At 67.6% G+C, this 55,880-nt stretch carries 57 protein-coding genes and 1 pseudogene (1 of these 58 running past the window's edge); 25 read left to right on the plus strand and 33 right to left on the minus strand.

Annotated elements, in window-relative coordinates:
* Together NA12_RS26505 and NA12_RS26510 are read left to right on the plus strand one after the other, a co-directional pair.
* Positions 1 to 22, plus strand: the 3' portion of a protein-coding gene (locus NA12_RS26505; RefSeq protein ID WP_067457047.1) for a PadR family transcriptional regulator. 617 nt of this gene lie to the left of the window's left edge; the window shows 22 of its 639 coding nt (coding positions 618–639); its start codon lies off the left edge, out of view; its stop codon occupies positions 20 to 22.
* 319 nt (positions 23 to 341) lie between these two features.
* The gene (locus NA12_RS26510; protein ID WP_067457050.1) at positions 342 to 1,460 is read left to right on the plus strand and encodes a PucR family transcriptional regulator; all 1,119 of its coding nucleotides are present in this window, start codon (positions 342 to 344) and stop codon (positions 1,458 to 1,460) included.
* Positions 1,461 to 1,561: 101 nt separating this feature from the next.
* Here the strand turns inward: NA12_RS26510 and NA12_RS26515 are convergent.
* The 5 genes and pseudogenes from NA12_RS26515 to NA12_RS26535 form a co-directional block, all read right to left on the minus strand.
* A pseudogene (locus tag NA12_RS26515) lies at positions 1,562 to 2,073 on the minus strand (RBBP9/YdeN family alpha/beta hydrolase); the annotation flags it as partial.
* A gap of 26 nt (positions 2,074 to 2,099) precedes the next feature.
* A complete protein-coding gene (locus NA12_RS26520) occupies positions 2,100 to 3,401 on the minus strand; it encodes an MFS transporter (RefSeq protein ID WP_067457210.1) in 1,302 nt (433 codons plus the stop codon).
* Between the two features lie 68 nt (positions 3,402 to 3,469).
* Complete coding sequence (locus NA12_RS26525) at positions 3,470 to 4,522, minus strand: beta-keto acid cleavage family enzyme (protein WP_067457053.1); 1,053 nt, start codon at positions 4,520 to 4,522, stop codon at positions 3,470 to 3,472.
* A gap of 44 nt (positions 4,523 to 4,566) precedes the next feature.
* Positions 4,567 to 5,433, minus strand: a complete 867-nt coding sequence (locus tag NA12_RS26530; RefSeq protein WP_067457057.1) for a TauD/TfdA dioxygenase family protein — start codon at positions 5,431 to 5,433, stop codon at positions 4,567 to 4,569.
* A gap of 25 nt (positions 5,434 to 5,458) precedes the next feature.
* Positions 5,459 to 6,430 carry a quinone oxidoreductase family protein gene (locus NA12_RS26535; protein WP_067457213.1) on the minus strand — a complete coding sequence of 324 codons (972 nt, stop codon included), beginning with the start codon at positions 6,428 to 6,430 and terminating at the stop codon, positions 5,459 to 5,461.
* A 111-nt stretch (positions 6,431 to 6,541) separates the two neighbouring features.
* Between NA12_RS26535 and NA12_RS26540 the strand changes: the two genes are divergently transcribed.
* Positions 6,542 to 7,552, plus strand: coding sequence for an AraC family transcriptional regulator (locus NA12_RS26540; protein WP_067457060.1), 1,011 nt, complete (start codon positions 6,542 to 6,544; stop codon positions 7,550 to 7,552).
* Here the strand turns inward: NA12_RS26540 and NA12_RS26545 are convergent.
* Genes NA12_RS26545 through NA12_RS26555 form a run of 3 tightly spaced genes read right to left on the minus strand, consistent with a single transcriptional unit; the run spans position 7,549 to position 10,558 of the window.
* Positions 7,549 to 8,178 (minus strand): ABC-2 transporter permease, encoded by a 630-nt coding sequence (locus NA12_RS26545; protein ID WP_067457063.1) that lies wholly within the window; start codon positions 8,176 to 8,178, stop codon positions 7,549 to 7,551. The two genes, NA12_RS26540 and NA12_RS26545, sit on opposite strands and share 4 nt — an antisense overlap.
* A 28-nt stretch (positions 8,179 to 8,206) precedes the next feature.
* Positions 8,207 to 9,889 carry a SulP family inorganic anion transporter gene (locus NA12_RS26550; protein WP_243655090.1) on the minus strand — a complete coding sequence of 561 codons (1,683 nt, stop codon included), beginning with the start codon at positions 9,887 to 9,889 and terminating at the stop codon, positions 8,207 to 8,209.
* Positions 9,890 to 9,901: 12 nt separating this feature from the next.
* Positions 9,902 to 10,558, minus strand: coding sequence for a GAP family protein (locus NA12_RS26555; RefSeq protein WP_067457069.1), 657 nt, complete (start codon positions 10,556 to 10,558; stop codon positions 9,902 to 9,904).
* A 120-nt stretch (positions 10,559 to 10,678) separates the two neighbouring features.
* On the opposite strand from NA12_RS26555, the gene NA12_RS26560 reads away from it, so the two are divergent.
* Positions 10,679 to 11,101 (plus strand): DUF6325 family protein, encoded by a 423-nt coding sequence (locus NA12_RS26560; protein WP_067457072.1) that lies wholly within the window; start codon positions 10,679 to 10,681, stop codon positions 11,099 to 11,101.
* Between the two features lie 12 nt (positions 11,102 to 11,113).
* Positions 11,114 to 11,428 (plus strand): SHOCT domain-containing protein, encoded by a 315-nt coding sequence (locus NA12_RS26565; RefSeq protein WP_067457075.1) that lies wholly within the window; start codon positions 11,114 to 11,116, stop codon positions 11,426 to 11,428.
* A 130-nt stretch (positions 11,429 to 11,558) separates the two neighbouring features.
* On the opposite strand, the gene NA12_RS26570 is transcribed toward NA12_RS26565, so the two are convergent.
* The 3 genes from NA12_RS26570 to NA12_RS26580 are packed head-to-tail and all read right to left on the minus strand — an operon-like array spanning position 11,559 to position 15,626.
* Positions 11,559 to 13,238 carry a SulP family inorganic anion transporter gene (locus tag NA12_RS26570; protein WP_255284101.1) on the minus strand — a complete coding sequence of 560 codons (1,680 nt, stop codon included), beginning with the start codon at positions 13,236 to 13,238 and terminating at the stop codon, positions 11,559 to 11,561.
* 60 nt (positions 13,239 to 13,298) lie between these two features.
* Positions 13,299 to 15,194, minus strand: coding sequence for an alkyl/aryl-sulfatase (locus NA12_RS26575; RefSeq protein ID WP_067457078.1), 1,896 nt, complete (start codon positions 15,192 to 15,194; stop codon positions 13,299 to 13,301).
* Positions 15,195 to 15,248: 54 nt separating this feature from the next.
* Positions 15,249 to 15,626 carry an SHOCT domain-containing protein gene (locus NA12_RS26580; RefSeq protein WP_067457081.1) on the minus strand — a complete coding sequence of 126 codons (378 nt, stop codon included), beginning with the start codon at positions 15,624 to 15,626 and terminating at the stop codon, positions 15,249 to 15,251.
* 190 nt (positions 15,627 to 15,816) lie between these two features.
* On the opposite strand from NA12_RS26580, the gene NA12_RS26585 reads away from it, so the two are divergent.
* Positions 15,817 to 16,260: a DUF7144 family membrane protein gene (locus NA12_RS26585; protein WP_067457084.1), complete on the plus strand. Its 444-nt coding sequence runs from the start codon at positions 15,817 to 15,819 to the stop codon at positions 16,258 to 16,260.
* Here NA12_RS26585 and NA12_RS26590 read toward each other — a convergent pair.
* From NA12_RS26590 to NA12_RS26610, 5 genes are all read right to left on the minus strand, one after another.
* Entirely contained in the window at positions 16,253 to 16,648 is a 396-nt protein-coding gene (locus NA12_RS26590; RefSeq protein ID WP_067457087.1) for a nuclear transport factor 2 family protein, read from the minus strand. The genes NA12_RS26585 and NA12_RS26590 overlap by 8 nt on opposite strands.
* 108 nt (positions 16,649 to 16,756) lie before the next feature.
* The gene (locus NA12_RS26595; RefSeq protein ID WP_067457090.1) at positions 16,757 to 18,562 is read right to left on the minus strand and encodes an alkyl/aryl-sulfatase; all 1,806 of its coding nucleotides are present in this window, start codon (positions 18,560 to 18,562) and stop codon (positions 16,757 to 16,759) included.
* Between the two features lie 173 nt (positions 18,563 to 18,735).
* Positions 18,736 to 19,311 carry a TerD family protein gene (locus NA12_RS26600; RefSeq protein ID WP_067457219.1) on the minus strand — a complete coding sequence of 192 codons (576 nt, stop codon included), beginning with the start codon at positions 19,309 to 19,311 and terminating at the stop codon, positions 18,736 to 18,738.
* A gap of 81 nt (positions 19,312 to 19,392) precedes the next feature.
* Positions 19,393 to 21,399: a hypothetical protein gene (locus NA12_RS26605; protein WP_067457092.1), complete on the minus strand. Its 2,007-nt coding sequence runs from the start codon at positions 21,397 to 21,399 to the stop codon at positions 19,393 to 19,395.
* A 36-nt stretch (positions 21,400 to 21,435) separates the two neighbouring features.
* Positions 21,436 to 22,476 (minus strand): ATP-grasp domain-containing protein, encoded by a 1,041-nt coding sequence (locus tag NA12_RS26610; RefSeq protein WP_243655109.1) that lies wholly within the window; start codon positions 22,474 to 22,476, stop codon positions 21,436 to 21,438.
* Between the two features lie 322 nt (positions 22,477 to 22,798).
* Here NA12_RS26610 and NA12_RS26615 point away from each other — a divergent pair, with 322 nt between their 5' ends.
* The 4 genes from NA12_RS26615 (at position 22,799) to NA12_RS26630 (ending at position 24,801) form a co-directional block, all read left to right on the plus strand.
* Positions 22,799 to 23,137 (plus strand): hypothetical protein, encoded by a 339-nt coding sequence (locus NA12_RS26615; protein ID WP_084473120.1) that lies wholly within the window; start codon positions 22,799 to 22,801, stop codon positions 23,135 to 23,137.
* Positions 23,138 to 23,190: 53 nt separating this feature from the next.
* Complete coding sequence (locus NA12_RS26620) at positions 23,191 to 23,772, plus strand: TerD family protein (RefSeq protein ID WP_067457094.1); 582 nt, start codon at positions 23,191 to 23,193, stop codon at positions 23,770 to 23,772.
* 157 nt (positions 23,773 to 23,929) lie between these two features.
* Entirely contained in the window at positions 23,930 to 24,259 is a 330-nt protein-coding gene (locus tag NA12_RS26625) for a hypothetical protein (protein ID WP_067457097.1), read from the plus strand.
* 29 nt (positions 24,260 to 24,288) lie between these two features.
* Positions 24,289 to 24,801, plus strand: a complete 513-nt coding sequence (locus tag NA12_RS26630; RefSeq protein WP_067457100.1) for a DUF1990 domain-containing protein — start codon at positions 24,289 to 24,291, stop codon at positions 24,799 to 24,801.
* Here NA12_RS26630 and NA12_RS26635 read toward each other — a convergent pair.
* On the minus strand, positions 24,798 to 25,835 hold the full coding sequence (locus NA12_RS26635; protein ID WP_067457103.1) for a beta-ketoacyl-ACP synthase III: 1,038 nt from the start codon (positions 25,833 to 25,835) through the stop codon (positions 24,798 to 24,800). The genes NA12_RS26630 and NA12_RS26635 overlap by 4 nt on opposite strands.
* Positions 25,836 to 25,924: 89 nt before the next feature.
* Between NA12_RS26635 and NA12_RS26640 the strand changes: the two genes are divergently transcribed.
* Positions 25,925 to 26,506, plus strand: a complete 582-nt coding sequence (locus tag NA12_RS26640; RefSeq protein ID WP_067457106.1) for a TetR/AcrR family transcriptional regulator — start codon at positions 25,925 to 25,927, stop codon at positions 26,504 to 26,506.
* 6 nt (positions 26,507 to 26,512) lie between these two features.
* Here NA12_RS26640 and NA12_RS26645 read toward each other — a convergent pair whose 3' ends face one another.
* Together NA12_RS26645 and NA12_RS26650 are read right to left on the minus strand one after the other, a co-directional pair.
* Positions 26,513 to 27,418, minus strand: a complete 906-nt coding sequence (locus NA12_RS26645) for an alpha/beta hydrolase fold domain-containing protein (protein WP_243655092.1) — start codon at positions 27,416 to 27,418, stop codon at positions 26,513 to 26,515.
* An 82-nt stretch (positions 27,419 to 27,500) separates the two neighbouring features.
* Entirely contained in the window at positions 27,501 to 28,043 is a 543-nt protein-coding gene (locus NA12_RS26650; RefSeq protein WP_067457109.1) for a YaeQ family protein, read from the minus strand.
* A gap of 87 nt (positions 28,044 to 28,130) precedes the next feature.
* On the opposite strand from NA12_RS26650, the gene NA12_RS26655 reads away from it, so the two are divergent.
* Positions 28,131 to 28,562: a DUF8021 domain-containing protein gene (locus tag NA12_RS26655; protein WP_067457113.1), complete on the plus strand. Its 432-nt coding sequence runs from the start codon at positions 28,131 to 28,133 to the stop codon at positions 28,560 to 28,562.
* 18 nt (positions 28,563 to 28,580) lie between these two features.
* Here NA12_RS26655 and NA12_RS26660 read toward each other — a convergent pair whose 3' ends face one another.
* The 5 genes from NA12_RS26660 to NA12_RS26680 form a co-directional block, all read right to left on the minus strand.
* Complete coding sequence (locus tag NA12_RS26660; protein ID WP_067457231.1) at positions 28,581 to 28,916, minus strand: MmcQ/YjbR family DNA-binding protein; 336 nt, start codon at positions 28,914 to 28,916, stop codon at positions 28,581 to 28,583.
* A gap of 40 nt (positions 28,917 to 28,956) precedes the next feature.
* Positions 28,957 to 29,841, minus strand: a complete 885-nt coding sequence (locus NA12_RS26665) for a metal ABC transporter permease (protein ID WP_067457116.1) — start codon at positions 29,839 to 29,841, stop codon at positions 28,957 to 28,959.
* Positions 29,838 to 30,572 carry a metal ABC transporter ATP-binding protein gene (locus NA12_RS26670; protein ID WP_067457119.1) on the minus strand — a complete coding sequence of 245 codons (735 nt, stop codon included), beginning with the start codon at positions 30,570 to 30,572 and terminating at the stop codon, positions 29,838 to 29,840. The genes NA12_RS26665 and NA12_RS26670 overlap by 4 nt, the downstream gene beginning before the upstream one ends.
* A complete protein-coding gene (locus NA12_RS26675; RefSeq protein WP_279388165.1) occupies positions 30,569 to 31,441 on the minus strand; it encodes a metal ABC transporter substrate-binding protein in 873 nt (290 codons plus the stop codon). Before NA12_RS26675 ends, NA12_RS26670 begins: the two co-directional genes overlap by 4 nt.
* Positions 31,442 to 31,574: 133 nt before the next feature.
* Positions 31,575 to 31,949 carry a cupin domain-containing protein gene (locus NA12_RS26680; protein WP_067457235.1) on the minus strand — a complete coding sequence of 125 codons (375 nt, stop codon included), beginning with the start codon at positions 31,947 to 31,949 and terminating at the stop codon, positions 31,575 to 31,577.
* Between the two features lie 70 nt (positions 31,950 to 32,019).
* On the opposite strand from NA12_RS26680, the gene NA12_RS26685 reads away from it, so the two are divergent.
* Both NA12_RS26685 and NA12_RS26690 read left to right on the plus strand, forming a co-directional pair.
* Complete coding sequence (locus NA12_RS26685) at positions 32,020 to 32,469, plus strand: MarR family winged helix-turn-helix transcriptional regulator (protein ID WP_067457124.1); 450 nt, start codon at positions 32,020 to 32,022, stop codon at positions 32,467 to 32,469.
* 188 nt (positions 32,470 to 32,657) lie between these two features.
* A complete protein-coding gene (locus NA12_RS26690) occupies positions 32,658 to 32,888 on the plus strand; it encodes a hypothetical protein (RefSeq protein ID WP_067457127.1) in 231 nt (76 codons plus the stop codon).
* A gap of 48 nt (positions 32,889 to 32,936) precedes the next feature.
* Here the strand turns inward: NA12_RS26690 and NA12_RS26695 are convergent, their stop codons facing one another.
* Positions 32,937 to 34,361, minus strand: a complete 1,425-nt coding sequence (locus tag NA12_RS26695) for an amidase (RefSeq protein WP_067457130.1) — start codon at positions 34,359 to 34,361, stop codon at positions 32,937 to 32,939.
* A gap of 162 nt (positions 34,362 to 34,523) precedes the next feature.
* Between NA12_RS26695 and NA12_RS26700 the strand changes: the two genes are divergently transcribed.
* Positions 34,524 to 36,029 carry an AIM24 family protein gene (locus NA12_RS26700; RefSeq protein WP_067457133.1) on the plus strand — a complete coding sequence of 502 codons (1,506 nt, stop codon included), beginning with the start codon at positions 34,524 to 34,526 and terminating at the stop codon, positions 36,027 to 36,029.
* Between the two features lie 52 nt (positions 36,030 to 36,081).
* On the opposite strand, the gene NA12_RS26705 is transcribed toward NA12_RS26700, so the two are convergent.
* Positions 36,082 to 37,383 (minus strand): hypothetical protein, encoded by a 1,302-nt coding sequence (locus NA12_RS26705; RefSeq protein ID WP_067457139.1) that lies wholly within the window; start codon positions 37,381 to 37,383, stop codon positions 36,082 to 36,084.
* A 416-nt stretch (positions 37,384 to 37,799) separates the two neighbouring features.
* Here NA12_RS26705 and NA12_RS26710 point away from each other — a divergent pair, with 416 nt between their 5' ends.
* From NA12_RS26710 to NA12_RS26725, 4 genes are all read left to right on the plus strand, one after another.
* The gene (locus NA12_RS26710; RefSeq protein ID WP_084473121.1) at positions 37,800 to 38,360 is read left to right on the plus strand and encodes a hypothetical protein; all 561 of its coding nucleotides are present in this window, start codon (positions 37,800 to 37,802) and stop codon (positions 38,358 to 38,360) included.
* A gap of 112 nt (positions 38,361 to 38,472) precedes the next feature.
* Positions 38,473 to 39,618, plus strand: coding sequence for an acyl-CoA dehydrogenase family protein (locus NA12_RS26715; protein ID WP_067457142.1), 1,146 nt, complete (start codon positions 38,473 to 38,475; stop codon positions 39,616 to 39,618).
* Positions 39,619 to 39,777: 159 nt separating this feature from the next.
* Positions 39,778 to 40,302: a DUF4254 domain-containing protein gene (locus tag NA12_RS26720; RefSeq protein ID WP_165914868.1), complete on the plus strand. Its 525-nt coding sequence runs from the start codon at positions 39,778 to 39,780 to the stop codon at positions 40,300 to 40,302.
* A 172-nt stretch (positions 40,303 to 40,474) separates the two neighbouring features.
* On the plus strand, positions 40,475 to 41,854 hold the full coding sequence (locus NA12_RS26725) for a metallophosphoesterase family protein (protein WP_067457148.1): 1,380 nt from the start codon (positions 40,475 to 40,477) through the stop codon (positions 41,852 to 41,854).
* Between the two features lies 1 nt (position 41,855).
* Here NA12_RS26725 and NA12_RS26730 read toward each other — a convergent pair whose 3' ends face one another.
* The gene (locus NA12_RS26730) at positions 41,856 to 42,386 is read right to left on the minus strand and encodes an Rv3235 family protein (protein WP_157106417.1); all 531 of its coding nucleotides are present in this window, start codon (positions 42,384 to 42,386) and stop codon (positions 41,856 to 41,858) included.
* 110 nt (positions 42,387 to 42,496) lie between these two features.
* Entirely contained in the window at positions 42,497 to 43,339 is an 843-nt protein-coding gene (locus NA12_RS26735; RefSeq protein ID WP_243655094.1) for a DUF72 domain-containing protein, read from the minus strand.
* A 166-nt stretch (positions 43,340 to 43,505) separates the two neighbouring features.
* Here NA12_RS26735 and NA12_RS26740 point away from each other — a divergent pair, with 166 nt between their 5' ends.
* The 5 genes from NA12_RS26740 (at position 43,506) to NA12_RS26760 (ending at position 48,413) form a co-directional block, all read left to right on the plus strand.
* A complete protein-coding gene (locus NA12_RS26740) occupies positions 43,506 to 44,726 on the plus strand; it encodes an MFS transporter (protein WP_067457157.1) in 1,221 nt (406 codons plus the stop codon).
* A gap of 34 nt (positions 44,727 to 44,760) precedes the next feature.
* Positions 44,761 to 44,955, plus strand: a complete 195-nt coding sequence (locus tag NA12_RS26745) for a hypothetical protein (protein WP_067457241.1) — start codon at positions 44,761 to 44,763, stop codon at positions 44,953 to 44,955.
* A gap of 92 nt (positions 44,956 to 45,047) precedes the next feature.
* Positions 45,048 to 45,590, plus strand: coding sequence for a YceI family protein (locus NA12_RS26750; protein ID WP_067457160.1), 543 nt, complete (start codon positions 45,048 to 45,050; stop codon positions 45,588 to 45,590).
* Positions 45,591 to 45,606: 16 nt separating this feature from the next.
* Positions 45,607 to 46,815 (plus strand): L,D-transpeptidase, encoded by a 1,209-nt coding sequence (locus NA12_RS26755; protein WP_067457162.1) that lies wholly within the window; start codon positions 45,607 to 45,609, stop codon positions 46,813 to 46,815.
* Between the two features lie 149 nt (positions 46,816 to 46,964).
* Positions 46,965 to 48,413 (plus strand): LCP family protein, encoded by a 1,449-nt coding sequence (locus NA12_RS26760; protein WP_067457165.1) that lies wholly within the window; start codon positions 46,965 to 46,967, stop codon positions 48,411 to 48,413.
* 59 nt (positions 48,414 to 48,472) lie between these two features.
* Here NA12_RS26760 and fadD32 read toward each other — a convergent pair whose 3' ends face one another.
* Positions 48,473 to 50,353: a long-chain-fatty-acid--AMP ligase FadD32 gene (gene fadD32, locus NA12_RS26765; RefSeq protein WP_132370248.1), complete on the minus strand. Its 1,881-nt coding sequence runs from the start codon at positions 50,351 to 50,353 to the stop codon at positions 48,473 to 48,475.
* Between the two features lie 57 nt (positions 50,354 to 50,410).
* Positions 50,411 to 51,658 carry a KasA/KasB family beta-ketoacyl-ACP synthase gene (locus NA12_RS26770; protein WP_255284102.1) on the minus strand — a complete coding sequence of 416 codons (1,248 nt, stop codon included), beginning with the start codon at positions 51,656 to 51,658 and terminating at the stop codon, positions 50,411 to 50,413.
* Positions 51,659 to 51,859: 201 nt separating this feature from the next.
* Here NA12_RS26770 and NA12_RS26775 point away from each other — a divergent pair, with 201 nt between their 5' ends.
* A complete protein-coding gene (locus NA12_RS26775; RefSeq protein WP_067457175.1) occupies positions 51,860 to 52,852 on the plus strand; it encodes an acyl-ACP desaturase in 993 nt (330 codons plus the stop codon).
* Positions 52,853 to 52,869: 17 nt separating this feature from the next.
* On the opposite strand, the gene NA12_RS26780 is transcribed toward NA12_RS26775, so the two are convergent.
* The 3 genes from NA12_RS26780 to NA12_RS26790 all read right to left on the minus strand — a co-directional run bounded on the left by NA12_RS26780 (position 52,870) and on the right by NA12_RS26790 (position 55,825).
* Positions 52,870 to 54,162 (minus strand): sensor domain-containing diguanylate cyclase, encoded by a 1,293-nt coding sequence (locus NA12_RS26780; RefSeq protein WP_243655095.1) that lies wholly within the window; start codon positions 54,160 to 54,162, stop codon positions 52,870 to 52,872.
* 35 nt (positions 54,163 to 54,197) lie between these two features.
* Positions 54,198 to 55,007, minus strand: a complete 810-nt coding sequence (locus NA12_RS26785; RefSeq protein ID WP_067457181.1) for an SAM-dependent methyltransferase — start codon at positions 55,005 to 55,007, stop codon at positions 54,198 to 54,200.
* Between the two features lie 140 nt (positions 55,008 to 55,147).
* Positions 55,148 to 55,825 (minus strand): YdcF family protein, encoded by a 678-nt coding sequence (locus NA12_RS26790; protein WP_067457184.1) that lies wholly within the window; start codon positions 55,823 to 55,825, stop codon positions 55,148 to 55,150.
* Positions 55,826 to 55,880 lie beyond the last annotated feature (55 nt).

Here is a 55,880-nt window from a genome sequence, read left to right on the forward strand (position 1 = left end):
CCACCCCACCGACCTCCGCTGACCGACTCCCGGCTGATCAGAGTTTTGGCGCCGACTACAAGGTCGCCACTGCCGACTCTTGACCTCAGTGCAGTGACCGGCGCATACCGATCGGTACAGACTCTTCTTGCCGCTGTCACCGAGCGACGCGGATCACCAGCGTCACTCGTTCACGGTCCGATTCACCCGGATCGGTGGCGTGCGGTCGATCAGAGAGGAATTGCCGAAAATGGTTGCAATGAAGCAACATAGGCGCCGGTCCGCCGTACTCGCCGTGGGAGTCGCCGTCGGGCGCGGACTCGCAACCGCATCTGTCGACGGCCGCGCGCTGTGAGCCCCCGATGACCAGCCACCTCGACACCGGGCCGTCCGCGTCTGTCTCGCCGGCGACCGATCGGATCGCGCACCAGATTCTCGAGACCATGCCGCGTCGCAGCCGACGAGGAAACGTCCTGCGCGAGGAGATCAGCGCCATTGTCGCCGACTGCCTCGCGCTGATGTCCGGCGCGCAGCGATCATCTCGCAGCGTCCGGATGCCACGGCTTCGTCCGACCGTCGCGCGATGGGCGAGCATCGGTGTACCGATCGACATCGTGCAGCGGCATGTCCACGCAGGGTTCCGGCTGCACCTGGACGATCTGCAAGCACGCCGCGCGCCGTTCGACGACGTTCGCCGACTGATGGATGCGCTGAGCTCGGTGACCGCGACGGTGTCGACCATCTACCTCGACGTCGCACCGCCCACCAGCGATCACGGTGCGTACCTGGCGCACACTCTGCTCAGCGGCCGCTATACGACCAGAACCACCCGCGAGCACGGGGCGCCGGCCGATGAGCGGTACACCGTCCTCGCGGTGGCCGCGACTCGGTGCGCGCGCGACGCGGTGTCACCGCGCGACTTCCGGGCGATGCTGTCGACCGAATTCGGGCAGCCCGTACCGGGTTTGGAGTCAGGGTTCGGCGCGACGATTCTGGTGCCGCAATCCTGTGCCGCCGCGAAGATCCGCGACCTGGTCGCACTGACCTCCCTCACCGTGGTGGGGATCGCCGCTGACCGACCTCGGATTCCCTCCGCGGTCGAGGAGGCGCACGAGCTCCTGGACGTGGCAACAAGACTCCACTACCTACCGGGCATGTACCAGATCGAAGACCTCGCCATCGAGTATCAACTGACTCGGCCAGGACCCGGACGGGACCGTCTCGAATCGTTCCTCGACCCGGTCGCCGAGTTTCCGGACCTGATCAGCACCCTGCGCGCACATCTCGGCAACGGCCTCAACCGCCGGCTCACCTCACGCGAAACCCATGTCCACATGAACACCGTCGACTACCGGCTGCGGCGTATCTACGACCTCGTGGGGCTCAGTGCCCATGATCCGAAGCTCATGTGGCTACTTCAGGCCGCGCTGGTCGTGCGCGACTACCAATCGGTGGGACGGTCCGACAACACAGGCTTCTAGGGCTCGCCTGCCTGGACACCGCACGGTTGTCATCGAGTGAACTCACCGGTGCGGTCGAGGAGTTCGTCGAGCAGTTCCCCGGCACGCGGCCACGGACCCTAGCCCGCCGCCGGATTCAGATGGCCGACATCGCCGAGGTCGACCAGTCTGCTCCCCCACACCTCGGCCATGCCCGCGACGCGACGCGTTGCCGCGAGGGGGTCGGTGCTGCTCGCGGCCACGATGCTCCGGAACGGCAACCGCCGCCGCGGGATCGGCGTCCAGCCGTTGGCCGCCAGTTCCTCGGCGCTCGGTAGCCCGGCGGCAGTGGGGTTTCGAAGTCGGGGGGTGTGGCGAGGAGCGCGCCGTGCACCGGTCGGTCGGACTGCTGGGCCCAGTGGACGGTGATCAGCACGCCCGCGCTGTGCGCGACCAGGACGACGGGGCCGTCGATCTCGGCGAGCACCGCGTCGAGTGCGGCGACCCGCGCGGGCAGGCTCAGCCTGTCGCGCTCCAGGGGCGCCACGATCGCCACGCGGTCGAGGGTGCCGGCGAGCAGCGTCTGCCAATGGTCGGCGACGTGGTCACGCAGCCCGGGAACGATCACGACGGTCGGTTCCGAATCGGAATTCATCTGTGCGGTAGTCCTTTTCAACACGATCAGTGTGGAGCCACAGCGTGGACGGCGGCGAGCTCGCGCAGGCCGCTCGGGTACATCCGTCGACCGAGCACCAGCGCGGCGATGGCGAGAACCGACACCACCGGGGTGATCCGCAGCGCGTCCCGCAGGCCGAGGCTGTCGGCGAGCACGCCCACGACGAACGGGCCGAGCGCGAGCCCGAGCAGGCTGTTGGCGAGGGTGAGGGTGCCGAACGCCGAAGCACGGACCGAGGGGTGGGTGAGGTTGGCGACCATGGCGACGGTCGGTCCGGCCGAGCCGCCGGCGAAGAACGCGCCGATACCGAGCAGAATCAGTTGCGGCACACCGGTACTCAGACCGAACCCGATGCCGAGGGCGACGAGCGAGATCAGGCAGAACACGATCGCGGCGGTCCATTTACGCGCCATCTCCGAACGTCCGACCCGGTCGGTGATCACCCCGCACACCACCATGCCGGCGCCGACGAGCGTCACGATCACCGCCGCCAGCCCCGCGGCCCGGTCCGGCGCCAGCCCGTAGTAGCGGTTGAAGAAGCTCGGCATCCACGACAGGAGCACCGCGGCGGTGAACATCTGCAACCCGCTACCCACATAGGCGCACAGCACGGCCGGATTGGTGAACAGGGTCGAAATCGGCGCGCGGAAGGCAACATCGGGAGTCGGTTCGGCCGCGTATTCGGCGTTGCGCCGCTCCTTGACCACCACCGAGAACGCCACCGCCAGTACGAGCCCGAACAACGCCATCGTCGCGAACGACCACCGCCACCCCAGGTGCACGGCGATCACGCCGCCCGCGGCCACCCCGAACACCGATCCGAACGAACCACCCGCCATGAACGCGCCACTGAGCGCGGCATGCCTGCGCGCGGCGAACACGCTGAGCACCAACGCGATACCGACACTGCCGTAGGCGGCCTCGCCGACGCCGACGAAGAACCGCGCGGCCAGCATCTGCGGATAGTTGTCGGCCAGTGCGCACACCAGCGTCGCGATACTCCACACCACCGCCATCAGCACCAGGCTCTTGACCCGGCCCCACCGGTCGGCCAGTACTGACAGCGGCAGGGTGAGCAACCCGACCATCAGCGCGACCACGCTGCTCAACGACGCCAGCTGCGAATCCGACAGTGTCCATTCGGCTTTCAGAAACGGGAAGACCGCGCTCAATACTTGTCGGGACATGTAGTCGGCCAGTAGCAGGCCGAAGGCCAAGGCGAAGACCAGCCAGGGATAGTGGCGGCGGATGGTCGAGGAACGGCTCGGCGCCCGCGCGGGTTCCGCGGCGGTGGTGGTGAGGTCCATGGGTGCTCCTGCGAACCGGTGGACGTCGTCGCTGACGTCCACCGGGTGGTCGAGAAGGGGGAGGGAGGTCAGGAGTGGTGGGTGAACCCGACCTGGCCCGGCTTGCGGTTCGGGGCGAACCCGATCGCGGCGAGCGTCGCGTCGGCATCGGCATAACGCTCGTCGAGCTTGTAGATCTCGCGGGCTTCCTTGCCGGTGGCGACCTCACGGCCGAGCTCACCCGCGATCCGGACCAGCTGGCGCACCTGCTCGGCCGAGGTCATCTTCTCGCCCTTGCGGCCCCACAGGGTGTCCTCGTTGCCGCAGCGCGCGTGCAGACCCATGGCGATGGCCATCGTGTTCACCGGCAGCACGCTGCGCATCAGCGTCTCCAGCGTGAGCACGGCGCCGTCGGGAGTGCGACGGATGAACTCCATCATGTTGTAGGGATTGGGTCCGTCGAAACCACCGCCGATGCCGACCCAGGTGAGCATGAGCGGGCCGGTGTAGACCCCGCGCCGGATCAGCCGTTCCACGGTCTCCAGCTGCGGGATGCTCGACAGCTGGAAGTGCGGCTGAATACCGTTGGCCTGCAACCGCTTCAGGTGCTCGGCCACCCAGGTCGGGCCCGCCGGGACGAACATCTCGCGGTAGGCCTCGTACACCTCCGGGCGTTCGAAGGAGGTGCCCGCGATGTCGTCGGCGGTCATCAGCTCGACGATGTTCATCTGGCTGGTGTTGATCGCGATGGTGACCTGATCCGGCTTGGGATCGAGCTCGGCCAGCAGGTGGCGGGCGTCGTCGGTGAGCCATTTCGCGTCGGCGCCATCGCCTTCGGGTGAGAACGAGATCGAACCGCCCACCTGCAGGATCATGTCCGGCACCGCCTCACGCAGGCGACCGAGCAGTTCGTTGAACTTCGACAGCCGCTTGGAGCCCTTGCCGTCGAGTTCACGCACGTGGATATGCAGCACGGTGGCGCCGGCGTCGTAGCAGTCCACGGCCGCCTGCACGTGCTCGTCCATAGTCAGCGGCAGATCGTCGCGGAAGTCGTCGAGTTCCCATTCCGGGCCGTACGGCGCGACGGTGATCACCAGCTTTTCCTGGTTCTCGGGGAACAGCGCATCGTCGTGAAAATGCATGGGGGTACTCCGATCGGAATGCGGGGTTATCGAGAAAGGGAATGTCAGAAAGGACGGTCGCCGATGATCCCGGCGCGCTCCATCTTGCGGACGGCGGGCCAGTAGTCCTGCACCGCGTAATGCTGGGTGCACCGGTTGTCCCAGATCGCGAAGCTGTTCTCGGTCCAGCGCCAGCGCACCTGGTATTCGGGGATACTCGCTTGGCGCATCAGGTAATTGAGGAGTTCGCTCGCGCCCGGCGCGTAATCGGCGCCGAATCGAACGTTGTCCGGCGTGTGGTAATTCACCAGGTGCGTGGTGAAGGAATTGACGAACAGAATCTCCTCGCCGGTGTCCGGGTGGGTACGCACCACCGGGTGTTCGGCGTCGGGGAATCGCTCGTGCAGGTCGCGTCGTTTCTCCGGTGTCATCGCGGCGCCGAAACTCGCCTCGATGCTGTGCCGGGCGCGCAGCGACGCGATGCGCGATTTCACCGACCGCGGCAGCCGCCGGTACGCCTCGACCATGTTCACCCAGATGGTGTCGCCGCCGACGGGCGGCGTTTCCACGCAGCGCAGCACCGCGCCCATCGGCGGATCGACCCGCCAGGTGGCATCGCAGTGATAGGCGTTCTCGTAGTGCTCGGGCGCGCTGTCGAGGTCCTTGTAGATGCGGACCAGACCGGGATGATCGGGATCGCCGCCGAGGACCGGGTGGTCCTCGAGCGGGCCGAAACGTTCGGCCAGCGCGACGTGTTCGGCGCGGGTGATGTCCTGATCACGGACGAAGAGCACTTTGTGCCGCAGCAGCAGCGTGCGCAGTTCGGCGAACAGGGCGTCGTCGACGGCGACTTCGGCCAGGCTCACTCCGTGCAGTTCGGCACCGATGGTGGCGGTCAGCGGCACCGCGTGGATCGCGGTTCGAACGGTCATTGGCTTTTCCTTTCCGGTGGCCGCGTCAGATCGCGAAGACCGACGCGCCGACGCTGCGGCCCGCTTCGAGGTCGCGATGCGCCTGGACGGCGTCGGCGAGCTCGTAGCGCTGATTGATCTCGACCCGCAGGCGACCCGCGGTGAGGTGGTCGTGTAGTTCACCGGCCAGTTCGGCGCGTTCGGCCGGGTCGGCGATGTAGTCCGCGAGGGCGGGCCGGGTGACGAACAGCGAGCCCTTCACGGCCAGCTGCATCGGCTCGATCGGCGGCACCGGACCGGAGGCGGTGCCGAAGCACACGAGCAGACCGCGCCGGGCGAGGGAATCGATCGAGGACTGGTAGGTGGTTTTGCCGATGCTGTCGTAGACCACGGGAACACCGACGCCGTCGGTGATCTCACGAACCCGGGTCGCGACATCCTCGCGGGTGTAGACCACCACGTGCTCGCAGCCGTTGGCGCGCGCGACGGTTGCCTTCTCCTCGCTGGAGACGGTGCCGATCACGCTGACCCCGAGCAGCTTCGCCCACTGGGTGAAGAGCTGGCCGACGCCGCCCGCCGCCGCGTGCAGCAGCACTGTGTCGCCCGCGCGCAGAGGATGGATGCGGCGCAGCAGGTAGGCGGTGGTCAGGCCGCGCATGGTGGTCGCGGCCGCGGTGTCGAACGCGATGCCGGCGGGCAGGGCGATCAGATGCTCGGCGGGCATGATCCGTTCGGTGCTGTACGCGCCGAGCGGGCTGCCGGTGTAGGTGACACGATCACCGGCGGCGAAGTCGACGCCGGGGCCGACGGCTTCGATGACGCCCGCCCCTTCCACTCCGAGTCCCGCGGGCAACGCCGCCGGGTACAGGCCGGTGCGGAAATACGTGTCGGCGAAGTTGAGCCCGACCGCCTCGTGCCGGATCCGGACCTGGCCGGGCCCCGGCTCGCCGACCTCGATGGGCTCCCACCGCATCACCTCGGGACCACCGGTTTCAGCGAATCGAATTGCGTGTGCCACTGCCATCTCCTCCTCTGTGATGCAACTAACTGTAGGGTGGGTCACATCGAGATATTTGCCCTCACGGGACAGAAAACTATTCCTCTCGGGACATCAAGGAGGAGGGGTCGGATGAAACCCTTGTCCAGGTACGCGTCGCTGAACGACTACGTCGAACTGGCGCGCTCGCTCGGGCTCGAACCGGCCCGGCTGATCCGCGACTGCGGACTCGATCCCGCCGGCTTCGGCACGCAGGACCGCTGGATTCCGGCCGAGGCCGTCGCCGAACTACTCGAACGCTCCGCCGCCGAATCCGGCAGAGACGACTTCGGGGTGCGATTGGCGCAACTGCGCCGCTTCTCCAACCTCGGACCGTTGAGCCTGGTCATCCGCGAGGAACCGGATGTGCGCAGCGCGCTGCGGTTGCTGTCGCGCCACGAGCACATGTACAACGAGGCGCTGCATACCGAGGTCATCGAGGCGAACGGCATGGCGACCATCCGGGTGAACGTGGATGTCGGCCGAGCGGTTCCGGTCCGGCAGGCCGTCGAACTCACCACCGGCGTGCTGCACGGGCTGCTGCGTGGTTTCGCCGGACCCACCTGGCGGCCGATGCAGGTGTGCTTCTCGCGCCCCGCCCCGCGCGAGGCCGCCACCTACCTCAAGATGTTCGGACCACAGGTCGAGTTCGATCAGGATTTCGACGGAATCCTCACTTACAGTAGCGATCTCGATGCCGAGAACGCGATGGCCGACCCGCTCCTGCACGCCTACGCGCGGCAACTACTCGGTGCGATGACGCCCGCGCGGGAGGCCACCGTCGCCGACCGGGTCCGCCAACTCGTCGAGCTCCTGTTGCCGACCGGCCGATGCACCGTCGAACAGGTGGCGCGCAGTCTCGGCGTCGACCGGCGCACGGTGCATCGCAAGCTCGCCGAGGACGGCACGACATTCACCGCGATGGTCGACGACATCCGCGGCGCCCTGGCCGAGCGGATGGTGGCCAACCGCCGTCACTCCCTCACCGAGGTGGGCGATCTACTCGGCTTCTCCTCGGTGAGCAATTTCTCGCGGTGGTTCAGCGCCAGGTATGGGGTCAGCCCCCGGCAGTGGCGGGCCACGTCCACGCCGACGTCGGCCTAGCTCGCGGGCCAGCCGCCGTTGCGGTCTCGCATATCCGGCTCGTTGTCGTCGTCCCCGCCGACCAGGTGCTGGATACCGAGCTGTTCGGCGAACAGGTGGCGCTGGGTGATCCAGCCCAGAATCGACAGGCCCACCCAGACCAGGGTGGCGGTGACCTGCTGCCAGCCGGATTCGGGGTCGCGCAGCCACGACAGCGAGTCGCTGAACAGCGCGACGCCGGTGCACACCATGCTCGCGCCGCCGATCGAGGTCAACCACAGCAGTGCGCGAGCCCGGAACTTCTGTGCCAGGAACGCGCCCGACACACCCACCGCGAGCGCGACGATCATGCTCAGGGCGATGTTCTTGTCGCCGGGCTGCAACACCGTGGCGAGCTTGGTGCCGATCATCACGCCGGTGAGGCCGCCGATGAAATAGGAGGCGAACCGGAACACCAGCGAGGTGACCGCCCAGACCGACACCGCGCCGATCAGCGCGGCCAGCAACAGCCACCAGAAACTCGCGTTGAACAGGTCGGCGATCAGCCAGCCGAGACCGAATCCGATCGCGAGCAAGCCCAGGTGGACCGAACGGATCCCGTAGAAGCACAGCAGCGCTCCCACGAGGGCGACCAGAATGCCGTTCATCTGCGTTCCTTTCGGCAGGCGAGCACGATCATGGTCCGGACAGTGCGGCGGTGGCGGCGGCGACGGTGGGATAGATCGGGATCGGGACGTCACCGTGCTCGGCCGAGCCGAGGGCGTCACCGAACTGGGCGACCGGTCGCGCGATCGCGAACCCGATGCGCCGGGCGGCCAGCGCGTCACGCAGGGAGAGCAGCATCGTCGCGGCGGTCACGTCGACCGAGGGTGAGGTCTCGGCGTCGAGGACCACCATGCGGGTGCGGTCGGTGCACAGCCCTTGGATCTGGTCCTTCACATAGTCGGAGTTGGCGAAGAACAGGCCCGACTCGACCCGGACGACCAGCAGATCGGGGCGCGTCGCCGCGTCCGGGTGCCGGACGGCGGCCACCCACAGCGACCCCTGCTTACCGAGCGCGGCCACGTGCGGTTGCGAGGCCCGGTACACCAGCAGCAGCACCGACACGCCGATGCCGATGAGCAGGCCGGGCAGCGTATCGAAGACCAGCACGCCCAGCATCGCGGCCATCGCGGCGAGGAAATCGGCGCGTGCCGCCCTGCCGTAGATGGTGGCGAGCATGTGGGTCCAGACCCGGTAGAGGCGGCGCAGGGCGGCGATGTCGACCAGTTCGATCACGGCCGCGATCACGACCGCCGCCAAGGTGGCCTCCGGCAGTTTCTCGAACAACCCGGTCAGAAACAGCAGGGTGAGGACGGTGAGTCCGGCCACGACAAGCCCGCTGAGCTGGGTCTTGGCTCCGGCGCCGCCGTTGACCGCCGTCTTCGACAGACTGCCGTTGACGACCATCCCCGAACTCAGCCCCGAACCGAGATTGGCGACGCCGAGGCCGAGCAGCTCCCGATTCGGGTCGATGGGGTAGCCCGCCTTGGCCGCATAGGTTTTCGCGGCACCGAGCCCCTCGGCGAAACCGATCAGCAATACCCCCACAGCGGGTCCGAGTAGATCGAGGTAGTCGCCGAACGACACCCCAGACGGCAGGCCGAGCGTGGGCAGTCCCGAGTCGATATGACCGACGATCGCGACGCCCTTGTCGTCGAGTCCGAACACCGTCACGACCACGATGCCGAACCCCACCGCCACCAACGAACCAGGAACGAACGGCAACCAGCGGCGCAGTGCCAGCACCAGCGCGAGGCTGATCAGGCCGATTGTCACCGTGCGCCACTGCATCTGGCCCAGCTCCGTGATGATGTGCCATGCCTGCTCGAAGAAGTTGCCTTCGTGCTTGCCGACGCCGAGCAGCTTGGGCACCTGCCCGATGATGATCACCAGGGCGAGACCGACGATGAAGCCCTTCAGCACTGGTTCGGAGATGAACGCGGCGATGAAGCCGAGCCGGATGAGCCCCGCCAGCAAACCGACGAGTCCGGTCGCGATGGCGAGCGCGGCCGTCAACACGATGTAGCGGCCGTCGTCGGCGCCCGCGAGCGGGGTGATGATCGCCGCCGACAGTGCCGCTGTCGCCGACATCGGGCCGACCACGAGGTGTCGCGAACTGCCCGCCAGCGCGTAGAGCACCAGCGACGGCACCGCCGCGTACAGGCCGACCACCGGCGGCACCCCGGCGATCGACGCGTAGGCCAGCGCCTCGGGCACGAGCACCGCCCACACCGTGAGCCCGGCGATCACATCCGGGCGCAGCCATGCCCGCCGATAGCCGTGCAGTGACTCGAACACCGGTATCGACAGTGCCACGATTCCTCCTCGCTACAGCCCGCCGATACCCTTGCCGACGACCACGGCGCCCATGATCAACAGCACGATCGCCATCACGGCATGGTTGTTGAGCTGCAACCACTCCCGCAGACTGTCGAGCGTCGGACCGAGTTTGTCGGCCGCGAGCATGTACCCGACGACCACCGCCAGCACGCTGACCGAGGCGAGCAGGGTGAACACCACGATCGCGACCAGGTCCCCCGCCGCGCTCAGCCCGCCCGCGCCGATCGCGACACCCGCCGACACACACAGCAGCAGGTTCTTCGGATTGACGCCCGACAGCAGCGCGCCCAGCCCCAGTGCCTTCACCGGTGTGAGCGTGTCGATCGCTTTCATCCAGCCGGGCACCTCGGTCTGCGACCGTTCCTGCCACTGGATCACCGCCAAGACAACGAGCGCGACGCCGAGGATGATCTTCACGATCGAGGCGCCCGTCGACGGTGCGCTATCGGTGCCGCCCAGTATTCCGGCGAGCATCGTCATCACGCCGGTCACGACGAGGATTCCGGCCACCCACCCCACGGCGAAGCCCTTCGCGGCGCCGCCCGCGTTCTTCGACAGGATCATCAAGATCGCGGCGATGATCGGTATCGGCGAGACAGCCACACCCACCGCCAGTGGTAAGAGACCGCCGATTACTGAGCCCATGCCACGACGCTAAGCGGCCCGTTTCCGGCGCGCCTCACACTTTCCGGGTGAACTGCGCGCGGTATTTTCATCCGAATCGGGTGAAGCAGGCGGGCCATCGCCCACGGCATGATTCGGCCCATGGGATCACCAGCAACGCTCGGACCGGTCGAATTCCTTGTGCTCACCTTTCCCGGCACCGAGATCGACGAATCCGTGGCCGCGGAACTGGCCGAGATCATCGCGAAAGGCACGGTCACGCTGCTCGATCTGATCGTGCTGTCCATGGACGACGCGGGCGCCATCACCGAACGCGAGATCGACGACGACATCGCCGCGGTGGGGCTGACGGGTCTGACAGCGGCCGATATCGATCTGGTCAGCGACGACGACCTCGATGTCGTGCGCGCGTCGATGGCACCGGGGACGACCGCTGTCGTCATCGTCTTCGAGGAAACGTGGGCGCAGCGCCTGGCAGGCGCGGTGCGCGCCGCCGACGGCGAGGTCGCGCTGCACGTCCAGGTACCGCGCGATGCCATCGACGCCGCGCTCGCCCTCGCCTAGGAAGGAATCGATATGCCACTTCGCAGGGGTCGCGTCGGACGACCCGGACTGATCGGCACCATCGCCAGGACCGCGGTCGTCGCGGGCACCGCGACCGCCACCTCGAACGCGATGAACCGGCGCGGAGCGCAGCGGGCCGCCGAACAGCAGGCCTACGCCCAACAGCAGGCGCCGCCGCCACCGCCGCAGCAGGCTCCCCCGCCGCCGGTTGCTCCGAGTGCGGGCGGCGACACCGTCGCCCAGCTCGGCAAACTGGCCGAGCTACATTCCGCCGGCGCGCTCTCGGACGCCGAATTCGCGGCGGCGAAGGCCAAACTGCTCGGCTGAGCGCAGCGTTGCCCGACGCCCCCGACACTGTGTCGGGGGCGTCGCGCTGTGGTCACTCCGCTCGCGGCGGTAGCTCCGCGAGACCGAGCACCCGTTCGGTTTCAGCCGAGCAAGCTTGTGTCCGCCCATGTCACGGCCGCTGCTCGCGGTGGACCCGAACCTCGGCATCGGCGTAGGCGGCCAACGTCGACTCGCCCAGAGTGCTTGTCGCCGCGAAGAACTCGATGTGTATGCCCTGCGCATGCAGCAGGTCGTCGGTCCAGACGTCGCGAATTCGTGGATCGACGCCGCTGAGGTAGAGCCGGCCGCCGAGCGCGTCCAGCCGACGGGCATAGTCGCCGAGCACGTGCAGGAAGGTCGCGCTCACGCTCGTGCGCCCGCGCAGTCGCAGGATGACGACCGGGTCGTGCGCGCCGTCGGGGTCGGGCAGCTTCGCTTGCAGCGTGCGCGCGCCCGCGTAGAACAGGCTGCCGTACACATCCAGGATCACGATCTCGTTGTCGGACAGCGCGGTCGGCGCTTTCGCCTCGACGAGCTGGTCGCCGTGCACCCGCAGCCGCACTACCTTCAGGTCGATGGCCTCCTGGTTCAGCTGCAACAGCAGCGACAACCCGACGCCGACCCCGACCGCCGCCGTCACCGGCAACAGCAGAGTGGCGACGAAGGTCACCACCAGCGCGGTCCGTGAGATCGCGCCGCTGCTCCAGATGGCGACGAGGCGGTCCGGATCGATCGAACGTGCCGCGGCGACCATCAGAATCGCGGCCAGGGTGGGCAACGGTACCCGGCCGACCACGCCCGCCAGCGCGACCAGGATCACCAGAATCCAGATCCCGGACCACATTCCGCCCCAGCGACCGCGAGCACCGGAGGACTGGTTGATCGCCGTCTGTCCCACCGAACCACCCACCGGCATTCCACGGAACAGCCCGGCGAAGATATTGCCGATGCCCTGGGCGGTGAAATCACGATCGACCGAGCTCCGCGCACCACCGGGGTTGGGCGCCGACTCCGCCACCCCGGCGCCCTGCACCAGCACGATCAGCGTCACCGCCAACGCCCCGGCGACCAACGGCACCGACAGCGAGCTCAATTCGGGCAGGTGCGGCAACGGGATCCCGGTCGGGATGTCGCCCGTGTCGGCGACCGTGCCGATGTTGGTCCAGCCGAGAACGAGCACGACGACCATCGGCACGAGCAGGGCGAACAGCGCGGCGACCGTGCGCAGCCGCGTGTGGGCCAGCCCGAGCAGCAGTGCCACCGCGAGCAACCCGACGACAGCGGCCCGCCAGTCGAAGTCCAGCGGGTGCAGCACCACGTGCAGCGCCTTCGCCACCGCGGTCGACCCTCGGACCGGCGCGCCGAGCAGACTCGGCAACTGGCCGAACAGGATATTGAAGGAGATACCGAGCAGGAACCCGGTCATCACCGAATGCGAGACGAACCGGGTGTACTTGCCCAGCCGCAGGACCGCGGCGACGATCATCATCGCGCCCGCGATCAGCGTCAACAAGACGATGGCCCCCGACCGTTGATCGGGGTCGACGTCGGTCAGGGTCGAACCCACCGCCAGCGCGGACGCGCTCGTCGTGGTGACCACCATCAACTGGGTGCTGGTGCCGACTCCGCCGAAGAATCGCCCGGCCATGCTCGCGTACAGCCCGTGCACCGGACTCACCCCCGCGAGTACCCCCGAGGCCATCCCGTCCGGCACCCCGCCGATCGCGCCCGGAATCCCGGCGACGACATCGGCTTTCGACATGCGCTCGGTCGCGATCCAACGTCGCACCCGACGCACTACCTCAGCCACCGGTCCGCCGCACTGTCGGCATCACGCCCATCGCAGCCCCTTCGACGGCGGACCGGTGAATCAGGGGGTCACTATCGCGAAGTCGGGGTCGGGGGCATCGAGGTAGCCGACCAGTTCGGCCAGCTTCGCCGGGTCACCCTCGACGCTCACGCGGCCGTCGCCGATCATCTTCGCCAGATCCTGGCCGCCGAGCAGTGCCGCGCGCAGGTCCGCTTCGGTGAGTGCGAACGTCGTCTGCGCGGGCGGAAGTTCACCCTCGACATCGAAGTGCACGAGCAGCCCGTTGCGCAGCGCGGTGCGGTGCACCGTGCTGGAATCGGTGATGCGCCAGTCGATGACGATCTTCGCGTCCCACGCGCGCGGGCCGTCGATGCGTAGCGCGATCGCGTCGAACACCTGCTCTACGGAGAGCTCGGCGGAGATATCGGCCGAGGAGGTCGCTATCGGGGTACCGACATTGCCGTTGCGCAATTCGTAGGCGCCCATCAGGAAGAAGTTGCGCCAGGTGCCGTTCTCCGCGCCGTAGCCGAGCTGTTCGAGCGTGTCGGCCTGCAGCGCTTTGGCCTCGGCATTGTCGGGGTCGGCGAAGATGACGTAGTTGAGCACCTGGGTGACCCAACGGAAGTCGCCGTCGGCGTAGGACTTTCGGGCCTTGGCGATGACTTCGTCGGCGCCGCCCATGAATTCGACATGGCGTCGGGCGCTCGCGACCGGCGGATGCTGCCACAGCGTGGCGGGATTGCCGTCGAACCAGCCCATGTACCGCTGGTAGATCGCTTTGATGTTGTGGCTCACCGACCCGTAGTAACCGTGGGTGGACCACGCGTTCACGACGGCCGGCGGCAGGGGCAGGTCCTCGGCGATCTCGATGCCGGTGGCGCCCTGGTTCAATGCCCGCAACGTCTGGTCGTGGAGGTAGCCGTAGAGGTCGCGCTGGACCGAGAGGAACTCGGTGAGCCGGTCGGTTCCCCAGGTCGGCCAGTGGTGCGAGGCGAAGATGACATCGGTGCGGGCGGCGTAGCGGTTGATCGCCTGGGTGAGATATTTGGCCCACACGTGCGGATCGCGTACCAGCGCGCCGCGCAGGGTCAGCAGATTGTGCAGGGTGTGGGTGGCGTTCTCGGCCATGCACAGCGCGCGCCGATCGGGGAAGTAGAAGTTCATCTCCGAGGGCGCCTCCGTGCCCGGCGTCATCTGGAATTCGATATTCACCCCGTCCACCGTCACGGTCTGCCCGGTGTGGTCGATGTAGACCGTCGGCGAGAGCAGGGTCGGGGTACCGACCGAAGTCGTCGGCCCGAGGCCCGCGCCCACCGCGCCCTTCGGGCCACGCGGGAGTGCGGCGCCGTACATGTACGCCGCCCGGCGCGCCATCGCGGTGCCCGCGTACACGTTCTCCTCGACCGCGTGCTCGGTGAAACCGACCGGCGCGATGATCGGGCAGCGCCCCGCCGCGACATCTTCCTCGGTTGTCACGCCCTTCACTCCGCCGAAGTGGTCGATATGGGAGTGCGAGTAGATCACCCCGACCACCGGGCGGTCACCGCGATGCTCGCGGTACAGCGCGATCCCGGCGGCGGCGGTTTCCTGTGAGATCAGCGGGTCGATCACGATCACGCCGGCGTCACCTTCGACCAGCGTCATATTGGACAGATCGAATGCGCGGATCTGGAAGATGCCGTCGGTGACCTCGTACAGTCCTTGCTTCACGCACAGTTGCGATTGCCGCCACAGACTCGGATTCACCGTGGGCGGGCACTCGCCGTCGAGGAAGGAGTAGGCGTCGATGTCCCACACCACCTCGCCCGCGGCGTTCTTCACCACGCCCGGCGTCAGCGCCGCGACGAATCCCCGCTCGGCATCGGTGAAATCCTGTGTGTCACCGAACGGTAGCGTGCGCAACAACGCCTCGTTGTTGGCTTCGACGCTGGCCGAGGCACCCTGCTGACTGGTCACCAGATCCTGTCCCTATCTGTGAGCGACGCCGGATTGCGTGAGTGTTCGCGATATTCAGGCGAGGGCTTTGGCCTTGATCTGCTGGAACTCTGCCTCGGTGATGGCTCCCGCGTCGAGCAACTTCTTCCCGTCGGCGATCTGGGTGGTGGAATTGGTGCCCGCGGTCTGCCTGATGTACGCGTCGGCCTCCGAGCGGGCCTGCTTCTGCGCTTCGAGGGTTCGTTCCGCCATGCCGCTGCCGCGGAAGATCAGATACACCAGGCCGGTGATCAGCGGGAAGAAGATCAAGCAGATCACCCACACCGCCTTGATCCAGCCCGAGGTGGACCGATCGCGGAAGAGATCGGTGAGCAGGTAGAACATCAACATCAGGTAGGCGACGAAGCAGAAGCTCACGATGATGATCCAGAGAACATCCCACACTGACGACATGATTCGACCCTCGCTTCTGTGCTGCGTGACTACCGGCCGGCGGTCACGGTTCCATCCATGCCGCCATCGTCGCGAATCCCCCGGGCCGCGCACATCATCCGAATCGGGTGAATCCGCCAGGGCAACCCCCGCTCGACTTCACCCGTAGCGGGGGATTCCGATCCCGCCCCACGGCCCTACCGTCGAATCCATGACGATCACCTCGCACCCCGTCCGGCAGAGTCTCGCGACGGGCATCACCATGCTCGCGGTGATCATGCTCCTGGTGTCGGGCACGCTGAGCATCTTGCGCGGGATCGCCGACCTCACCGAGGACGACGTGATCCTGATCCCGAACGAATACAGCTACCAGCTCGACGTCACCGGCTGGGGCTGGATCCACCTGGCGTTGGGCGTGCTCCTCGTAGCCGTCGCCATCGGGATGATTCTGACCGCGACCTGGGCTCGCGTCGTCACCGCCGGCTTGGCCGCCGTCTCGATCATCGCCAATTTCGCATCCCTGCCGTACTGCCCGTGGTGGTCGGTGATCATCATCGGCATCGACCTGGCCGTCATCTGGGCCGTCTCCAGCTGGAACCCCCCACCGAGCCTGAGTATGCGGGCCGCCCCCGAACCCGAGATGGCTATCACTTAGTGGCGGTGATCTGGGTCAAGACACAGCGCCATCGGCCGTCGGTATGGACGAAGGCGTCGCTGGTCCATTCGTCGGCGTCGAATCGAACGCCTCGGTAGTGGGCGGTATTGGTGACGCGGGTCGTCAGGAGGGCGAGCGCGCCGTGGTACCGGATTCTCGGCTCGCCGACGCGTTCCATCGCCGAGTGGGTGAGCTCGCCCGCTCGCACGAGGGCCAGGAACCGCTCGGCGGTGGTGATGCCGTTCTCGGAGACCATGACCCACTCGTCTGCCATGTACGCGCCGATCCGGTCCGCGTCGTTGGCGACGATCGCCACCTGCCACTCGTCGAGAACGGCCAGTAACTGCTCGTCTGCCGCGCGCCCTGGGGAAGTTCGTGTTGTCGCCATGCGGCCAACGCTAAGGCGGGCGCTGTCCGTGGGTCTTGGACGAATGGAACGAGCCGCCCTGACCGGCGATGCGGCCGTGCCTGTTTCGGCGGCCGCATCGCCGTGTCGCTACGGCGTCACGACCGCGAAGTTCGGGTCGGGGGCGTCCAGGAGGCCGAACAGTCGCGCGAGCACGCCGGGGTCGCCGCTGTGGTCGATCCCGTCCAGGCCCTTACCCGCGAGGATGGCGAGCAGTTGCGGTTTGGTGAGAGTGACGGTCAGGTCGATGTCGGCCTTGGACCGTGGGTCGGGCGTCTGGATGAGCACACCGTTGGACAGGGTGAGGCGCACGACCGAGTCCTGGTCGGTGAAGTGCCATTCGATTCGGAACGAATCCTTCGCCGCGCGTGGACCGTTCACGCGGATGGCGATCGAGTCGAACAGCTGATCCACCGACAGCGCCGCCGCCATCCCGCCACCGAGATCGAGCGGGGTGGATTGGACGCCGTGCCTGAGTTCGTTGTCGCCGGTGAGGTAGAAGCAGCGCCAAGTGGCGTTCTCCGCGCCGAAGCCGAGTTGTCGATAGGTCTGGGCGAGTGCGTCTTTCGCGGCCTTGTTGTCGGGCTCGGCGAACACGGCGTGGGTGAGCAGTTCGGCGGCGAAGCGCAGATCGCCGGACTCGGCGTAGGCCCGCCCCTTCTCGAGCACCGCGTCGACGCCGCCGATGGTCTCGACGTAGCGAACCGCTTTCGCCGTGCGTGGATGCTCCCAGAGCGAGGTCGGGTGCCCGTCGAACCACCCCAGATAGCGCTGGTAGACCGCCTTGACGTTGTGGCTCACCGACCCGTAATAGCCACGGGCGCTCCACGCGTCGGCCAGGTTCGGCGACAACTCGAACTGCTCGGCGATCTCCGGGCCGTTGAGTCCCTGGTTCATCATCCGCAGGGTCTGGTCGTGCAGGTACATGTACAGATCGCGCTGCAACGACAGGAATTCGACGATGTTCTCGGTTCCCCAGGTGGGCCAGTGGTGCGAGGCGAACGCGACATCGGCGTCGACGGCGAACATCTCCATCGCCTCGTCGATGTAGCGCGACCAGATCCGTGGATCGCGCACCTGGGCGCCACGCAGGGTCAGCAGGTTGTGCAGATTGTGGGTCGCGTTCTCGGCGAGACAAAGGGCGCGGTGACGGGGAAAGTAGAAGTTCATCTCGGCGGGCGCTTCGGTGCCCGGCGTCATCTGGAAGACGATCGCAACGCCGTCGACGGTCTCCTGCTGGCCGGTGTGCGTGATGTCGACGGTGGGCGGGATCAGGCCGAAGGTGCCGTGGGAGGCCTGGATACCCAGCCCGGTGCTGCACTGTCCTTCGGGTCCCGGCGTCATCCCGATGCCGTACATGTAGGTGCCGCGCCGGGTCATCGCGACGCCCGCGTAGACATTCTCCGAGACGGCCTCCGCCATGAAACCGGCGGGCGCGAGAATCGGCACCTCGCCGCGGCCGTCGGGCAGCACGCCGTCGACGCCGCCGAAATGGTCACCGTGGGAGTGGGTGTAGATGACGCCGGTCACCGGTCGATCGCCGCGTTCCTCGCGATACAGCGCCAACCCGGCGGCCGCGCACTCGGCCGAGATGAGCGGATCGATCACGATGATGCCGGTGTCGCCCTCGACGATCGTCATGTTGGAGATGTCGAAGCCACGGATCTGGTAGATGCCGTCCACGACCTTGTAGAGACCGTTCTTCACACAGAGCTGGGCCTGCCGGAACAGACTCGGATTGACCGTCTCCGGGCACGGCCCGTCGAGGAATCCGTACCCGCTGGTGTCGAACACGACCGTGCCGTCGGCCTTGGCGATCCGCATGGGCGTCAGGGTCTTGATGAATCCGCGATCGGCGTTCTCGAAATCGGTGCGATCTTCGTAGTCCAATGCCATCGCGAATCAGCTCCTCAGCTCGGTCGACGCGTCGGCTCGATGCTCGGCGTCGCCGCTACTCGCCGCCTCACCCATCGCGGATGAAATGGGCAGCGTCCCGGCTGCTGAGGTGCCGGGCTCGTCGGCTGCGGGTCTGCCCGACGTTCGAGAATTCCCGCAGCCGACCTACACCGCTACAGGTTGACGCCGAAATCGCGGGCGATGCCCTCCAGGCCGGAGGCGTAGCCCTGGCCGGTGGCGCGGAACTTCCACTCGGCGCCGTTGCGGTACAGCTCGCCGAAGACCATGGCGGTTTCGGTGGACGCGTCCTCGGAGAGGTCGTAGCGCGCCAGTTCCTCGCCGTTGCTGCGATCGAGAACGCGGATGTAGGCGTTGCGCACCTGGCCGAAGGACTGGTTGCGGGTGGCCGCGTCGTAGATCGAGACGGGGAACACGATGGAGTCGATCGTGGCCGGGGTGTTGGCGAGGTCGACGTTGATCGTCTCGTCGTCGCCGTCGCCCGCGCCGGTGGTGTTGTCACCCGCGTGCTCGATCGCGCCCTCGGGCGACTTCAGGTTGTTGAAGAAGACGAAGTGCCCGCTCGACACCACCTTCTTGTCGGCGCCGAGGCCGATGGCGCTGGCATCGAGGTCGAAGTCCGTGCCGGTGGTGGTGCGCAGATCCCAGCCGAGGCCGACCGCGACGGCGGTGAGGTTCGGCGCCGCCTTGGTCAGTGAGACATTGCCGCCCTTGGACAAGCTGACACCCATATCGAATTTCCCCTCGATCATCGCGGCACCATGCGCGCCGACGCCCACACCCTAGCGGTCGACTCTGAACGTTTGCTGTGATCAATCCTGTTCGGCGGCACCCGTTTCCACGGGCATCCGGTCGGCTCCCCAACTGCGGCGCAGATAGCCGATCACCCGGTCCAGCTCCGCGCGCTCGACGGCGGCCAGCTCCCCCGGCTCCAGCGGATCGAAATGGAAGATGTAGAGCCGCGAGGCGAATTGCTCGAAGGGCAGCGACGCTTCGCCGAAACGCTCACCGTGTCCGGCGGTTCCGACGACGACCCCGTCGCCCCAGTCCTGGCCGCTGTCGTTGTTCGGGTTGTAGAAGTACACCCGCATCACCTCCTGCGGGTCGAGACTGACCCGCAGCACGGTGATGGCGTGCCAGCCGACGAAGCGAGCCGCGCTGTCGGTGACAGCGATACCGGCGGGCTGCGGATGGATCACCGGCTGGTTGCCGTTGTAGAAGGGGTGGTATCCGGCGTAGAAGTGGCGCAGGAATTCGTCGAGGTCGGTCAGCTGACCGGTGGCCACGTCGACATTGATCCGGAAGCCGCGCCCCGACCACCAGCCGTGGAACTCCGGGTTGATCCAGCGGTGCGGATCGCCGTCGCGGCCGACACAGCGCCGTCCCATCTCGGCGTAGATCCGGTCCAGGTGCGGCACCACCAGCAGCGACACCGGGTCCAGGTCGGTGTGCAGCGCGGACGTTTGCGCGTCGGCGCTCGCGCGCGAGGAGATCGGCTGCCCCTCGAAGTGCATCACGACCTCGTCGTCGCGCGCGGCCCACGCCAGCGTCTGCAGGAGATAGTCGGGGTCGTTGTAGGCCCACATCGACAGCGCCCGCGCCGATTGGCAGGTGGGATTGTCGCCCTGCCCGATGCCCAGCGGCAGGCCGAGCACCGACAGCATCCCCGACAGCAGCCACGCTCGCGGTTGCGGCGTCGGCCCGAACACCTGGGTCAGCCGTTGGCACGAGTCCGGTGAAAGCCGCAGTGCCAGCTGGCGCCACAGCGCGGGCGCGACCGGCGGCTGGTAGAGGATGCCGCGTTCGAGCAGCAGGGTGAGTCCGTAGACGCACTGCGCGGTTTCGACGTGGACAGCCTGCTCGATCAGGCTGTGGACGAGTTCGTGATAGCAGAGCAGGCTGTCGCGGCCGGTACTGGACAGGCCCATCGCCTCACCGAGGAGGTACGCGCCCTTGGTGAGCAGAAAGCGCAGCAGCACAGCGTGATACGGCGAGACCAGCCCGGTGTCGTGCATGGAACGCGCGAATCCCGTTGCCTCGTACTGCAACGTGCTGTCGTCCATCGATTCCAGCCGTGCGCGGTAGATCTCGACCCCGGGGTCTTCTCTACTTCCCTCGGTGGTTCCGTAGAGACTGCTGATCAGCCGGTCGGCGCCGAGACCGCTGGCGCCGAGATCCACGTCGGGATTCGCCCGGGCGACGGCGATCTGGGTGATCATCCGCTTGACCCCCTCGACCTGGATGGGCCGCTGCCGCAGGATGCGCCAGATCTCGTCGACGAGGTTTTCCAGCACCTTCTCGTACCCGATCTCGGCGACCAGGTAGTGCAGCAGTTCGCGCGAGACCTGGGCCATCCGCCCCTGCTGTTCTCGCTCGGCCTCGGTGGGCGGGGAGAACAGCAGCGACAGATTCACCGCGAGTACCTGCGACAGATGATCGTCGGCCTGCTCGGCCGAGATCAGCGCGTGCGGGTACTCGCCCCTGGCGACCGCGAGCAACCGCAGGTTGCTCACCACCTCCACCACCACGGTGTCGGCGTTGGCGCTGCGCAACGAGCCGGTGCTCAACGCCGGGATGAGGATCTGCGGTTGCGCCCAATCCGTACCGAGGAAAAGGCCCGCGGTCTCCAGCTTCTCGGCGCGGGCGCGCACCGCCGCGCAACCGCCCGGCAGCGACAGTACCCGGCGCAGCGAGTCCAGCACCCTCGGCAGTTTGACCTGCTTACCGAAATCGCCCGCGTCCGCGAGGGACCGGGTGGCGTGGTCCACCGTGGCGAGGCGCCGATCCAAGCTCGCCGGGTCGTGGCCGTCCGGACTCAATCGCCGATCCCTTCACACCGCCGCCATGGCGACCGATCACACATAGAAGTCGAGTTCTTCTTGTCGTTTCAACAGATCCCGCAGCGTGTACGGGTCGGCACCGAAGAAATAGAGCAGACCCCAGTGATTACCGAATGCGGTTCGCTTGGTGACCTTTTCGGCCTGCGGCGCGGTGAGCTCGTGGGTTTCGAAGTAATCGTGATCCTCGGTCTCGGGCGGCACCGACAGCCTGCTCACCACCCGCCGACGCGGATACACCCCGAAGCATCCCGCGTGGCCGGTGGCATCCACCACTTCCTTCGGGAAGAACGCGTCGAGCTCCTCGTCGGTGGTCTTCGGGTCGAACGCCAGCACCAACGCGTGGTAGGCGTTGAAACCGTAGGTCCGTTCCAGCAGCTCGAACACCTTGAAACCCGGTGGGCGGTAGGCGACCTCGCCGAAATACATTTCCCCGTCGCTGGTGACGAAGTACTCGGGATGGATGAAGCCGAACTCGATGTCGAAGGTCTTGATCAGCTTCTCGACCTGCCGCGTGATCTCGGGCCGATACTTCTCCAGTTCCGGTGTCGCGGGCACGAACACCGAATATCCCAGCGTCACATACTCCGAGATGTTCAGGAAGCGGATGCGACCGTTGTGCACCCAGGCCTCGACCGCGAACTCCCAGCCGTCCAGATGCGACTCCATCAGCATCGGGAACTCGTCGTCGGGGATCGAGTCCACCTCGTCGGGTGTCCGGATGATCCGGTGGCCGAGGCAGCCCGCCTTGTCGAACGCCTTGAGGTGAATCGGGTCGTTGGGGTCGCCGTCGAGTTTCAGCAGGGTTTGATTGACGCGCTTCAGGAATCGGATCACGTCATCGCGTTCGTGCGCCTCTTCGAAAATACCGACCCGGATACCGCCGAGCTGCGCGCGCCGCTTCATCAACGACTTGTCTCGCAGCAGCATCGACTGCCCGAGCAGTCGCGGATTGTCGAGCAGGACGGAGTTGATCGCGCCCGCCCATTCCACTGTTTCCTCGAAGATCGGGATAGCGACGTCGACGCCCTTTTCCTTCAGGGTCTCGGCGATCTCCATCGAACGATCGTTGAGCCGCTCGAAATCCCAGGGGATATAGGGAATATCGTGCTCGACGCAATAGTCTTGCGCCCATTCCGGCGCGACGACAATGTATCGGCGGTCGAACCGGTCAATCGCCTCGACCGCGTTCAAACTCCATCCGAGGAGCGCTACATAGCCTTTGTTCGGGTTTCGACTTTTCGATTCGTCAGCTGAAATCGACAAACCTTTTCCCTTCTCGAAACGCACAGCCCGGAAACCGGGAGGCTGAGATGAATCCCGGCGGGACCGCCACTTCCATGGGATACCCGAGGGTTCGGTGACCAACCATGACGAAGCTGTGACCGAGCGGCTCCTGACCGGGCGCGACGAACACCTCCAGCACGACTACGCTCAGGCGATGCCCGGTCCCGAGACCCTTCCGCCGCCACGCAACGGTGCCGGCCTCACGTCGCTGGTGCTCGGCATCGTCGCGTGCGCGGTCTCGTTCATTCCCGTCGTCAGCGAGTTCGTCGCGGCCCCGGCCGGCATCGGGGCCGTGGCCGCCGCGTTCATCGGCTGGGACCGGATCGAGAACGGCGTGGCCACCAATCGCGCCGACACCATCGCGGGCGGCATCCTCGGCGCGATCGCACTGGCGGTCACCGCCCTGGTCTATCTCGCGACCCACTCGGGCTGACGCGCGAAAACTGTCGCGGTGCACGTGGCGGGCGAAGTCCGTAGCCTGAAATCGTGATTACTCTCAAGAAGGAAGACGGCGCGGCCGATCTCGCCGGTATCACCAAAATGAGCGTGGGGGTGAGCTGGGATCCGTCGGCGGGTTCCAGCGGCGGAATTCTCGGAATAGCGCGGCGCAAGCGCGGTGTCGACCTCGACCTGATCGCGGTGCTGTTCCAGGGCAGCGAGCCGGTGCGCTTCGCCGGTCTGGATTCGCTCGACCCGCTCGGCAACGGTTCGGTGTTGCACACCGGAGACGAGCAGACCGGTGCGGCCGCGGGCGACGACGAGACCGTGCATGTCACGTTCGCCAATGTTCCCCCCGCCATCGACTCCATCGTCTTCGTCGCCGTCGCGTTCAAGAAGGGCAGTTCCTTCGAGAAGGCGAACAACGTCTCGTTCAAGATCTACGATGCCACCGGCGGTGACACCCAGCCGGTCGCCGAGATCTGGCCGTCGCTGCTCGGCGCGGAGAACGCCAACGCGATCGCGCGGACCTTCCGCAACGGTCCGGTCTGGCAACTGGAGGTCCTCGACCGTAAAGGCAAGATCAAGCAGGGCGACCGTCAGGCGTTGCTGCGCTACGCGATCGGCTGACAGCACGGCGGCGGGGCCCGGCGCGCGGTGCGCCGAGCTCGGCCGCGCCGCGGCGAACAGACCTCGCCCTTTTCGCCCATTTGCGACATCAGCGAAGTTCGTCAAGACCACGCGACTTCGGTGTTCCCTGGATAGTTGCCGCGCTACGGTTTTCCGCATGGACGACATCGAGTTGGATTTGCCGAGCGTCGCTACTGCGCGCAATGCCGGACGAATTCTGGAAATCGGCGCGGTCGGTCTGCGCAACCTCCTCCCGGTCGACGGAGAACAGACTCACGCCTACGTCTGCTGCGTCGACGGCACCACCCTGCAACTGCCGGATTCGCTGCGGAACTGGGCCATGCAAACCCTCGCCGCGAACTTCGACCTACGCGCGACCGGTCTACCCTCGCTGTTCCCCTGCCGCTTCGAATTCGGCATCCGCGACGGCGCGGCCTACGCGATACCGGTGACCCAGCGGTCACTGCGCGAGAAGGCCAACGCATGACCACCTGAGCAGCGCCTATCGTCACCCTCATGCACGAGGGACTCACCTACGCCCCGGCGGGCGCGACCAGCCCCGCCGACCATCTGTGGACCGGCGAATTCCCCGGATTCCGCCGGTTCGACACCACGGTGGTGATCGGTCACGGCGGGTCGGCGTGGACCGCCGCGTCCGACGCTGTGCTGCGCTGGGGTATCAAGCGCCGCAGCGGTTTCCGCGTTGCCCCCGATATCGTGGCCTCGATCGACGAGCAGTACTGGATCAGCGCGGGCTGGGGACCCGTCTCCGTCCACGAGCCGGTTCGCGTGGTCGCGGTGGTCGACACCGAGGACCGGTGCGGCTTCGCCTACGGCACCCTGCTCGGCCATCCGGTCAGCGGCGAGGAAGCCTTCGTCGTGCACCGCGATTCGACCGGCACCGTCTGGCTCACCCTGCGTTCGCTGACGAGACCGGCACCGGCCGGAGTCTGGCGCGCTGCGTTCCCGATACTTCTTGTCGCACAACGCTTCTACCGTCGCCGGTATCTGCGCGCGCTGGTGAACTAGGCAATCGGCGGCAGATGGACGACCTGGCCCGCGTAGGCCAGACCCGCACCGAAGCCCAGGAGCAGCGCGGTGTCGCCGGGGCCTGCCGCGCCGGAACGCACGAGCTGTTCCATGGCCATCGGGATCGAGGCCGCGCTGGTATTGCCGGTTTCGATGATGTCGCGCGCGACGGCGACGGTCTCGGGCAGGCCGAGGGTGCGCACCAACGCGTCGGTGATGCGGATATTGGCCTGGTGCGGAACGAACGCGTCGAGGTCGGCCGCCGTGAGGCCCGCGCGGTCGAGCGCGTCACGGCAGGCCTTCTCCAAAAAGGTGACGGCCCAGCGGAACACCTCGGTGCCGTTCATCCGGATGTAGGGGCGTTGCGAAGTTCCGCCACTGGCTTCGGCTGCCGCGACTTCGGCGAAATACTCCAGAAAGTCCTTGTCCTGCTTGATCGCCGAGGTGCGCGAACCGTCCGAACCCCACGCGACCGGGCCGATCCCCTCCTGCTCCGCCGGACCGACGACGACCGCGCCCGCGCCGTCGGCGAAGATGAACGCGCATCCGCGATCGGTGGTGTCGAGCAGATCCGACAGTCGCTCCACCCCGATCACCAGGACCTGCCGCGCCTGGCCCGAGCGCACCAGATTCGCCGCGTCGGCCAGCGCGTAGCAGAAGCCCGCGCAGCCCGCGGAGATGTCGAAGGCGGCGGTGTCCTCCATGCCGAGTTCGGTCGCCACCACCGCGCCCGCCGACGGGCCGAGCACCATCTGCGACGACGTCGCCAGCACCACCGCGTCGACCTCCCCGGCGCGCACCCCGGCCGCGGTGAGCGCGTCCCGCGCGGCCGCCACACTCATCGAGACGATCGTCTCGTCGGGCTCGGCCCAGTGCCGGGCGGCGATGCCGGACCGCGTCCTGATCCACTCGTCCGACGACTCGATCGCGTCGACGATCTCGGCATTGGGCACCACCCGTCGCGGGCGGTACACGCCGAGGCCGAGAATTCCCGCGTGGGTGACCGGGACCGCGGTAGCAATGAGGGTAGCCATGACATCCTCTGCATGTGAACCGATCGGTTCACGTACAAATAGGTCTAACATGAACCGATCGGTTCAATCAAGGGGTAGGAGAAGATCGGATGGCCGCCGGACCACGCGCCCGACTCATCGAACACACGATCAGCACCGTCCAGGAACACGGCGTACACGCGTCCACCCTCAGCGAACTACTCGAGCGCAGCAGAACCTCGCGCAACTCGCTGTATCAGCACTTCCCTTCCGGCAAGGGCGAATTGGTGCAGACCGCGGCCCGGATCGTGGCCCGCCTGGTGTACTCACACGTGAGCGCGATGGCCGACGCCCTCCAAACCGCGCCCTCGGCCCAGCAGTGGCTCACCGACCTACTCGCCTTCTGGCGAATTCCGCTGGAGAAGTCCGACTACGCCGCCGGTTCGTTCATGATGGCGGCCGCGCTCGACGAACTCGACCCCGCCGTCCAGTCCATCGCGGGCCAGGCGTTCGCCGAATGGACGGCGCGGCTCGCCGATGGGATCGTCGCCACCGGGATCGAGCGGTCGACCGCGGTCTCGCTGGCCGGGTTCCTGCTCACCACCATCGAGGGCACGATCGTGCACAGCCGCGCGCTCAAGTCCGCGCACCCGTTCGACCAGGCGGTCACTCAGCTGACGATCCTGTTCAAGGTGCACCTGTCCGAGCGGTGAGTCCGCTCACGAGATGCTGTGCACCGCATCGAGTTCGGCGCGCAGGGTGGTGATGATCCGGCGACGCGCCGCCGCGCCTTCGGAGCCGGGCGTCAGCGGGTACACATGCACGAGCCCGGACTCTTCCTGATAGTCGAGGTCGACACCCGCCGCGCGGGCCTTCGCCGCCAGCAGCCGGGCATCGGGGTTCAGGATGTCGCGGGTGCCGGTGAACACGGTGATCGGGCCCAGCCCGCCGAAATCACCGAACAGGGGGCTGACCAGGGGGTCTTTCATCGAGAGTTCGCCGCTCCACATCCTGCCGAACACCAGGCCGCCGTCGCGACCCAACCACGGGTCACGCGGGAGCACCGCGTCGATGTCGGGATTCTCGAGAGTGAGGTCGAGGGCAGGCGAGATCAGGATCGTGCGGGGGACGGTATGGCCCGCGTCGCGCAGATACTGCGCGGTGGACAGCGCGATCTGACCGCCCGCCGAGTCGCCGGCGAGGAAGGTCGGGCCGTGGCGCTCGTCGGCCGCCGCGACCAGTTCGGCGAAGCGGGGAATCACCTCCGCCGCGGTGCCGAACGGGATGAGCGGATAGATCGGGACCGTCACGACCAGATGTGTCTGCGCGGCGATCCGGGCCGCGAGTCGCCAATGCTGCGAGGCGATTTCGCCCACCCAGCCGCCACCGTGCGCGTACACGAGGCCGCCGCGCGAGATCCCGTCCGCCGGGGTCAGGGTGTAGATCGGCCAGCCGCGCTCGTGCGCCACCGAGACCTCCACACCACGCAGATCGCGCGGCGGGCCGTAGGCGAGTGGCCGCAGACCGCGCTCGCGCACGTGCGCCCGCGCCCGCTCGGCATCGACGTAATTCCGGTTGCGCCGGGTGACCCGCAGGAATCCCGGGATCAAGAACCGACTCAGCACACCGGGCACCGCGACCTCCACTCGACGACGAGACCGACGCGCTCCAGCCGCACCGGTGCCAGCCAAGCTACCCCGGCCCGCCTCAGCCGAGGGGCTGCTCGGTGACATCGGTACGCAAGCTGGTGCCGTTGAGGTCGAGATAGAGCACACCCTCGGTGACCGAGAGGGTGACGCTATTGCGACGATCGACCAGCCCCGCGGCCTCGTCGATGAACGCGCGATCGAAACTCACCAGCGGAATCCGCGCGGCGTTGTGGATCTTCTTGCCCGCGTACTGCGCGAGCACCTTCGCCGGGTCACGGTGGGTGTAGACCACCGCACGGCCCGCGAGTTTGCTGCCACGGTGGATACGCTCCGCGTCGGGGGCGCCCACCTCGATCCACGCGGTGGTCCGCCCGGTCATATCGCGAACCTGCACCGCGGGTTCGTCGGTAGCCGAAATCCCGCCCTCGCTGAACACGATCCCCTCCTCGTACTGCAGGCAGTACGCGAGGATTCGCGTGATCATGTATTCCAGTGTCTCCGACGGATGCCGAGCCACCCGCAATTCGAGATCCTCGTACACCCCCCGATCCACATCGGCGAGCTGAACGGCGAAATTGTGCAGTGTTGCGCTGAGTGCCATAGGACTTCCGACCCTACCGGGCCACAACCTGGACAATTCTCGCGCACCCGGTTGCGATTACCAGTTCGAACCGCCAGCATCCCTTACATGAGAATCACTCACGTTTCGACTCTGGCCGCCGTTGTCCTCGCAGTCGGCATGGGAACCGCTGCGGCAGAACCGAATGCGGCCGACTCACCCCGCCAGGCCATCGCCCGCGCCTACCTCGATGCCCTCGTTTCCCACGACGCGAGCGCGGTCCCCTTCGCCCCCGATGCCACCCGCGTCGAGGTCGGCCTCCAGACCGGCACCTCGGGCCCGCAACTGAGCAACGACCTGGAGAACGGCATCCAGTACCGCATCATCCAGGGCATCCGCGACCTCACCATGTCCGAATCCGGCGACACGGTCACCACCCACTATTTCCTCGACACCGGAGTGGGCGACCTGCGCCTGACCACCGTGGAGATCACCGAGACCTTCGTCATCCCGGTGGACTCCATCCAAACGATCGAGGCCTCGATCACTCCGGTGCTGTAAATGATCTCGGGGCCTTGCTCACTGCGCATCCAGCAAGGCCCGCGGGGCGGCCTGGCGCCACGAGTCGGTGACGATGGCTGCCAGTTCCTCGCGATCGTCGAGTGCCGCCAGTCGGACGCGGACCCAGGGGTTACCGGACTCGTGGGACGCGATCCAGAATTTGCCGGGCTCGGCGAGGACCAGTTCGTCGCGGTCGAGGATCGGACAGCGCACCGCCATCGAGGTCTCGTCCTCGGGCAGAGTGACGAACAGCTTGCCCGCGACCCGGAAAATCGGCATGCCCCAGGCGAATTGCTCTGTCGTCTGCGGTAGCGACAGGGCGTGGGCGCGGACGTCATCCCCGGTGACATTCATGAGCCACATCCTGACAGCCCACACCGACAGACTGGATCCACTAGTCGAGGGCCCCGAGCGTGGCCACGGTCTTGCGGGCGCGTGAGGCGGTGATCCGGCGGCCGATCACGCCGTGGCGGGGGGCGAAGAGGTAGACGAAGGTGAAGGCCACGCCCTGGGTCACGACGACCATGCCGCCCGCGGCGGTGTCGAGGTGGTAGCTGATGTAGAGCCCGGTGACCGCGCACAGCACCGAGATGGCGGGGGCGATGACGAGCATGCGCGAGAAGCGATCGGTGAGCAGGTAGGCGGTGGCGCCCGGGATGATCAGCATGGCCACCACCAGCACCACGCCGACCGCTTGCAGCGCCACCACCGAGGTCAGCGCCAGCAGGGCCAGCAGGGCGGTGCCGAGGACCCGGGGATTGAGGCCGATGGCGTGGGCGTGGGTGGCGTCGAACGCGTAGAGGGTGAAGTCACGGCGCTTGAGGACCAGGGCGACCAGGACGATGGCGGCCAGGATCATGATCTGAACCATCTCGCCACGGCTCACGCCGAGCAGGTTGCCGAAAACGATGTGGTTCAAGTCGGTTTGGCTCGGCGTCACCGACACCAGCACCAAACCGAACGCGAACAGGGTGGTGAACACGATGCCGATGGCGGCGTCTTCCTTCACCCGGCTCGTATCGCGGACAACGCCGATCAACGCGACCGCGAGGAACCCGAAGACCACCGCGCCGACGGCGAACGGCCAGCCGACGATGTAGGCGAGCACCACTCCCGGCAGCACCGCGTGCGACACCGCGTCGCCCATCAGCGACCAGCCGATCAGCACCAGCCAGCACGACAGCACCGCGCACACCACCGCCGCGGTGACGGTGGTGGCCAGCGCGCGCACCATGAACTCGTAGCGCAGCGGGTCGATGAAGAATTCCTCGAGGCTCATCGGTCTCCGTCCACATCCAGGCCGAAGGCCTTGGCCAGGTTCTCCGGTCGCAACACCACATCGGGGTCGCCGTGCTCGAGCACCCGGCGGTTCAACAGCACTGCCTCATCGGCCAATCGCGGCAACGCGTGCAGATCGTGGGTGGACACCAGGATGGTGGCCCCGTCGGCGGCGAGCTCGCGCAGCAGCGCGGTGATGGTGGCCTCCGAGCGCTTGTCGACGCCGGCGAACGGCTCGTCGAGCAGCAGGATCGTGGCCTCCTGGGCGATGCCGCGGGCGACGAACGCGCGCTTCTTCTGACCACCCGACAGCTGACCGATCTGCCGATCGGCGAGGTCGGTGAGCTCGACGCGGGCCAGCGCCGCGTCGACGGCCGCCCGGTCGGCCTTGCTCGCCCGGCGGGTGAATCCCATCTTCCCGTAGCGCCCGGTCATCACCACATCGCGCACCGACAGCGGGAAACTCCAGTCCACGTCCTCGGACTGCGGGACGTAACCGAGGCTGCCCGCCTTGCGCGCGGCGGCCGGGGGCCTCGCGTTGATCAGCACCCGGCCGCGATCGGGCGTGACCAGTCCCATCACGGTCTTGAACAGCGTCGATTTGCCCGAACCGTTCATGCCGATGAGCCCGCACACCCGGCCGGATTTCAGTGTCAGTTCGACGGTGTCGAGGGCGAGCACGTCACCGTAATGGACTGTCACGTCCTGGATCTCGACGACGGGTTCGGTCATGAGGTGGCGCCGGCGAGTGCGCCCGCGATGGTCTTCGCGTCATGGCGGATCAGGTCGAGGTAGGTCGGGACCGGTCCGTCGGCTTCGGAGAGCGAGTCGACATAGAGCACACCCCCGAATCGTGCGCCGGATGCCTCGACGACGCGTCGCATCGGGGCGTCGGACACCGTCGACTCACAGAACACGGCGGGCACACCGCGCTGGCGGACGAAGTCGATGGTCGAGCCGATCTGCTGCGGGGTGGCCTGCTGTTCGGCGTTCACCGGCCAGATGTACTTCTCGGTCAGTCCCGCGTCGCGAGCGAGGTAGGAGAACGCGCCCTCGCAGGTGACCAGGGCGCGCTGATCGACGGGCAGGGTGTTCACCGCGGCGACGAGATCGTCGCGCACGGCGCCGAGCCGTGCCCGGTAGGCGTCACCGTTGGCACGGTAGGCGTCGGCGTGTTCGGGGTCGAGATCGGTGAACGCGCGAACCATGTTGTCGACGTAGATCTGCGCGTTCACCGGCGACATCCAGGCGTGCGGATTGGGCTTGCCCCGGTAGGCGTCCTCGCTGATGTTCATCGGCGTGACCCCCTCGCTGACCACGGCGTGCGGCACGTCGAGATCGGCGACGAACTGACCGAACCAGGCCTCGAGGTTGAGTCCGTTGTCCAGGATCAGATCAGCCTTCGCCGCTTTCTTGATGTCGCCCGGCGTCGGCTCGTAGCCGTGGATCTCAGCCCCCACCTTCGTAATCGACTCCACCCGCAGGTGCTCGCCCGCCACATTCCGCGCCATGTCGGCGAGCACAGTGAAGGTGGTGAGGACCACTTTCCTGTCGTCGTCATCGGAGGTGATCCCGCCGCAGGCGGCGAGCGCGAACGTCATGACACCCAGAACACAAGCCGCGAGTATTCGACGTAGCGCCGACGAACGGTAGAACCCAACCCTCATTCCAGAATTATATTGTTCGGGTAGCCGAACTTTCAAGTTCAAGCCCCGAAACAGTCACTAGGACGGCTCAGGACGCCCAGGGCGGGGTGAAGGTAGAGCCGTCGGGAAGCTCCGCCGCGAAGCCGACCCGCACAGTCACCAACAGCGTGGCGATCTCGCCGGTCGGGTTAGCGAGGGCGATCATCGACCCCGCGGGCGCGACCGCCGCGTCCCCGGGTCTCATCGCTACGGATTCGCCGTCGATGGTCATCGTCACCGCGCCCGACAGCAGAACGAAGGCCTCCTCCCCCAGGACGCGGTGGGGCACACCGACCGATTCGCCCCGAACCTCGGTCTGCCAGACGCACAGTTCGGCACTGCCAGTGCCGGGCCGGACGAGGGAGGTGAAGCGGGCATTGTGCACCTCGTGCACCTGGGCGTCCACGGAACGGATTACCGGCACGAGAACCTCCATAAAGTCAATTAACTTGTCCATATAGTCAAGTAGATTGACTATTGTGTCAAGTGCCAGAATGGCTGACGTGCCCGCGAACGCAGACCTGCCCCTGCTCCTGCTCGCGGCGGCGGCCGAGGTGACCCAGGTGGTGAACGCCGGGGTCGCCGCGGCGGGGTTCACCGACATCCGGCCGACGCACGGTTTCGCGTTCGTGCGCATGGCGCCCGACGGCGCGACGGTCGGGGAGATCGCCGAGCATCTCGGGGTCACCAAGCAGGCGGCCAGCCAACTGGTCGACGAGCTGGTCACCAAGGGCTACGCCGATCGCAATCCGCACCCGCGCGATGCGCGCGCCCGCCTGATCACCCTCACCGAGCGCGGCTGGGCATGCACGCGAGCCGCCGACGCCGCCTTGGCCGAACTCACCCGGAACTGGTCGGACAACCTCGGCGCCGCCACCCTCACCCAGGTCGGCAACGCCCTGGGCCGCGTCGTCACCCCGGGGCGGATTCGCCCGAGCTGGTGAGCTTTCCCAACCGCCGTAACCAAATGTTGCAAACCGACGATTTGCATATCGGGTACCCGAAACCCGCGCGGTGACACGGCGAGCGACATACTCTCGGATCGAGCGGTGACGCGCCACCGCCGCAGCCGGACCGTCGGTCCGAGTTGCGCACTCGTCACGTCACCGTTCGCCCCGATCCCGGAGGGTCAATGTCAGTCCTAGCCACCGTCCTCACTATCGACACCGTCACTCGGCACAAGTACGAGCGGCTGCAGTACACCGGTTCGGCCGGTGTTGTCGCCTCGCTCGAGGACCCCCGCCTCGTCGATCGCTGGCGCGCCGATTACCCCAGCTGGGACGGCGAGCACTGGGCGTTCGACGCGGGCACCGACAGCCCCGGTCGGCTGCGCCCGATCAATGTCGCGGTGCGCACCAACTGATCAGCGCGGTGACGAGCGCCTGATCAGCACGGTGCGCACCACCGATGATCAGGCAGCACCCGCGGCGGCGGCCCGATCCACGATCCGCGGGAACGGGCTCGCCGCTTCCAGCTGGTAGGCCAGGTCGAGCAGTGTCCGCTCGTCACCACGGCGGGCGGCGAGCTGGATCGAGCCGGGCAGACCGTTCGGCAGCAGACCGTGCGGCAGCGAAATGCCCGGTCCCCCACCGACATTGTTGAGTGGGGTGAAGCCCACGTAGTCGACGAGCTTGGTGAACAGCGCGTCGAACGGCTGGCCGGGCGCGAGCTCACCGATGCGTGGCGCGGGGTGCGAGAGCACCGGCGTGAGTAGCGCGTCCACGTCGGCGAAATGCTTGTCATAAGCCGCGACTCCCCCGCGCAGCCGCCAGGTCGACGCGACCACCGCGAGCGGATTGCGCTTGGCCAGCCCGATCAGACCGGTGGTGAACGGGTCGAGCTTGCGCGCGTCGAAGTACCCGCGCTGCCCCACCCGGAACGACAACGCCATCGCCGCGGCCATCACCGCCCAGTACTGCTTGAAGTCCTCGACGAAGCGCGGGTCCACATCCAGGCGCATCTCGACGATCTCGTGGCCGAGACCCTCGAACACCTTCGCCGCCGACGCCAGAATCGCGCCGTTGTCGGCATGCACCGGCCTGCCGAGGACATCGGCGGTGATCAGGCCGATCCGCAGCCGTCGCGCACTCGGCCCCGCCACCAGTCCCACCGGCGTCAGCGCCGGATTCGCGCCGAATCCTTCGACGGCGGCCAGGTAGTGCGCGGTATCGCGGACCGAGCGGGTGAGCACGCCCTCGGAAACCAGGTGCACCGGCAGTTTGCGGGCGCCCGGCTGGTCGAGCAGGCGGTTGCGGGTGGTTTTCAGGCCGACGAGTCCGTTGACCGCCGCGGGAATGCGGATCGAGCCGCCGCCGTCGTTGGCGTGCGCGATCGGCACCACTCCGGCCGCCACGAGCGCCGCCGAGCCGCCCGAGGACGCGCCCGCCGAGTACTCCGGATTCCACGGATTGCGGGTCGGGGCGCGATCGGTGAACTCGGTACTGGCGGTGAGCCCGAATTCCGGCAGCGTCGACTTACCGAGCACGATCACCCCCGAATGCAGGAACTGCGCGCCGGGACCGCTGGTCACCGTGGCCGGGCGCGGGGTGAACGCGGCAGAGCCGTGGCAGCTGGGCAGGCCCGCGATGTCGGTGTTGTCCTTCACGAACGCGGGCACTCCCGCGAATACGCCTGCGGTCTCCGGCGTCGACGCGGCGCGCTCGAAACACGTGAGCTGCACCGCGTCCAGACTCGGGTCGACCCGCCGGGTCCTGGCGATCGCGGCCTCGAGCACCTCCGACCGGGTCACCTCCCCCGCGCGCAACGCCGCGGCGACGCCGACCGCGTCCAGCGTGGCGAGGGCATCATCGGTGAATCCGTGTACGGCAGAGCTCATGTTCGCAGCGTAGTGCGACCCGGCGGACCTTCGCAGCAGTAACGAACTTGCCCGCCCCGACGCCGTGGATCAGGGCCGGGGCCGGTGGCGCGGTGACGGCATACACGGCACTATCGAACGCGTGGAACATTTGCTGATCGCGCGACCTTCGGATGCATTGTCGTGACCGCGCTGGCTCCCGGTGAGAACCGGCCCGCGCCCGGTGATCACCTGACCGTCACGGTCGCGAGTTCGGCGTCGGTCGACGTATCCGCCCTCCTGGTGAACGCGGCGGGCAAGGTGCGCTCCGACGCCGATTTCGTCTTCTTCAATCAGCCCACCGGGCCGGGTGTGGTGTACCGGCACGGCAACGGTGGGCCCGACGTGGTGGGGGTGCAGACCTCGGCAGTGCCCGCCGATGTGGACAAGGTGGTGGTCACCGCCAGCCTCGACGGGCGCGGGCCCGCGACCTTCGCCGCTGTCGGCACCTTGACCACCACCATCGAATCCGGCTCCACCGCACTGACTTTCCCGATTCCCGGCCTCACCACCGAGAGCGGTGTGGTGTGTGTGGAGATCTATCGCCGCAATGGCGCGTGGAAGGTCCGTGCGGTCGGCCAGGGATACGACGACGGACTCGCGGGTATCGCCTCGGCCTACGGGGTGAACCTCGACGATGATCCCGAACCCCCTGCGGCACAAGCCACTTCGAACGCTGCGGACTCCGCCTACCGAGGCGCACCCGGCCCCGGTCACTCAGCGCCACCTCGACCCGGGTCCCATGCCCCGATGCCGCCCGGCCGAGTAGCCCCGCCGCCGGGCCGATTCGCGCCACCGCCCGGGACACCCCCGATTCCCGGTCCGCCGGGAGCGGGCGCACCGGCCTACCCACCCCCCGTCCACGGACAGCCCGGCGGACCCGATCGACAGCAGACCTACGCATCTCAGCAAGGAGCTCAGCCCGTGCACAGCGACCTGTTCGACCCCTCTCATGCCGAGGTCAACGGCCTCGGTATCCAGAAGCAGGGCGGCAAGATGGTGAAGGTCGGCATGAACGGGGAGGTGATGGCGCGGGCCGGGTCGATGGTGGCCTACCAGGGTGACCTGAAGTTCGAAGCGCTCGGCTCCGGCGGCATCGGCCGCGCCATCCGTCAGCATCTCACCGGCGAGGGCGTGCCGCTGATGAAGGTGACCGGCCGCGGCGACCTGTTCCTGGCCAACAGTGCCGCCGACGTGCACATCATCGACCTCGACGGCACCGACGGGCTCACCATCAACGGCGCCAATGTCCTGGCCTTCGACTCCACGCTGCGCTACGACATCGGCCGCGTTCAGGGCGCCGCGGGCTACGCCTCCAACGCGGGCCTGTTCAACTGCGTCTTCACCGGCCGCGGCCGCATCGCCATCACCACCCACGGCACCCCGGTCGTCCTCACCGTCGACCAGGCCACCTTCGCCGACCCCAATGCCGCCGTCGCGTGGTCGTCCAGCCTGCAGACCGGTATCAAGCGCAACGACTCCTTCGGACTCGGCCGCCTGATGGGCCGCAGTACCGGCGAGGCGAGCACCCTCGCCTTCTCCGGCCGCGGTTTCGTCATCGTGCAGCCCTCCGAACTCCCCCCGGGCGGCCTCATCGGCGGCACCGGCGGCGGCCAGCAAGCGGGCACCGGCGGCGGCCTCTTCGGCTGACGAACACGACAAAGGCCGATACCCGAGCGGGTATCGGCCTTTGTCGTGCCTGCTAGTTCGCGCGCTCCTTGCGAGCCTGGCGGCGGGCCTCACGCATGTCGTTGAGTTCCTGTTCCAGGCTCTCCGCGATGCGGAATTGACCGGTGTCGTAGATGCTGGTCGGCTCGATCGCCTCATAGCCGAAATTGGCTTCGGCGAAGGCCTTTTCGACCCGGGCCTCGATATCGGAGATGGCGCTCTTGCGAGCGGCAGGCACCGAATCGGTGGCAGGCTCGGGCTTGACCGCTTCCTTGCTCGGCTCCGGCGCCACGACGGGCGCGGGCGCGGCGACGGACTTCTTCGCGGTGGCCTTGTCCGCCGAAGACGGCTTGCCGATGCCGAAGCGCTTGCGCTTCTCCGGCGAGCGGCCGTTGCCGTTGGCGACCGGCTCGGGGGGAGTCCAGGCCGGTTCGCGGGTGACCGGCGCCGGCGCGGCGGCCGGTTGGGCGGCGGCGGCCGCCTCGGCACGAGCCGAGCTCGTCATCGGCGGGGTGTAGGTGAGGCGGACACCCTCGGTGGCCTGGCGGCCGAGGATGTTGTCGGCGGGGTCGGGCAGGTCCCTGACCTGGCTCGTCGCGCGAGTGATCGCCAGCCCGTAGCGGGCACTGACCGCGTCGTGGATCAACAGCGCCACACCGATCATCACCGGCGCGACCGCGTGCACGGCGACGTCGTAGAAGCGCCCCTCACGCACGTAGGGGTAGGTATTGAGGGTGACGGTGAGCCCGAGCAACGCGAGCTCGGCGAGCGCGACCTGGCGGCGGTTGTCGATCACGCCCCACTCGGCGACCTTGTTCGTGCCGACCATGATGATGATCAGACACACGCTGATCATCGCCTCGAGCAGATAGCTGAACCAGAACAGCGGATCGGTCGGTCCACCGGGCGCGATGTTCTGCTGCACGTTCACGGCGGACCACAGCATGCCCGCGCCGACCACGCCCGCCAATGCCTTCAGCGACCACGACCGGTGCCGGTACAGCGAAGCGAGCTTCGCGTGCGGGCTGGATTCGCGGCGCTGGGACGCCATCGCCTTCCTGGCGAGCAGCAGATCTCGCATGTCGGCCTTCTCGATCGCTTCGGTGGTCAGTCGGCTGCGGTCCGATGCGGACGCCATCGCCTGGGTGTGCTTCCAGCGCTGTTCGCGATCCTGTTCACGGATGCGTTCGGCGAGTTCGCGTTCGGCGCGCAGCTCGTCTTCGGAGAGCGCGTCGGTGAGGGCAGGGTCGAACTGGTAAGCGAGACGCCCACGGGCACGTTCGACTCGCTCGGCGAGCTGGCTGACGTCGTCCTCGAGACCGGACTCGATCGTCATGTCAGACCACCGCCCCGGGCGCGCGAAGGCAGGCGGGTGATCACATGTGTGAACGGCACGGACCATTCTTAGTCGATTTACCCTCGAGCGCGAAACCGATGCTCCTACACGGCTCCCCGAACACGGCGCGCCGCGCGCGACACGCCCAACAATTTCGGTCGGACACTGGATCAGCGAAGATAATCCCCCACCGCCGCCCCGGCCGGAGTTTCCGGCAGTTCGGTGCCCGACCGTTGCCGAACACCGCTCGCGGACAACTCGACCGAGCCCGATCGGCGTGCTGTTCGCGCGCCGCGCGGGCGCGTGGCGCGACGTTCGGTGAAACCCCGTTTCGCCGGGCATCGCCCACCACGGACACCTAGGGTTGACGCGGGGGCGACCGGGGGGTTCGCGCAGATCTACTTCGGAGTGACGAATTGACCGAGCACACCAGCGAACTCGACCAGGCGATCGCCGAGCGACTCGAACCGTGGACCGCCCGGCTCGGCGCTGACCGCAAGGCCTATTTCCATCATGTGCTGCGGGTACTGCGCTGCGCCGATCTCCTGTTCGCCCGCAGCGGCGAGCCCGGACCGCCGCCGAGCGCACGCGAGGAGTTCCGCACCGCGGCGACCTTCCACGATCTCGGCATCTGGGCCGCGGGCACCTTCGACTATCTCGAACCATCGTGCGCGCTGGCGGGCGACTGGCTGATCGCGCACAACCGGGAGGACATCACCGAACTCGTCACCGCGATGATCCGCGACCACCATCGGGTGCGCTCGGCGGGTGGCGCGACCGATGCGGTGGAGCTGTTGCGACGGGCCGATCTGATCGACGTGAGCTTCGGCGCGCGGCGCTACGGCCTGCCGTACGCGACCTACGCCGCACTGCTGCGGCGGTACCCCGATAGCGGCTTCCACTTCAAGTTGGTGGAGCTCACCGTACGGCGCGCGCTCATCCATCCCCTCTCGCCGCTGCCCATGCTGCGCTGGTGAGAGCCCATTTCGGCAGCACTATTGTCACTACGTCAATACTGCGGCACACTGGTGTCCGTAACCACCGGTCACGCCTCGACCGGTGCTGTGCCGAGCCGAACAAGGAGACTCGATGGCCGCCAAACGGTCCAGCTGGATGAACGAGGACCTGGACGCGCTGCGTGACATGACCCGCGCGTTCATGGCCAAGGAACTCGTCCCCAACGTCGACAAGTACCGCGAGCAGCATCACGTCGACCGCGACCTGTGGAACAAGGCGGGCGAAGTCGGCCTGCTGTGCATCTCGATCCCCGAGGAGTACGGCGGCGGTGGCGGCACCTTCGCGCACGAGGCTGTGATCATCGAGGAGCAGGCCCACGCGGTCGACACCGGGTGGGGCATCACCCTGCACAACGGCATCGTGGCCCACTACGTGCTCGCCTACGGCACCGAGGAGCAGAAGAAGCACTGGCTGCCCAAGATGGCCAGCGGCGAGGTCGTGGGCGCCATCGCGATGACCGAGCCCGGCACCGGCTCCGACCTGCAGGCCGTCAAGGCCAAGGCGATCCGCGACGGCGACGAGTACGTCATCAACGGCTCCAAGACCTTCATCACCAACGGCGCGCAGGCCGACCTGATCATCCTGGTCGCCAAGACCGACCCCACCCAGGGCGCGTCCGGCGTCTCGCTGGTGCTGGTCGAGGCCGATCGCGCGGGATTCCGGCGCGGTCGCGTGCTCGACAAGATCGGCCAGAAGGGCCAGGACACCTCCGAGCTGTTCTTCGAGGACGTGCGCGTCCCGGTGACCAACCTGCTCGGCACCCAGGAGGGCCAGGGCTTCATCCAACTGATGCAGCAGCTGCCCCAGGAACGCCTGATCGTGTCGACGGGCGCGGTCGCGGGCATGGAGGTCGCCCTCGATCACACGCTGCGCTACACCAAGGAGCGCGAGGCGTTCGGCCGTGCGGTGTTCGGCTTCCAGAACACCAAGTTCAAGCTGGCCGAGGTCGCCACCGAGGCCCACATCGCGCGCGTGTTCATCGACGACTGCATCGACAAGCACCTGCGCGGCGAACTCGACATCCCCACCGTCGCCATGGCGAAGTGGTGGACCACCGACAAGGCGATGCAGATCGCCGACACCTGTCTGCAGCTGTTCGGCGGCTACGGCTACATGAACGAGTACCCGATCGCGCGCATGTGGGTCGACAACCGCGTCCAGCTGATCTACGCGGGCACCAACGAGATCATGAAGGAAATCATCGCCAGGAGCCTGTGACACGCAGGCCCGATCGGTGATACCGACCGACCGCGAACACCGGTTCGCGGTCGGTTTTCGCTGTTAGGGGGTCATTTCGTGACCTATCCGTCGTCCCCGCCGAGACGAATGTCCTTCGACAAGCGGTGCACGATCGACGACAGGGATGGTGCGGCAACAGTGGACACGGACGGCAGCGGTTCGACGGGACGGCCCGGACCCGAACAGGCACTGCCGGACCGAAACCGGATGATGCAGGCGGTCTGCGGGGTAGCCGGCGTGGGTGATCCCGTCCTGTCCGCCGCGCACGAGCTGGCCACCCTGCACGAGCGCCGCGAACAGCAGATCCCCGGCGATACCAGCGAAATCGATTGGGCGCGTGCGCGTCTGGTCTGCGAGATCGACCGCTGGGTCGTGATCCGCTCGCCCACCCCGGCGACCTCGGCGCCGATGCACACCGAGAGTATCGGCGCCGTCGTCGACCGCATGGCCCATTTCGCCGCACTCACCTACCGCGCGCTGGCCTGCGGCGCCGAAGCCCCCCTGCACGCCGCGCAAGCGCGCCTGCACGAATTGGCCTGTGGTTACGACGATCTCATCGCCGAAGTGGCCAGCGGTGCGCGTCGGCTACCGGACGGACTCGACAACGAGACGCCGGAAAGCGATGGGACACCGGAAATCCGGAACACACCGCGCACGGAGTAGCCGACAAGGCAGACCACTCCCTCGATGTCGCCGATCGCCATCGCGGTGGTCATCCGGCGCGCGGCGCCGTCGCGATACGGTCGCCACCTGGGCGATCAACGGTCACATCACCGCCCACGGGCGTTCAGCCGGGCGCCGTACCGTCAGCCGGAGACGGCGAACGGAGCCCGACATGCTCGATCCGCGACTGCACACCGCATGGTTGGTCAACGCCGCCTCCGGGGCCGCGGCGGCCACGGTCCGCGCGCCGATGGCGCGGCCGTCTTCGTGGCGCGGCGTGCACGATCGACTCGTCGTCACCGACCTCGAGGTCGTCACCGTCACCCACGACACGGCGATCCTCACGTGGTCCACCCATCGACGTGATCGCGCGGGCCGGTTGCGCCCGGCGGCCGCCGACACCGAGGTGCTGCTCGCGCCCGCCGACAGCTCGGCCGCACCGGCAACCCGCTACCTCGACGGCCGCCGCACCGCGCACCACTACGCAGAGGTGCGCGGCCTCGAGCCCGGCCGCCGCTATCGCTTCCGTGCCCGCTCCGACGGCGAAACCGCGGTTCCCGGCCGCACCTGGGTGACGCGACGCCCCGGAACCCCCGAGGCCACCGGCGTCTTCCGCACCGCGCCGCCGCCCCCGGGGCGACTGCTGCGCACGATCGCCCTCGCCAACGACCTGCACTGGGGCGAGGATCGCAGCGGCTTGATCGTCGCCGGACTGCCGCCGGGCCTGCGCCATGACGACGGGCTCTACCCACAGGTGATGACCGAGGCGCTGCTGCACGACATCCGCCGACCGGAGCGCGCGGCGGATCACCTCGTGGTCGCGGGAGATCTCACCGATTGCGGCAGCGCCGAACAGTCCGAGGGCATCAGGGCACGCCTGGACGCCTGGGGCTCGGCGGGCGTCGATCACTTCGTCTGCCGTGGCAATCACGATATCGGGCGCGGCGAGCACGATCATTGGGGCGCTGTGTTCCAGCCGTTCGGGCAACTCACCTGCCATGAACTCGGCGGCTTGCGGCTGATCGGCCTCGACACCACGCGACGGCGAGGTGCCGGCGGCACGATCGACGCCGACCAACTCGCCCGGCTCCGCGCGACACTCGCCGCCGACCCCGACCGACCGACGCTGGTCTTCGGACACCACCCCGCCACCCGCTACGCGGCACTGAGCAACCCCGGCGGCCCCGGTTTCGTCCTCGATCACGCGAGCACGTCGGCCTTGCAGGCCTGCTACCGAACGACCCCCGGCATCTTCCTGCACCACAGCGGCCACACCCACCGCAACCGCCGCACCCGCCCCGATTCCGGCGATGTCGAGTACCTCGAGGTAGCGGCGGTGAAGGAGTACCCCGGCGGCTACGCCCTGCTACGCCTCTACGAACACGGCTACACGGTGCATTTCCACCGCATCGCCGCCGCGGCGGCGCTGGCCTGGACCAGCAAGACCCGCAAGCAATACTTCGGCCTGCACCCCGACCACGCCCTCGGCAGCCTCCCCGACCGCAATCACCGCGCACCCCACGACTTCTCGGGAGTCACCCCGCTGCGTTGATTCAGTACATTCGTACCGCGACCAAACGCCAACCGTCCCTGAGCGACTCGATACGCCCCGCGACAGCGAGCGTGCGCGGCCCACGCTGATACGAGGCGAAGACCTCGGCGCCGTCCGGTGCCGGTGTCAGCTTCACGCGGGTCAAAGTGGCGCTGCCCAAGCCGCGGCCGGGGACCAGATCCTGCGCGAGCATGGTGTTGATCGCGGCGAGCGCCCGGGCGTCGGTGTACGCACGCAGATGAGTCGGCGATCTGCGCCTGTCGACCACCTCCAAGAGCAGCCGCAGGACCTGCTCGGCGAATCGTTGTGCGGTCGCCAGCGATTCGACGGCGGGCACCGCCTGCGGGCAGGACGCGCGCACCACCCTGCGGATACTCGCCGGCGCTCCACCCGCGGCCCTCGGCCGTCCCGAACCGGTAACACGATGGGGCACAGCGGTATTCACATCCGCGCCACGCTGGACCACTTCCCCGCCCTCCAACCGCGGCTCGCAATGCGGCGCGGGCGACAACACCATTGCCTCCGTAGACATGCTCGTCCCCTCGAGTCAGTCCACCCACTCCCCAGTGTGGCGCACAGCATGCCACGCGGGTCCGACAGGCGTTCGTGAAATCGACGCAGGTCGCCTCGAGATGTCCGCTCTCAGAACAGCGTCATCGGTTCGTCGGACTCCGCCGTCGGCTGCGCGGGCAGATCGGGGACGATCGCGCGGACCTCGTCGTGGAAGCGACGGGCCAGATCACGCGCGGCGGCGTTGTCGGGAGTGTGCACGAACACCGTGGGCGAGCGGCCTTCGCGCAGCCAGTCCGCGACCGTCTCCACCCACGGCTGCCAGCCCGCCACGGTCCGTTCGAGATCGGCGCGGCCGTGGTAGCGCACGATCGGGTACTCGGTCAGTGCCCGCATCCGACGCGGCACGCGAGGCTTCTTCGCTCGCGCCTCGTACTCGGAGGGGTCACCCGGTGGTCCGTCGAACAGGACCGTCGTATCGAACGGCACCCATTCGGCCCCGATCCGCCCGAGCACCCGTTCCAGCTGTACCGCGGCCCGCTCGTCGTCGAAGAACGCCGGGTGCCGCACTTCCACCGCGCAGCGAAGTCCACCGGGCAGCTCACGCCAGAAGCGCGCGAGGGCGCCGAGGTCGGTCGGCCCGAACGACGCGGGCAACTGGATCCACAGCGCGTGCACGCGCGGCCCGAGCGGCGCCATCACGTCGAGAAAGGCACCGAGTTCGGCGCCCGCGTCGATGAGCCTGCGCTCATGTGTCACCGCCCTGGGCGGCTTGAGCACGAACCGGAAATCGGGCGCGGTCTGTCGCGCCCACGACTCGACGGTGGACGCGGACGGCGTCGCGTAGAAGGTGGTGTTGCCCTCGACCGCACCGCAGTGCCCGCTGTAGGTACGCAACCGCTCCCCCGACGCGGGCAACCGCTGCTGCCACTGTGGATGCGTCCACATCGCACAACCCATCCGCAGCTCACGCACAGGCCGACGGTAATACAGCGACCGCCCGGCCCTAAAATGAGACCGGTTGCCACCAGTTCGCCCGGCGCGCGGGCGGCGGGAGCCGCGGAGTCCGGCCGAGCAGGTCGGCTACCGCGCACCCGCCACATCATGAATTCCGGTGCGCGCACAACGGAAAGGGCCTGTGATGGCGATTCTCACCACCGAGCGGCCCGGTGCTGTCTCGGTAACCCGCGCCTGGCTCGGCGTGTGCGCCGCCATGGTGGCGATCGCGTGGGGCGGCAACGAGTTCACGCCGCTGCTGGTGATGTACAAGGCCCACGGTCTGGCGCTGACCGCGGTCGACCTGCTGCTGTTCTACTACGTCCTCGGCATCGTGCCCGCGCTGCTCATCGGCGGTCCGCTGTCGGACCGGTTCGGCCGCCGCCCCTTGATGCTGCCCGCACCGCTGATCGCCGCGGCCGGTTCCCTGCTGCTCGCGGCGGGCGCGGCCTCGGTGCCGATGCTGGCGGCCGGGCGGATGCTGTGCGGTGTCGCACTCGGGCTCGCGATGGCGGTCGGCGGCAGCTGGCTCAAGGAACTGTCGCAACCGCCGTTCGCCGCGGCCGCCACGGGCAAGGGGGCCCGCCGATCCGCGATGAGCCTGACCGCCGGGTTCGCCCTCGGCGCCGGGGTGGCGGGAACCCTCGCGCAGTGGGGCCCGCTGCCCGATTCGACCGCCTATCTCGTCAACGCGACACTCTGCGTCGCGACCGCGTTCTGGGTGGCCAGAACACCGGAGACCGTGACGCGCCGAGCGAATCCGGGCAGGCTGCGCGACGACCTGACGATCCCCGCCGCCGGACACCGACGATTCCTGCGGGTCGCGGTGCCGATCGCACTGTGGCTGTTCACCGCCAATGCCACCGCCTACGCGGTCCTGCCCACGCTGATGCTGCCGCGCGTGCAACAGGCCCCGATCGCCTTCTCCGCCCTGGTCACCATGGTGACGCTCGGCTGCGGATTCACCATTCAATCGGTGGCACGCCGCATCGACCGCCCCGGCACCGCGCGCGCCGCGGTGGTCGCGCTCGTACTGCTCACCACCGGCATGGTCCTTGCCGCGTGGACGGCGGCCACCCTGAGCATCTGGGTGACGCTACTGACCGCCGTCGTGCTCGGCAGCGGCTACGGGATCGGCCTCGTCGCCGGCCTACAGCAGATCGAACGGATCGCGGGCCCCGGCGACCTCGCGGGCTTGAACGCGGTCTTCTACTCGGTGAGTTACCTCGGCTTCGGCGTGCCCGCGGTCCTGTCGGCGCTACACAGCGGCCTCGGGGTCGGCTATCCCGCCATGTATCTGGTCACCGCCGCGATCGCCGCGGGTTGTCTCGCGCTCGTCGCCGCGAACTACCGCGAACGGATCTGAGCGCGCGCCCTTCCCTGTCACTACGGTGGATCTGGTGAGTACCGACCCCGTCGAGACCCTCCAGCGCTGGCAGGATTGCGGCGCGGTCTGGCGGGTCGTCCACCGCCGACCGGATTCGGTGACCATCGCCCTCTACGAATGCACCGGCGGGCAGGAGGTAGACCGCTTCACCTCCACCGATGCCACCCTGCTGCGGTTTCTCGGCGAACGCGCCACCAGCGAGGACTGACCCGCCCGCGCGCGACGGGGTTACGCTGGTTGGCGTTATCGCTTCACGCCCGTCGGCCCGCACACGGCCGGATCGCCAAGTGAGGAGAGACCATGTCGGCCCCTACCGGACTACCCACTGGAACCTGGGTCATCGACCCCGCCCACTCCACCTTGCAGTTCTCCGTGCGCCACCTGATGGTGAGCAAAGTACGTGGCCGGTTCACCGATTTCGGCGGCACGCTCGTGGTCCACCCCGACGGCACCGCCGACGCCGACGTCGAGTTGAAGGTCGCCTCCGTCACCACCGACAACGCACAGCGCGACGGCCACTTGGCCAGTGCCGACTTCTTCGACGTCGCGAATCACCCGATCGCCACCTTCAAGGCCTCCGGTTTCACGGCGCTGAGCAACGAGTTCTCCGTCACCGGCGATTTCTCCATCCGCGGCAACACCCACCCGGTGACCCTCGACGTCGAATTCCTCGGCACCGGCCCCGGCATGGCCGACGCCCCGGTCGCCGGATTCACCGCGACCGCCACCATCAACCGCCGCGATTTCGGCCTCACCACCGACATTCCGATGGCCGACGGCGGCGCCGTGATCGGCGACAAGATCAACCTCTCGCTCGACGTCGAGGTCGGCCTGCAGAGCTGAACGCACAGGAGCTGCGATGTCAGGACGACGTTTTCGAGCCGGCCTCGCCGCCGGGCTCCTGGTGCTGGTCGCGGCCTGCGGCGGCTCGCCGAGCGAATCCGCGACCGAATCCGCCGCCCCGCCGACACCGACGATCTCGGTCGCGCCCACCGACGGCGCGACCGAGATCGATCCGCTCGGCCCGGTCCGCGTCAGCACCAGCGACGGGCAGCTCACCGCGGTCACGATGACCAACGAGCAGGGCGGCACGGTCGAGGGCATCCTCACCCCGGACCAGTCGGCCTGGAAACCGTCGGAACCGCTCGGCTACGGCCACACCTACACGGTCACCGCCGAGGCGGTGACCGTCACCGGCCGGGTCGGACCGATCACCTCGTCGTTCAGCACGCTCGCGCCGAACAATCAGACCAAGGTCTATTTCCGCACCACGGGCGGCGAGGAGCTGTCCCCGTCGGGCACCTACGGCGTGGGCACCGTCGTCGTCGCGCACTTCGACGAGGACGTGCCCGATCGCGCGACGGCCGAGAAGCACCTGTCGGTCACCACCGATCCGCCCGTCACCGGTTCCTGGTACTGGCTCGACAACCGCAACGCCCACTGGCGCCCCGCGAACTACTACACGCCCGACACGTTGGTGACGCTCGACGCCGACATCTACGGCAAGGATCTCGGCGGCGGCCTCTACGGCCAGGAGGACACGAAGACCAGCTTCACCATCGGCGCCTCGCACGTCTCGATCGTCGACGACAACGACAAGCAGGTCCGGGTGTACGAGAACGGCACGCTGATCAAGACGATGCCCACCTCGCTGGGGATGGGCGGCAGCCAGACCGTCGCGGGCAAGACCATCACCTTCTGGACCCAGCCGGGGACCTACACCGTGATGGACAAGGCCAATCCGGTGATCATGGACTCCTCCACCTACGGCCTGCCGGTGAACTCCAGGCTCGGCTACAAGGAATCCATCGGCTGGGCGACCAGGATCAGCACCGACGGCATCTATCTGCACCAGCTCGACGACACGATCTGGGCGCAGGGCAACACCAACGTCTCACACGGCTGCCTCAATCTCAGTGGCGAGAACGCCCGCTGGTTCTACGAATTCTCCCAACCCGGTGACGTGGTCGAGATCAGGAATACCGGCGGCGCGCCGCTCGAGGTGTGGCAGAACGGCGATTGGAGTGTGCCATGGGACCAGTGGCAGGCGGGTAGCGCGTTACGGTGAACGCCGACAATGCCTTTGCGGCCTTTGCGGCGCCGCCGAGCCGGGAGTCAGCACGGCGCGGACCACAGCGGGTCGGCAAGCGCGTCGCCACCGGTCATCGCGCGCCCCGGCGTCGACGTGCTCGTCGAGTCGCATCGATCCTGGCCAGGATGCTCGTGGCGACCACCGCGACGGCCGTGCTCGCGGGTACCGGCCTGGCCTGGTCGGTGGAGCGGGACTTCGATTCCGGCTTCACCCACTCCACCGCACTCGGTACGGACGCGCCGCGTTCCGTCGGCGGCGCCGTCAACATCCTGCTGATCGGCCTCGACACCCGCAAGGACCTCGACGGCAACGACCTGCCGAGGGAGGTGCTCGAGCAGTTGCACGCCGGCGACGGCACCGAAGGCGGCTACAACGCGAATTCGCTCATCCTGCTGCGTATTCCGGCGGACAAGAGCAAGGTCGTCGCCTTCTCCATCCCGCGCGACGACTATGTGACGGTGACCGGCATCCCCGGCTACCAGCAGATCAAGATCAAAGAGGCGTACGGCCTGAAAAAGGCCGCGGTGCAGGCGAAGCTGATCGAGCAGGGCGAGAAGGATCCGGTCGTGCTGGAGCGGCGGGGACGGGAGGCCGGGCGCGCGTCAATCGTCACCGCGGTCCGCGATCTCGTCGGCGTTCCGATCGACCGGTTCGCCGAGATCTCCCTCGCGGGCTTCTACGACCTGGCGACCGCGGTCGGCGGGGTCGACGTGTGCCTCGAGCACGCCGTCGACGACAGCGAGTTCTCCGGCGCGATCTTCCCCGCGGGCAGGCAGCATCTCGATGGTTCCCAGGCCCTGGCGTTCGTCCGGCAACGGCACGGTCTGCTCAACGGCGACCTCGACCGCACCCACCGTCAGCAGGCCTTCCTCACCTCGGTTGCCAAGTCGCTCAGGGACTCCGGAACGCTGACCAACCTGAGCCGACTCGCGGAACTGATGAATGTGGCGCACCGCGACATGGTGCTCTCCGACGGCTGGAACCTGTTCGACTTCGCCCGCGACCTCGGCTCCGCGGGTTCGGTACCGGTCGAATTCCACACGCTGCCGGTGGTGCGCTACGACGTGATCGACGGCCAGGACGTGAACATCGTCGACCCGGCCGCGATCAAACGTGAGGTGCGGGCCGCTTTCGGCCAGGAGGTGCCGACAATTACGACCACGGCGCCCACTCCGACGAGCGTGGTCGATATCCACAATGTGGGCGCGTTGCCAGGTCAGGCGGCAACGCTCTCGGTCGCGCTGACGAACCGGGGCTACGGTGCGGGCCTGATCGGCGACGGTGATTCCAGTGACGGCCCCTACTCGGCCCTCACCTACGGTCTCGGTGCCGCCGACGATGCGCGTGCGCTGGCGGAAATGCTCGGCGGCCTGCCGTTTTCGGCGTCGCCCTCGGTGGCGGACGGGCGGATCGAAGTGGTGCTCGGCGCGGACTTCACCCTGCCGCTCGAACTGAGCCCCACCACCCCGACGACCACTGCGCCCCCGACCACGGCCGCCGGCTCCGTGCCGGTGCCGGATGCGGGAAAACCGGTGTCCACCACCATCGGCGACACCATTCCCTGCGTCAACTGACCAACCGCCGTCGGCGGATATCCGGTCGGCCACCGGAATGCCCGGTGGCCGACCGATTCTCACTCCTCGGGGGCGTCCGGGTAGGCCTGCTGCCGGTATCCACCGCGCAGCGTCCCGTCCAGATACGCGGCCTTGCAGGCCCGCCGGGCGATCTTCCCGCTCGACGTCCGCGGAATCGACCCAGCAGGCACCAGCAACAGGTCCCGCACCATCACCCCGTGCCTGCGCGCGATCGCCGCGCGCACCATATCCGTGATCGGGCCCGGCTCGAGTTTCGCCGCGCCTGTTCCCCTTTCGGCGACGATCACCAATTGTTCCGCCGCCGGATCGGACACCGCCCCGGCCTCGAGCACGGGTGTGGGCAACTGCCCCGCCTGCACCGAGAAGGCCGCGATGAAACCGGGCCGCAGGGCCGTGCTGGCCTCCTGCGCCGAGTATTCGAGATCCTGCGGATAGTGGTTGCGCCCGTCGACGATCACCAGGTCCTTCACGCGACCGGTGATGAACAGCTCGCCGTCGTGATAGGCACCGTAGTCGCCGGTCCGCATCCATTTCGCGTCGTCGGGCGCACCCGCGGCGCGACTTCCGGTAGCCAGGCGCGCGCTCACCCGGTTGTGGAAGGTCTCCTCGGTCTCCTGCGCCCGGCCCCAATACCCGATGCCCATATTGTCGCCGTGCAACCAGATCTCGCCGACTTCGCCGTGGCCTCGCTCCACCCCGGTGCCCGGATCGACGATCACCGCCCACTGCGACCGCGCGACGTGTCCGCACGACACCTGCGCCACCGCGTTCGCGGCGTGCTCGTCGCACTCCACCATCCGCCCGTCGTTCAACTGCCCGCGATCGACATAGACCACCCGCGCCTCGTCGTCGCGCTTGGTCGCCGACACGAACAGCGTCGCCTCGGCCATCCCGTAGCACGGCTTGATGGCGGTCTTGGACAGCCCGTAGGGCGCGAACGCCTCGTTGAACTTACGCATCGAGGCCACCGAGACAGGTTCGCTGCCGTTGATCAGACCGATCACATTCGACAGGTCGAGCGTCTCGCCGCCCTTGGGCAACCCGCGCATCGCCGCGTGTTCGAACGCGAAATTCGGTGCTGCCGAATAGATCTCGGCACCGTCGGCTTGGGCGGCGAGCTCCTTGATCCAGCGCGCGGGCCTGCGCACGAACGCGCTCGGCGACATGATGGTGATGAACTTGCCGCCGATGGTCGGCAGGATCACCGTGAGCAGCCCCATGTCGTGGAACAGCGGCAACCAGGTGACCCCGCGGGCGTTCTCGGTGATCCCGATGGCGTCGATCATCTGCAGCAGGTTCGTCCCCACCGAGCGGTGGGTGATCTCGACACCGGCGGGCACCCGCGTCGACCCGGACGTGTACTGCAGATACGCCACGCTGTCGATATTGATGTCGGGCCTGCGCCAGCGCGCACCGACAGTGTCGGGAATCGCCTCGACCGCGATGATCCTGGGCCGCTGCGCGGCGGGCTGTTCGCGGAAGAATTTGCGCACGCCCGCGGCCGCGCTGCCGACGGTGAGCACCGCGGCGGGTTCGCAGTCGCCGAGCACGGCGTGTAGCCGGTCGCTGTGGCCCTGCTCCTCCGGATCGAACAGTGGCACAGCCACATTCCCCGCGTACACCGCCGCGAACAACGCGACGACATAGTCGAGACCCTGCGGCGCCAGCACCGCCACCCGATCGCCGGGCTGAGTCACCTGCTGCAGTCGCGCGGCCACCGCGCGCAGCCGCACGCCGAACTCGCGCCAGGTCAGCTCCTGATATTCCCCCTCACGTTCTGTCGAATAGTCGATGAAGCGATAGGCCAGATCGTCCCCGTTGGCCTCGCTGTGTTTGTCGACGAAGTCGATCAGGGTCTGATCACCCGGAATCCGGATCGTCCCCAGTTCGTCCACATAGTCGTCGAAAGTGTCGCCGATCATTCCCAATCCTTTTCAACGCACATTGACCAGAACCCGCCGGCACAGGACGAATCGTCAATACCGCCCGAACGAGATCGCCACGTTGTGACCGCCGAAACCGAAGGAGTTGTTCACCGCGTAATCGATTCTTCCGCGCCGCGCCTGACCCGACACGACATCCAAATCGATATCCGGGTCCTGATTGTCCAGATTCAGCGTGGGCGGAACGATGCTGTCGCGAACACTGAGCACCGTCAGCACCGATTCGAGCGCGCCGACCGCGCCGATCGAATGCCCGAGAGCCGACTTGGGCGCGTACACCGAAGCGTGCGAGCCGATCGCCTTCGCGATCGCGTTCGCCTCGGCGGTGTCACCGATCGGAGTCGCGGTGGCGTGGGCGTTGATGTGGGTCACGTCGGCGCGGCTGATCCCGCCGGTCTGGATCGCCCGCGTCATCGCTCGTGCGGCGCCGGTGCCCTCTGGATCCGGTGCGACGAGATGGAACCCGTCGGAGGTGACGCCCGCGCCGAGCAGTCGAGCGTGAATCGTCGCGCCGCGCGCCTTCGCGTGTTCCTCGGTCTCGATCACCATCATCGCGCCCGCCTCGCCGAAGACGAACCCGTCGCGGTCGGCGTCGAAGGGGCGCGAGGCCGCCTTCGGATCGTCGTTGCGGGTGCTCATCGCGCGCATCTGCGTGAACGCCGCGATCGGCACCGCCTGAATGGAGCCCTCGACACCGCCGGTGACCACGATGTCGGCATCGCCCATCATGATCATCCGCCACGCGTTGGCGATCGCCTCCGAGCCCGACGAGCAGGCCGACACCGGCGTGGAAACCCCGGCCCGCGCCCCCAACTCGAGGCCGACGCAGGCCGCGGGGCCGTTGGGCATGATGGCCTGCACGGTCAACGGCGAGACCTTGCGGTAGCCGCCGTTGCGCAGCCGGTCGCGCGCGTAGATCAGCGATTCCGCGCCGCCGAGGCCGGTGCCGATGGAGACGCCCAGCCGGTCGTGGTCCACCTCGGGACTGCCCGCGTTGCGCCACACCTCGCGACCGAGAACCACGGCCATCTGCTCGACGTAGGACAGCTTGCGCGCCTCTTCGCGGGTGAGCGAGAGGGTGGGTGACACCTTCAGGTGGCCGCCGATCCGCACCGGCAGTTCGAAGTCGTCGATGAAGGAATCTTCCAAGACGTCGATTCCGCTCTCGCCGTTGAGCAGACCTTTCCAGGTCGAGTCGACGTCGCCCGCGATCGACGTGGTCGCCGCCAGGCTCGTGACCACGATATCCGTCATAAATTTTCGCTCACTCTCTCTAGCTATGCCACGACTGAACGGGAACCGCTGATGGAGCTGAACTGGTGGAGCGTATATGCACACGACGCGACGCGCCCAAATTCCGAAACAGTGCGCAGAACACCGTGTCGTTTCCAGGCGCGATGCGCCAGGTCTATTGTGACGACGGGCAACACTACCGGACCGACGCAACTCTCGCTTTTCACTAACCGGAAAGGGCAAACGAGCGTGGCCAGGAACCTGACCCAACTGGAACTACTGATCGAGCTTGAACCCATCGCCGCGAGCAATGTCGACCGCCATCTGTCGATGGCCAAGGACTGGCACCCCCACGATTACGTCCCGTGGGATCGAGGCCGGAACTTCGCGTCGATGGGCGGAATCGATTGGGACCCAGAACAATCCGCTCTCAGCGAGCTCGCCAAGGCGGCGATGGTCACCAACCTGCTCACCGAGGACAACCTACCCTCCTATCACCGCGAGATCGCCGAGAACTTCTCCGAGGACGGCGCGTGGGGCACCTGGGTCGGCCGCTGGACCGCCGAGGAGAACCGGCACGGGATCGTGTTGCGTGATTACCTCGTGGTGACCCGTGGCGTCGACCCGGTCGCGCTCGAGCAGGCCCGAATGATCCATATGACCAACGGATACTCGGCGATGGCCGTCGTCGACGCCAAGGCACCCGGATACGACATCCACACTTCGACCGGCGCCGGGTTCCTGTTCTCCGTCGCCTATGTGACCTTCCAGGAACTGGCCACCAGGGTGAGCCATCGCAACACCGGCCGCGTCTGCGACGATCCGATCGCCGACCGCATGCTGGCCCGCATCGCCGCCGACGAGAACCTGCACATGATCTTCTACCGCAACCTGTGCGCCGCCTCGCTCGACCTGGCCCCCGACCAGACCATCGAGGCGATCAACACCATCGTGCAGAACTTCCAGATGCCCGGCGCGGGCATGCCCGGCTGGCGACGCAACGGCGTGCTCATGGCCAAGCACGGCATCTACGATCTGCGCCAGCATCTCGAAGAGGTGTTGATGCCGGTGCTGCGTAAGTGGAACATCTTCGAGCGCAACGACTTCGGACCGAGAGGCGAGCGCGCTCGCGAGGATCTGGCAGCGTTCCTCGAGCGGCTGGGCGGTGATGTCGTGCGCTTCGAGGAACAGCGCGATCGCGCGCTGGCACGCACGGCCGAGCGCGAACGGCAACCGGTGTGATCGACCCGGCCCGGCCGCTACCTGGCCGGGTCGCGGCGCGCGTGGTTCTTGTTGCGATACATCGCCGCGTCGGCGGCGTGTACCAATTCGTCTACCGCGCCGGGCAATCGCTCGAAAAAGGCGGTGCCGATGCTGGCGCCGACCGCGAGCGTGTGCCCGTCCACCTCGAGCGGCGCGGTGAGCGCGGCCAGCAGCTCGGCGGCGAGTCGCGCCAATTGTGCTTCACCGGAACATCTTTCGATCAAAACCAGGAACTCGTCGCCGCCGATGCGGGCGGCGAGCGCCGAGTCCGGACGCACCGCCTCACGCATCCGGTCGGCCACGACCTCGAGCACACGATCTCCGACCGTGTGCCCCCACAGATCGTTGATCTCCTTGAAACCGTCGAGGTCGAGATAGCAGACCCCGATCGGCGGTTGTGCCTGCGCCAGTCTGTTGAACAGGTGTGGGCGGTTCGGCAGGCCGGTGAGCGCGTCGTGATTGGCGTCGTGCCACAGCCGGTCGGCGAGTTGCTTGCGCTCGGTGACATCGACCGCGACGCCGATCAGGAACTCGATGGCGCCGTCGGTACCGCGCACCGCCGACATCGACAGGTCGATCGCGGTCGCGCGGCCGTCGCCGTGCAGATGCTCGGTCTCGGTGCGGAAGCTCTCGGATTCGCCGGCGACCATCAGCTGGAGTTGCTCGAACGCGAAATTCAGGTTCCGCGGACCGAGAATGTCGGCGACGGTCCGCCCCGGCATCGTCTCCGGGGTCTGGCCGAGCATCTCGGCCATGATGGCATTGCAGTTCACCACCTGGCCGGTCATGTCGACAGTGCCGATGCCGACCAGCGCGCCGTCGAAGACCGCCTCGAATCGGGCTTCCGACAGGGCCCGCCGCTGTTCGGCCTCCTGTGCCGCGGCAAGCACCGCGGCCAGCGTGGCCTCCTGCTCGGCCAGCGCGGCGGCCCGCAGCGCCGCGGTGAAGCCCGCCGCGAAGTCGGCGGCCAGCGCGATCGCCCGGTCGCGGATCTGCGGTAGCTCGGGATCGTCCGGGCCGTCGGCGGCGATCTCGACCAGGTCAGCACAGATCACCGGCACCGAATGGCTCACCGCGGACGGATCACGGTAATTGGCGGCAACCAACATCCGGGCGGCCCGCCGCGCGATATCGGTGTCCTGCCCGCCCCGCGCCGCGTCGATCAGCCCGATGCACAGGGCACCGAGCATCTCTTCGATCTGGGAGCGGTTGAGCGTAGGAGCTACGACGCCGTCGAGGGCATCCGCCCACCGCTGCGCCAGCTCCCACGACCCCACTGCTTCATCCACCTGTCATCGTCTATCGCACCGCCATGTCAGGCGGTCTACTTCTTGATCGCGACCCCGCCCATGCCGAGCGAACGGCCTGGCTTCTCGTGCTGATCACGCTCGGACTCGGGCCGCCACAGCGGCAACTCGACAACGCCGGGTTCGACCGAATCCCATCCCTCGAACAACGCGACGATCTCGTCTTTGGACCGGAAATGGATTCCGACCTTGGACTGGTTCACCGAGTTCGTCCCCAGTTTACCGGCGTCATCGGGCCGAAGCTCGGATGTGAGATGTGAAATGGCAATGTAGCTACCCGCGGCAACCACATCGCGCAGCGCAGTCACCTTACCGACCGGATCGTCGATATCGGGCACCAGGTGCAGCACCGCGATCAGCAGCAAACCCACCGGGGCGTCGAAGTCGATCAAACCGGTCTCGCGGACCGCGGCGACCAGATCAGCCGGTTTGCGTAGGTCGGCTTCGATGGCGCCCGCGCGCACATTGCCCGCCAGGATGGTTCGCGAATGAGCGACCGCTACCGGGTCGATATCGACGTAGAGCACCGTGGCCTCCGGGTCCAGCTCGTGCACGATCTCGTGCACATTTCCCGCCGTGGGGATGCCCGAACCGACGTCGAGGAACTGCCGGATTCCGGCGTCGAGCATGAAGCGAACCGCCCGGCGCAGAAACGCCCGATTGCTCAGCGCCAACCTCGGCAGGTCGGGAACGAGCCTGGTAGCCAGCTCCGCGGCGTCGCGGTCGACCGCGAAGTTGTGCGAGCCGCCGAGCAAAGCGTCGTACATCCGAGCCGGACTCGGATGCTGCATATCGACACCTTCGGGCGCCCATACCGGCCGATCCATCGAATTCCCCTGTCTGCCATTACCGCACCGCACCCTCGCAACCCGCGACGATGCCACCAGCATCGTAATCGGCGGCACCGACATCGGCGCGGCTATCTGTTAGCAAGGGTCACGTAGTCGACCAGCGGTACTGTCGGGCGCTACTTCTCGGAACCGTAGGGCTCGGCCCAGAGTGGGGCCACATCCGGTGTCATGGTGGCGACTACCGGGATGCCCGCGGCCACGAAATTGTCCAGGGCGCGACGCATGTGGTCGGCCGAGGTGATCAGGACAGCCTCGGACACACCGAGCGCTGCCATCATGCGCGCCGAGAACTCGGCGTTCTGCACGGTGGAACCGGCTTCGGTTTCCGCGTGCAATCGTTGCCTGGCGACACCGCGAACATTGAGCCAGTCGGCCATTACCTGCGCCTCGGTGACACCGTTGCGCGGGTTACCGCCGGTCACGATCACCGGGGAGGCCGGCGACATCAGAGCCTGAATCAGCGCCGCGTGCAGGCGATTACCCAGTTCGGGTCGCATCGTGCCATCGGGCAGCAGACCATATCCGAGCACCACGATCGCCGTCTCGGGGCCGTAGGTGGCAGGCAGCACGATCCCGGCGAGGCCTGCGACCGAACCGACCACGCCCGCCAGCGGATCGGCGGACGGCGCGGCGGCACCGGGTGGCGCTGCGGCGAGCGCCGCGACCAGTGCGGCGGGCAGCACCAGCGCCGCCGCGCAACGACGCAGTGTCTGATGAGCGAAGAGCCGGTGCATGGTGACCTCCCGAAGCGACGTCACATCATCGTCGCGCACCGGGACATCCGCCATGCCCATTTCTGAAATGTTGATGGTTCGGAATGTTTGCCCCGGTCCGGGCCGGTATCCTGGG

It is taken from the genome of Nocardia alba NBRC 108234, from assembly GCF_001612665.1.
Classification (GTDB): domain Bacteria; phylum Actinomycetota; class Actinomycetes; order Mycobacteriales; family Mycobacteriaceae; genus Nocardia; species Nocardia alba.

What these genes read in the sequence shown, in the direction of transcription:
- NA12_RS26510 (WP_067457050.1), top strand. Translation starts at nt 342, where the DNA reads ATGACCAGCCACCTCGACACCGGGCCGTCCGCGTCTGTCTCGCCGGCG.
- NA12_RS26520 (WP_067457210.1), bottom strand. Translation starts at nt 3,401, where the DNA reads ATGGACCTCACCACCACCGCCGCGGAACCCGCGCGGGCGCCGAGCCGT.
- NA12_RS26525 (WP_067457053.1), bottom strand. Translation starts at nt 4,522, where the DNA reads ATGCATTTTCACGACGATGCGCTGTTCCCCGAGAACCAGGAAAAGCTG.
- NA12_RS26530 (WP_067457057.1), bottom strand. Translation starts at nt 5,433, where the DNA reads ATGACCGTTCGAACCGCGATCCACGCGGTGCCGCTGACCGCCACCATC.
- NA12_RS26540 (WP_067457060.1), top strand. Translation starts at nt 6,542, where the DNA reads ATGAAACCCTTGTCCAGGTACGCGTCGCTGAACGACTACGTCGAACTG.
- NA12_RS26545 (WP_067457063.1), bottom strand. Translation starts at nt 8,178, where the DNA reads ATGAACGGCATTCTGGTCGCCCTCGTGGGAGCGCTGCTGTGCTTCTAC.
- NA12_RS26555 (WP_067457069.1), bottom strand. Translation starts at nt 10,558, where the DNA reads ATGGGCTCAGTAATCGGCGGTCTCTTACCACTGGCGGTGGGTGTGGCT.
- NA12_RS26560 (WP_067457072.1), top strand. Translation starts at nt 10,679, where the DNA reads ATGGGATCACCAGCAACGCTCGGACCGGTCGAATTCCTTGTGCTCACC.
- NA12_RS26565 (WP_067457075.1), top strand. Translation starts at nt 11,114, where the DNA reads ATGCCACTTCGCAGGGGTCGCGTCGGACGACCCGGACTGATCGGCACC.
- NA12_RS26580 (WP_067457081.1), bottom strand. Translation starts at nt 15,626, where the DNA reads ATGTCGTCAGTGTGGGATGTTCTCTGGATCATCATCGTGAGCTTCTGC.
- NA12_RS26585 (WP_067457084.1), top strand. Translation starts at nt 15,817, where the DNA reads ATGACGATCACCTCGCACCCCGTCCGGCAGAGTCTCGCGACGGGCATC.
- NA12_RS26590 (WP_067457087.1), bottom strand. Translation starts at nt 16,648, where the DNA reads ATGGCGACAACACGAACTTCCCCAGGGCGCGCGGCAGACGAGCAGTTA.
- NA12_RS26595 (WP_067457090.1), bottom strand. Translation starts at nt 18,562, where the DNA reads ATGGCATTGGACTACGAAGATCGCACCGATTTCGAGAACGCCGATCGC.
- NA12_RS26600 (WP_067457219.1), bottom strand. Translation starts at nt 19,311, where the DNA reads ATGGGTGTCAGCTTGTCCAAGGGCGGCAATGTCTCACTGACCAAGGCG.
- NA12_RS26610 (WP_243655109.1), bottom strand. Translation starts at nt 22,476, where the DNA reads ATGGAGATCGCCGAGACCCTGAAGGAAAAGGGCGTCGACGTCGCTATC.
- NA12_RS26625 (WP_067457097.1), top strand. Translation starts at nt 23,930, where the DNA reads ATGGACGACATCGAGTTGGATTTGCCGAGCGTCGCTACTGCGCGCAAT.
- NA12_RS26630 (WP_067457100.1), top strand. Translation starts at nt 24,289, where the DNA reads ATGCACGAGGGACTCACCTACGCCCCGGCGGGCGCGACCAGCCCCGCC.
- NA12_RS26635 (WP_067457103.1), bottom strand. Translation starts at nt 25,835, where the DNA reads ATGGCTACCCTCATTGCTACCGCGGTCCCGGTCACCCACGCGGGAATT.
- NA12_RS26640 (WP_067457106.1), top strand. Translation starts at nt 25,925, where the DNA reads ATGGCCGCCGGACCACGCGCCCGACTCATCGAACACACGATCAGCACC.
- NA12_RS26650 (WP_067457109.1), bottom strand. Translation starts at nt 28,043, where the DNA reads ATGGCACTCAGCGCAACACTGCACAATTTCGCCGTTCAGCTCGCCGAT.
- NA12_RS26655 (WP_067457113.1), top strand. Translation starts at nt 28,131, where the DNA reads ATGAGAATCACTCACGTTTCGACTCTGGCCGCCGTTGTCCTCGCAGTC.
- NA12_RS26660 (WP_067457231.1), bottom strand. Translation starts at nt 28,916, where the DNA reads ATGAATGTCACCGGGGATGACGTCCGCGCCCACGCCCTGTCGCTACCG.
- NA12_RS26665 (WP_067457116.1), bottom strand. Translation starts at nt 29,841, where the DNA reads ATGAGCCTCGAGGAATTCTTCATCGACCCGCTGCGCTACGAGTTCATG.
- NA12_RS26670 (WP_067457119.1), bottom strand. Translation starts at nt 30,572, where the DNA reads ATGACCGAACCCGTCGTCGAGATCCAGGACGTGACAGTCCATTACGGT.
- NA12_RS26675 (WP_279388165.1), bottom strand. Translation starts at nt 31,441, where the DNA reads ATGACGTTCGCGCTCGCCGCCTGCGGCGGGATCACCTCCGATGACGAC.
- NA12_RS26685 (WP_067457124.1), top strand. Translation starts at nt 32,020, where the DNA reads ATGGCTGACGTGCCCGCGAACGCAGACCTGCCCCTGCTCCTGCTCGCG.
- NA12_RS26690 (WP_067457127.1), top strand. Translation starts at nt 32,658, where the DNA reads ATGTCAGTCCTAGCCACCGTCCTCACTATCGACACCGTCACTCGGCAC.
- NA12_RS26695 (WP_067457130.1), bottom strand. Translation starts at nt 34,361, where the DNA reads ATGAGCTCTGCCGTACACGGATTCACCGATGATGCCCTCGCCACGCTG.
- NA12_RS26705 (WP_067457139.1), bottom strand. Translation starts at nt 37,383, where the DNA reads ATGACGATCGAGTCCGGTCTCGAGGACGACGTCAGCCAGCTCGCCGAG.
- NA12_RS26715 (WP_067457142.1), top strand. Translation starts at nt 38,473, where the DNA reads ATGGCCGCCAAACGGTCCAGCTGGATGAACGAGGACCTGGACGCGCTG.
- NA12_RS26725 (WP_067457148.1), top strand. Translation starts at nt 40,475, where the DNA reads ATGCTCGATCCGCGACTGCACACCGCATGGTTGGTCAACGCCGCCTCC.
- NA12_RS26730 (WP_157106417.1), bottom strand. Translation starts at nt 42,386, where the DNA reads ATGTCTACGGAGGCAATGGTGTTGTCGCCCGCGCCGCATTGCGAGCCG.
- NA12_RS26740 (WP_067457157.1), top strand. Translation starts at nt 43,506, where the DNA reads ATGGCGATTCTCACCACCGAGCGGCCCGGTGCTGTCTCGGTAACCCGC.
- NA12_RS26750 (WP_067457160.1), top strand. Translation starts at nt 45,048, where the DNA reads ATGTCGGCCCCTACCGGACTACCCACTGGAACCTGGGTCATCGACCCC.
- NA12_RS26755 (WP_067457162.1), top strand. Translation starts at nt 45,607, where the DNA reads ATGTCAGGACGACGTTTTCGAGCCGGCCTCGCCGCCGGGCTCCTGGTG.
- NA12_RS26760 (WP_067457165.1), top strand. Translation starts at nt 46,965, where the DNA reads ATGCTCGTGGCGACCACCGCGACGGCCGTGCTCGCGGGTACCGGCCTG.
- NA12_RS26785 (WP_067457181.1), bottom strand. Translation starts at nt 55,007, where the DNA reads ATGGATCGGCCGGTATGGGCGCCCGAAGGTGTCGATATGCAGCATCCG.
- NA12_RS26790 (WP_067457184.1), bottom strand. Translation starts at nt 55,825, where the DNA reads ATGGGCATGGCGGATGTCCCGGTGCGCGACGATGATGTGACGTCGCTT.